This is a genomic window from Pseudomonas sp. LA5 (genome assembly GCF_028640825.1).
GTDB classification, from domain to species: domain Bacteria; phylum Pseudomonadota; class Gammaproteobacteria; order Pseudomonadales; family Pseudomonadaceae; genus Chryseomonas; species Chryseomonas aestiva.
Map to the genome: position 1 here is coordinate 55,655 of NZ_JAQYZY010000060.1, position 55,485 is coordinate 111,139.

The following is a 55,485-nucleotide window of genomic DNA, read 5'->3' on the forward strand; positions in this document are numbered from 1 at the left end:
AGTGACCCGGGAAGCCCACATGCCGGGCGACCTGTTCATGGAGCGACGCATCCGCTCGCTGGTTCGCTGGAACGCCCTGGCGATGGTCATGCGCGCCAACCTCAAGGATCCGGATCTGGGTGGTCACATCTCCACCTTCGCCTCCAGCGCCACCCTCTATGACATCGGCTTCAACTATTTCTGGAAGGCGCCCAACGAAGAGCACGGCGGCGACCTGATCTACTACCAGGGCCACGCGTCCCCCGGCGTCTACGCCCGTGCCTTCCTGGAAGGCCGCCTCTCCGAAGACCAGATGAACAACTTCCGCCAGGAAGTGGACGGCAAGGGCCTGTCGAGCTACCCGCACCCGCACCTGATGCCCGACTTCTGGCAGTTCCCGACCGTGTCCATGGGTCTGGGTCCGATCACCGCCATCTACCAGGCCCGCTTCATGAAGTACCTGGAGAACCGCGGCTACATCCCCGCCGGCAAGCAGAAGGTCTGGTGCTTCATCGGCGACGGCGAGTGCGACGAGCCGGAAACCCTGGGCGCCATCTCCCTGGCCGGCCGCGAGAACCTCGACAACCTGATCTTCGTCATCAACTGCAACCTGCAGCGCCTCGACGGCCCGGTCCGTGGCAACGGCAAGATCGTCCAGGAACTGGAAGGCATCTTCCGTGGCGCCGACTGGAACGTCACCAAGGTCCTCTGGGGCCGCATGTGGGATCCGCTGTTCGCCCGCGACACCGAAGGCCGCATGCAGCAGCGCATGGACGCCGTGGTCGATGGTGAATACCAGAACTACAAGGCCAAGGACGGTGCCTATGTGCGCAAGCACTTCTTCGGCGCCAACCCCGAGCTGCTCAAGATGGTCGAGGACCTGTCCGACGACGAGATCTGGAAGCTCAACCGTGGCGGTCACGATCCCTACAAGGTCTATGCGGCCTACCACCAGGCGGTCAACCACAAGGGCCAGCCCACCGTCATCCTGGCCAAGACCATCAAGGGCTACGGCACCGGTGCGGGCGAAGCCAAGAACACCGCGCACAACACCAAGAAGGTGGATGTGGAGTCGCTGAAGAAATTCCGCGATCGCTTCGACATCCCGCTGAACGATTCCCAGCTCAGCGAACTGCCCTTCTATCGTCCGGCCGACGACAGTGCCGAGATGAAGTACCTGATGAGCCGTCGCGAGTCCCTGGGCGGTCACCTGCCCCAGCGTCGCGCGCGCAGCCTGAGCATCCCCACCCCGCCCCTGGAAACCCTGAAGGCGGTGCTGGACGGCTCCGGCGATCGCGAGATCTCCACCACCATGGCCTTCGGCCGCATCCTGTCGCAACTGGTCAAGGACAAGGACCTGGGCAAGCGCATCGTGCCCATCCTCGCCGACGAGGCCCGTACCTTCGGCATGGAAGGCATGTTCCGCCAGCTGGGCATCTACTCGCCCCACGGTCAGCTCTATGAGCCGGTCGATCGCGACCAGGTGATGTACTACCGCGAAGAGAAGGACGGCCAGATCCTCCAGGAAGGCCTCAACGAGGCCGGCGCCATGTCCTCCTTCATCGCCGCCGGTACCGCCTACAGCAACTACAACCAGCCCATGCTGCCGGTCTACATCTTCTATTCGATGTTCGGCTTCCAGCGTATCGGCGACCTGGCCTGGGCGGCGGGCGATGCCCAGACCCGCGGCTTCCTGCTGGGCGGTACCTCCGGCCGTACCACCCTGAACGGTGAAGGTCTGCAGCACGAGGACGGTCACAGCCACATCCTGGCTGGCACCATCCCCAACTGCCGCAGCTACGATCCCACCTATGCCTACGAGCTGGCGGTGATCATGCGCGAAGGCATCCATCAGATGATGGAACTGCAGCAGAGCGTCTTCTACTACATCACCGTGATGAACGAGAACTACCAGCAGCCTGCCATGCCCCAGGGTGTCGAGGAAGGCATCATCAAGGGCATGTACCTGCTGGAAGAAGAACAAGGCGACTTCAAGCACCGCGTCCAGCTGCTGGGCTCGGGCACCATCCTCAACGAGGTCCGCGCGGCTGCGAGCCTCCTGCGCGAGATGGGTGTCGGCGCCGACATCTGGAGCGTCACCAGCTTCAACGAACTGCGCCGCGAAGGCCTGGCCGTCGACCGCTGGAACCGCCTGCACCCGCTGGAAGAGCGCCGCCTGACCTACGTCGAGCAGTGCCTGGGCGAGCGCCAGGGTCCGGTCATCGCCTCCACCGACTACATGAAGCTGTTCGCCGACCAGATCCGCCAGTGGGTCCCCACCGAATTCCAGGTGCTGGGTACCGACGGCTTCGGTCGCAGCGACAGCCGCAAGAAGCTGCGTGATCATTTCGAGGTCGACCGTCGCTGGGTCGCCGTCGCCGCTCTGCAGGCGCTGGCCAACCAAGGCAAGCTGGAACGCAAGGTCGTGGCCGACGCCATCACCAAGTTCGGCATCGACACCGAGAAGCGCAATCCCCTGGATTGCTGATGCGGCACACGGATAAGAGGAAACAACTGTGAGCGAGACCATCCGCGTACCCGACATCGGCAGTGGCGACGGCGAAGTCATCGAGCTGCTGGTGAAGGTCGGCGATACCGTCGAGGCCGAACAGAGCCTGGTGGTGCTGGAGTCCGACAAGGCCAGCATGGAGATTCCGGCCCCCAAGGCCGGCAAGATCGCCGCCCTGCACATCAAGGTCGGCGACACCCTCAAGACCGGTGATCTGCTGATCGACCTGGAAGGCGAGGACGCCGCCAGCGGCAGCGAACCCGCCGCCGAGCCCAAGGCCGAGTCCAAGCAGACCCAGGTCGAGGAAAGCGAAACCCCGACGCCGGCCGGCGACGAGGACGCTTCGGCGTCCGCCGGCGAAGGCGAGTCCCAGGAAATTCACGTTCCGGACATCGGCTCCAGCGGCAAGGCCAGCATCATCGAGGTGGCGGTCAAGCCTGGCGACACCATCGCCGCCGAGCAGACGCTGATCACCCTGGAATCCGACAAGGCCAGCATGGAAATCCCCTCCCCCGCCGCCGGCGTGGTGGAGAGCGTTTCCGTCAAGGTCGGCGACGAAGTGGGCACCGGCGATCTGATCCTGGTCCTCAAGGGCGCCGCCAATGCCAAGCCGAGCAAGAGCGTCGAATCCAAGGCCGGCGACAAGCCCGCCAAGGAAGCCGCCGAGCCCGAGCTGCACGAGGAAGCCGCCGCCGAGCCGGCCGGTGAATCGGTCGAGGAGATCAAGGTCCCCGACATCGGCTCCACCGGCAGTGCCAACGTCATCGAGGTGCTGGTCAAGGCCGGTGACCAGGTCAAGGCCGAGCAGTCGCTGATCGTGCTGGAGTCCGACAAGGCCAGCATGGAAATTCCGGCGCCCAAGGCGGGCGTGGTGGAAAGCGTCGCCATCAAGGTCAATGACCAGGCCAAGACCGGCGATCTGATCCTGACCCTGAAGGTGGCCGGTGCCGCGCCCAAGCGGGCGGCCAAGCCGGCTGCCGGCAATGCCGCCGCCAGCGCTCAGGCACCCGAGAAGAAAGCCGAGGCTCCGGCCAAGGCCGCCGCTCCCGCCAGCGCCCCTGCCGCCGGCAAGGGCAAGAAGGTCCATGCCGGTCCGGCCGTGCGCATGGTCGCCCGGGAGTTCGGTGTCGATCTGGGCGAGGTCACCCCGACCGGTCCCAAGGGTCGCATCCTCAAGGAAGACGTCCAGACCTACGTCAAGGATCAGCTGCAGAAGAGCAAGGCGGCTCCGGCCGCGGCCGCGGGCGTCACCGGTGGCGCCGGCATCCCGCCGATCCCCACCGTGGACTTCAGCAAGTTCGGCGAGATCGAAGAGGTGCCGATGACGCGCCTCATGCAGGTCGGTGCCAACAACCTGCATCGCAGCTGGCTGAACGTGCCCCACGTTACCCAGTTCGACCAGTCCGACGTGACCGATCTGGAAGCCTTCCGGGTCGGCCAGAAAGCCGTGGCGGAAAAGGCCGGCGTCAAGCTGACCATCCTGCCGTTCCTGCTCAAGGCCTGCGCCCATGTGCTCAGGGAACTGCCGGACTTCAACGCCTCCCTGGCCCCCAGCGGCAAGGCGGTGATCCGCAAGAAGTACGTGCACATCGGCTTCGCCGTGGACACCCCGGACGGCCTGCTGGTCCCGGTCATCCGCAACGTCGACCAGAAGAGCCTCCTGCAACTCGCCGCCGAAGCCGCCCAGCTGGCGGAAAAGGCGCGGACCAAGAAGCTCAGCGGTGACGACATGCAGGGCGCCTGCTTCACCATCTCCAGCCTGGGTCACATCGGCGGTACCGGCTTCACGCCGATCGTCAATGCTCCGGAAGTGGCGATCCTCGGGGTGTCCAAGGCCAGCATGCAGCCGGTCTGGGACGGCAAGGCCTTCCAGCCGCGCCTGATGCTGCCGCTGTCGCTGTCCTACGATCACCGCGTGATCAACGGGGCGGCCGCCGCGCGCTTCACCAAGCGCCTGGGCGATCTGCTGGCGGAAATCCGCGGCCTGCTGCTGTAAGCCGCCACAGGATGGTAACGGCTTCCCGCTACCGTCTTCTGGTGTAGCGCAAGAACCCCGCTCAGGCGGGGTTTTTGCTGCCAGATCAACCGAAAGATCCAGGAAAAAGGTAGGATGGGCGCCCCGAGCGCCGCCCCTTGCATGGGCCGACCTCTATCGGGCAACCTTGACAGCGATCCCAGGGTGCTGGCGAGGCGGAGAGGAAAAAGGATTAATGATTTGTCTGTCCTTTCCGATAAACCTAGGACATCTTTCCGTCTTCACAAGGACGCGGACCCTCGCATGAGTATTCACTCCGATGCTGCCGATGCCGCGGTAGCCGATCAGGCGGGCGCGCTCAGCGCTCCTGCCCGATTGGGCTTGCTGCGTTTCGAGCGTCTGAATGAAGCCTCCTGGGCGATGCTCTATCTCGATTCCCGCTGTGAAGCCAGCCTTGGCCTGCCTGCCCAGGCGCTGTGCTCGCTCATCGATGCCCCCTATGCCAGCCTGATGGAGCCCAGCGTCCGTCATCGCCTGCACGAAGACATCCAGCTGCAACTCGCCGAGCACGGCAGCTATCAGGTGCGCTACCTGTTCCACTCCCCTGCGGCTCCGTACCAGGTGGTCGAGGTGGGCGAAAGCCTGCAGCGCCATGGCCGCCCCCTGCTGCGCGGCTATCTGCTGCGAGTGATGAACGACGACGGCCTGGCCGGCGAATGGGAAGCCCACAACCTGGCCCTGCGCTCCACCCTGGCGCTCCTGCAGGACAGCCAGGACCACAGCCAGCAACGGCTGGGGATGGCCCAGGCGCGGCAGACCCTGCTGCTCGAACTGTCCCGGCTGGCTCTGCGCCAGGCACCGGTCGACGACGAACTGGTACAATTGCTGCGCGCCGAGGGCCCGGCCGCCTTTGCCGCGGACGAACTCAGCCTGTGGCGTTACGAGGGCAATGGCCTCGTCACCCTGTGCAAGGAAGAGCGCCTGCCAACGCTGTGCAGCGACCATCGGCGCCGGTTGCGCGAGCAGGGCGTGATCGAAGACGCCAGTCAGGTGCTGCACCCGCCCCATACCGGGGGCGGAACGGCGCTGGACGTGGCGCTGCTGCATGACAATCAGCTGATCGGTCTGCTCTGCCTGCGCCGGGACCACGCGGCCACCTGGGAAGCCGAGGACGTCGCCTTCGCCCGCAGCCTGGCCGAGTGCCTGGCCGCCCTCCTCCAGCAGCCGGAGCGCCTGCCCAAGGTCGCCCATCCCCTGACCCGGGTGATGGAGGCCAGCAACGATGCCTTCCTGCTGCTGGATGCCAGCGGTTGCCTGGAGCACGCCACCGACAGCTTCGCGCGGATCACCGGCTACCCCATCGGCAAGCTGCAGGGCCTGCACGTCGAATCCCTGCCAGCCCTGGAAAACTGGGGCGAGCTGCTCTACGAAGCCTGGCAGCGGTTGGCGCACCAGGACAGCTGGCAAGGCGAACTGCGCTGCTATCGTCGCGACGGCGAGACCTACTGGGGCCAGCTGTCGCTGTCCAAGATCCAGCAGCCCAATGGCGACCTGCAGGGCTATCTGGGCATCTTCCAGGACACCAGCAAGACCCGCTTCGCCCAGCAGCACAACGACGAACTGGTGTTTCGCGACAGCCTCACCGGGCTGGCCAACCGCAGCCACTTCATCGCCCGCCTGGAAGCGCGCCTGGAGCAGTCCAGTCCAAGCCGCGAACACTCGCTGCTGCTGGTGGACGTCGACAATTTCAAGAGAGTCAACGACAGCCTCGGTCATCGCATCGGCGACCAGTTGCTGGTGGGTCTGGCCCGGCGCCTGCGCAGCGCCCTGGGCAAGGGCGCACTGATCGCCCGCATCGCCAGCAACGAATTCGCCGTGCTGCTCGAAGGCATGGATGCGGTCGCCGCTGACAGCCTGGCCCGCGACACCCTGGTGGCCCTGGATCCGCCACTCTATGTGGAAGGCCACCCGACCCTGATCAGTTGCTCGATCGGCCTGACCACCGCGCGGCCGCACGAGACCGATCCGCAGACCCTGATCAAGCACGCCGGCCTCGCCCTGCACAGGGCCAAGGCTACCGGCGGCCATCAGGTCCAGGTGTTCACCGAGGCGCTGATCGCCGAAGCCAGCAACAAGCTGTTCGTGCAGAACAACCTGCGCCGAGCCCTGGAACAGAACGAACTGCTGGTGCACTACCAGCCCAAGGTCTGCCTGAAACGCGCCAAGCTGCTCGGCCTGGAAGCCCTGATCCGCTGGCAGCACCCGGAAAAGGGCATGATCCGCCCGGACCAGTTCATCAGCATCGCCGAGGAAACCGGGCTCATCGTGCCCATCGGCAAATGGGTCATCCGCGAGGTCTGCCGCCAGCTGCATCGCCTCGACGCCGCCGGCTTCGACGATCTGCAGATCGCCATCAACCTGTCGCCCAAGCAGTTCACCGATCCCGACCTGGTGCAGTCCTTCGTCACCATCCTCGACGAGGAGGGCATCGCGCCCAAGCGTCTGGAGCTGGAACTGACCGAAAGCCTCCTGCTGGATGCCACCGACGCCACCCGCAACACCCTCGAAGCCCTCAAGCGCCTGGGCATGAGCCTGGCGATGGATGACTTCGGCACCGGCTATTCGTCGCTCAGCTACTTGAAAAAATTCCCCATCGACGTCATCAAGATCGACAGGAGTTTCATCAAGGACATCCCGGACAACCAGGACGACATGGAAATCACCTCCGCGGTGATCGCCATGGCCCACAACCTGCGGCTGCAGGTGGTTGCCGAGGGCATCGAGACGACCGAACAGCTGGCTTTCCTGCGCCACCATCGCTGCGATATCGGCCAGGGCTATCTGTTCGACAAGCCCATCCCGGCCGATCAGCTCGACGCCGCCCTGGCGCGTTACCTGCCGACGCGCTGACCCGCCGCGCGGACTCGACCCCGCTGCTGCGATTTTGCGTACACTGAGCTTTTCGCCTGGCCCTTTCCCACGAGGTATCCCATGGTCCTGCGTTCCGAAATCCTGACCAAGAAGACTCATCTGCCCGCCGCCGAGCAGGCCCTGCCCGGCCGGGAGACGGCCATGGCCGTGCCCGCGGCCCACTATGTCAACGGCAATCCGTTGCAAGGCCCCTTCCCCACCGGTCTGCAGAGTCTGGTGGTGGGCATGGGCTGCTTCTGGGGCGTCGAGCGGCGCTTCTGGCAACAGCCAGGCGTCTGGACCACCGCGGCCGGCTATGCTGGCGGCCATACCCCCAATCCGACCTACGAAGAGGTGTGCTCCGGCCTGACCGGTCATACCGAGGTGGTGCTGGTGGTGTTCGATCCGGCCCAGACCTCGCTGGAGGCGCTGCTGAAGATCTTCTGGGAAGCCCACGATCCGACCCAGGGCATGCGCCAGGGCAACGACGTCGGCACCCAGTATCGCTCGGCGCTGTATTACACCGACGACAATCAGCAGGAAGCCTTCGAAGCCAGCCAGGCCGCCTTCCAGGCCCAACTGGCCGAGGCCGGTTATGGCGAGATCACCACCGAGATCGCCCCGCTGCCGCCCTTCTACTACGCCGAGGCCTATCACCAGCAGTATCTGGCGAAGAATCCCAACGGCTATTGCGGCCTGGCCGGCACCGGCGTCTGCCTGCCGCCCAGCCTGGCGGTCTGATCCCGAGCCGCTGCCGCGGCTCTCTTTGTCGGGCGTCGGCGGTAGAGCCGCCTCGATCCAACCTACGCCAACCTTTCCCGTAGGTTGGGTTGAGCGCAGCGAAGCCCAACAGCGCCGGCCCTCGCTATTCCGCGATCAGCCAGTCCAGCCGCCAGCTGCCTTCGCCCTGGGCCAGATGCTCGGCCAGCCAGGGCAGCAGGTCGCGCAACTCTTCCTCCAGGCCCCACGGCGGATTGACGATGGCCAACCCCGAGCCATTGAGCCGGGTGGCATCGTCCGCCGCGCGGATCAGCAATTCGACATTGAGCAGCTTGGGCGCGCCGCTGGCCTGCAGACCGGCATGAAAGCGTCGGAGCTGGCGGCGATCCTTGATCGGATACCAGAGCATGATCACCGTCTGGCGCATCCGGCCGATGGCCTCCGCGACCGCCTTGACGCAACGCTCCAGCTCGTCGGCCTTCTCGAAGGGCGGATCGATCAGCAGCAAGGCCCGGCGTTCGGGGACCGGCAGCAGCGCCCGCGGCAGCAGCCAGCCATCCTTCTGATGCACCGCGACCCGGCGATCGCGAGCCATGTTTTCCTTGAGCAGGCGGCCATCCTCCGGGTGCAGCTCGTTGAGCAGCAGGCGATCCTGGGGACGCAGGGCCTGGCGCATCAGCTCGGGCGAACCGGGGTAGTAGCGCAGCGCGCCGTCGGGATTGAGCGCCGCCACCGCCTCGCGATAACCGACGAAGGCCGCCGGCGCGGACTCCAGGGTCCACAGCCGTCCGATGCCTTCGCGCCATTCGTCGGTACGACTGGCCTGATCGCCGGCCAGGTCATAGCGACCGACGCCGGAATGGCTGTCCAGATAGGCGAAGGGCGTCTCCTTGCGCGCCAGCAGCGCGGCCAGGCGCAACAGGGTGGCGTGCTTGAAGACATCGGCGTGATTGCCGGCGTGGAAGGCGTGTCGGTAATTCATGGGATACTCCAGCGTCAGCCCTACAGTGTACCGTCTTCCTCGGACGCCAGCGGCGTCGCGCTTTGACACCCCGGCCACCCAGCGGGTTAAATCCCCAGGTTCTTCAATTCTTTACCCCAGGAGTCACGCTTGGACGCTGTCACCATCAACAGCTTGTTCTTGATCGGTGCGGTGCTGATCGGCCTGTCGATTCTGGTCAGCTCGATTTCCTCGCGGGTCGGCATCCCGATTCTGGTGATCTTCCTGGTGGTTGGCATGTTCGCCGGCATCGACGGTCCCGGTCACATCGCCTTCGACAACTATCCGATGGCCTACCTGGTGGGCAACCTGGCGCTGGCGGTGATCCTGCTCGACGGCGGCATGCGCACCCGGGTGTCGAGCTTTCGCGTGGCGCTCTGGCCGGCGCTGTCGCTGGCCACCGTGGGGGTGATGATCACCACCGGCCTGACCGGGGTCGCCGCCGCCTGGCTGTTCGATCTCAGCCTGCTGCAGGGCCTGCTGATCGGCGCCATCGTCGGCTCCACCGACGCTGCGGCGGTGTTTTCCCTGCTCGGCGGCCGGGGCCTCAACGAACGGGTCACCGCCAGTCTGGAAATCGAATCGGGCAGCAACGATCCCATGGCGGTGTTTCTCACCGTCACCCTGATCGAGATGCTCGCCAGCGGCCAGAGCGGCTTTTCCTGGAGCCTGCTCGGGCATTTCGTCAGCGAATTCGCCATCGGCGGGGTGATCGGCCTGGGTGGCGGCTGGCTGCTGCTGCAGCTGATCAATCGCATCCACCTCGCCGACGGCCTCTATCCGCTACTGGCCATCAGCGGTGGCCTGCTGATCTTCGCCCTGACCAACACCGCCCATGGCAGTGGCATCCTCGCGGTCTACCTGGCCGGTCTGCTGATGGGCAATCTGCCGATCCGCAGTCGCCACGGCATGCTGCACATGCTCGACGGCATGGCCTGGCTGGCGCAGATCGGCATGTTCCTGGTGCTGGGCCTGCTGGTGGAGCCGCACAACCTGCTGCCCATCGCCCTGCCCGCCCTCGGCCTTGCCCTGTGGATGATCCTGGTCGCCCGCCCGCTGTCGGTGGCCATCGGCCTGCTGCCCTTCCGCGCCTTCCACGACCGCGAAAAGGCCTTTATCGCCTGGGTCGGGCTGCGTGGCGCGGTCCCGATCATCCTGGCGGTGTTCCCGATGATGGCCGGGCTGCCCCAGGCCCAGCTGTTCTTCAACGTGGCCTTCTTCATCGTGCTGGTGTCGCTGCTGGTGCAGGGCTCCAGCCTGCCGCTGGCCGCCAAGCTGCTCAAGGTGACGGTGCCACCGGAGCCGGCGCCCTTCTCCCGCGCCGGCCTGCAGGTCCATCCGACCAGCGAATGGGAGCTGTTCATCTATCGCCTGGGCGCCGAGAAATGGTGCATCGGCGCCGCCCTGCGCGAGCTGAAGATGCCCGAAGGCACCCGTATCGCCGCGCTGTTCCGCGGCGAGACCCTGCTCCACCCCTCCGGCAGTACCACCCTGGAAGCCGGCGACATCCTCTGTGTGGTCGGCCACGAGCACGATCTGCCGGCCCTCGGCCGGCTGTTCAGCCAGGCACCGCAGCAGACCCAGAGATTCTTCGGCGACTTCGTCCTGGAAGCCGACGCCGAACTCAGCGCCGTGGCCGCGCTGTACGGCCTGCAACTAGGCGAGGTGGACGGCAACCAGCGCCTCGGCAGCTTCATCACCCACGAGATCGGCGGCGAACCCATCGTCGGCGACCTGGTGGAATGGAATGGCCTGGTCTGGATCGTCGCGGCCATCGAGAACAAGCGCGTGCGCAAGGTCGGCGTGAAGTTTCCCGAAGGCCGCAGCAGCGGGCCCGCGCTCTTTCTTTAACGGTGGATGAACAGGGTTCGCGCCCTGGAAAGCGCTATCTTGCGCCCATGGCAGCCTGGCTTTAACCTCGCGCCTTTCCACTGCCCGACGCCCGCCGCATGCACCGCCTGTCCGCTCTGCTTCGCGCCGCCGCTCTCTGCGGTTGCCTGTTCACCCTTCCCGCCGTGGCTCAGGATTCCGGGCCGCCGGATGCCCAGCAGGTGCAGCAGAATCTGACCGGGCTGGCCGATCGCAAGCTGCCCGCCCCCGAGCAGAGCGCCGCCCAGGACAGTCTGCAGCAGACCCTCAAGCTGCTCGATCAGCGTGACCAGTACGTCAAGCAGCTGGCCGATCTGCGCCAGCAGCTGGCCCAGGCGCCGCAGCAGATCAAGGATGCCCAGCGGCAACTGGCGCGACTGCGCGCCGAGCCGATCAAACCGGCCGAACAGCGCTATGCCGGCGCCACGCCCCAGGCCCTGGAGCAACGTCTGAGCGAGACCAGCCTGGCGCTCAACAGCGTGCAGGACGACCTCAATGCGGCCAACAGTCTGGTGATCAATGCCCAGACCCGTCCCGAACGCGCCCAGGTGGACATTGCCAATCTGCAGACGCGCCTGCAGCAGATCGCCGATCTGCTCAAGAACGGGCGCGAGAACGCCAAGCCAATTACGCCCGAGCGACGCGGTCAGTTGCTGGCGGAACAGGCGGCCGCCAATGCGCAGATCCAGCTGCTGCGCCAGGAACTGGGCGGCAACAGCGTGCTGCAGGATCTGGGGGCCATCCGCCGCGAACTCTTCACCGAACAGGTCAAGCGCTACGAGCAGGAGACCCTGGACCTGCAGACGCTGATCAGCGGCAAGCGCCGCCAGCAATCGGAAAAGACCCTGGCCGAAGCCTCCCGCGAATCGGAAAAGACCGCCGGGGACGATGTGCTGTCCCAGGAGACCGGGCTCAATCTGCAGCTGTCGGACTACCTGCTGCGCGCCACCGATCGCCTCAACGACCTCAACCGCCGCAATCTCGAGTCGCGTCAGCAGCTGGACCAGCTCAAGCAGACCACCGAGAACATGGAGCAGCAGATCGGCGTGCTCAAGGGCAGCGTGCTGCTGTCCAAGCTGCTCTACCAGCAGCGGGCGGCACTGCCCTCGGTCAAGGTCAACAAGGACCTCACCGACGACATCGCCGATCTGCGCCTCTATCAGTTCGAACTCAATCAGCAGCGCGCCCAGATCGCCAATCCGGAAGGCTACGTCGACAATCTGCTGGCCCAGCAGCCGCCGGAAAAGGCCACCCCGCAGCTGCGTCAGCAACTGCTCGACCTGCTCAAGACCCGCAGCGAACTGCAGGAGCGCCTCAACACCGAACTCAATGCCCTGCTCAGCGAATCCATCGATCTGCAGCTCAACCAGAACCAGCTGCGCAGCACCATCACCAGCCTGCGCGGCACCCTCGACGAGCAGATGTTCTGGATTCCCAGCAACAAGCCGCTGGACTGGAACTGGGTCAAGACCGCGCCGCGCAAGCTGCTGCAGCAGCTGCGCGACGTGCCCTGGGGCTCCAGCCTGCATGAACTCTATGTCGGCCTGGCCGAGCGCCCGCTGCTGCTGCTGCCGCTGGTGCTGGCCTTCGCCACCCTGATCTGGCAGCGCCCGCGCCTCTATGGCCGGGTCCACAAGCTCAACCAGGACATCGGCCACTATCAGCGCGACAGCCAGTTGCACACGCCCCAGGCGATCCTGCTCACCATCCTGCTGGGCCTGCCGGCAAGCCTGGTGCTCTGGCTGGGCGGCGTGGCCTTGGAAGGTGACGAACGCGGGGTCAACGCCGCCATCGGCGCGGCCCTGCTGGAGATCGCCGCCGGCTGGCTGGTGTTCTACACGGTGTATCGCCTGCTGGCCTCCGGTGGCGTGGCCGAGACCCATTTCCGCTGGGCCCGGCCCCAGGCGCAATCGTTGCGCCGGCTGGTCAGACGGGTAGGGCTGCTGGCCCTGGCGCTGATGGCGGTGGTGGCCATCGCCGAGCGCCAGCTGGCTGGCCTCGCCGATGACGTCCTCGGCATCCTCATCGTGCTGGTCGCCTATGCCAGCCTGGCCTGGATGCTCGGTCGCTCCCTGCTCAATGCCACCGCCCGCGAGCGCCTGCCGTTCTTTCGCCTGCTGCTCGGCCTGATGATCACCGCCATTCCGGCCGTGCTGTTCTTCGCCGTGCTCTTTGGCTACTACTACACGGCGCTCAAGCTCACCGATCGCCTGGTGGACACCCTCTATGTGCTGATGGCCTGGATCATCCTCGAAGCCACCCTGGCCCGTGGCCTGAGCGTGGCCGCGCGGCGCCTGGCCTACCAGCGCGCCATCCAGAAGCGGCAGGCGCAGCAGGAGGACGCCGAGGGCGTCGAGGTGGTGCAGGAGCCGACCCTGGACATGGAACAGGTCAACCAGCAGTCCTCGCGGCTGTTGCGCCTGACCCTGCTGCTGGCCTTCCTCGGCGTCCTCTACCTGGTCTGGGCCGATGTGGTGGCGGTGTTCTCCTACCTGGACAACGTCACCCTCTACCAGTACACCAGCGGCACCGGCGCCGCCGCCACCCAGGTCCCCCTGACGCTGCGGGTGTTCATCATCGCCCTGGTGATCGCCGGCCTCACCGTCGCCCTGGCGCGCAACCTGCCCGGCCTGCTGGAGGTGCTGGTGCTGTCACGCCTGAATCTGGCCCAGGGCAGCGCCTACGCCACCACCACCCTGCTGTCCTATGTCATCGTCGGCTTCGGCACCGTGACCACCCTGGCGACCCTGGGGGTGAGCTGGGACAAGCTGCAGTGGCTGGCCACCGCCCTTTCGGTCGGTCTGGGTTTCGGTCTGCAGGAGATCTTCGGTAACTTCATCTCCGGTCTGATCATCCTCTTCGAGCGCCCGGTGCGCGTCGGCGATCTCATCACCATCGGCAACGTGACCGGCACGGTGAACAAGATCCGCATCCGCGCCACCCATATCACCGACGCCGATCGCAAGTCGGTGGTGGTGCCGAACAAGACCTTCGTCACCAGCCAGCTGATCAACTGGACGCTGACCGACACCGTTACCCGCATCGTGCTGACCTTCGGGGTCAATCGCGGCAGCGACCTGGCCCAGGCGCAACAGCTGATCATGCAGGCGGTAAAGGAGAATACTCGCGTCCTGCACGACCCCGAACCCTCGCTGTTCGTCACCCACTATGGCGCCACCACCCTCGATCACGAATTGCGCATCTATGTCCGGGAACTGGGCGATCGCAGCGCCGCCACCGACGAGCTGATTCGCCGGGTCGACCAGCTGCTGCGCGAGGCCGGCATCAACCTGCTGTCGACGCCGCAGATGGAAATCACCCTAAAGAATCGCCACGGAGCGGAGAAACAACTGGGCAAAAAGCCTCTCCTACCTGAAGGGGATGCCCAGCAGGAGGCCGAGGGTCCCAAGCCATCCAAGGCCTGACGGCCCCCAAGAGCCTGTCCATAATTTGCTGCGCGTCGGCCAAACTGCGTTGAAAATGGCTTCGGAATGCTCATTTACCACTCGTAAACTCGAGCGCGAGTCCGATCCGCTTCCTCCGCCGTTTTCGCCTTATTTGGCTCTAGCTCGCGAGATTATGAACAGGCTCTACAGCCCCTGGGATACCCATGAAACAGCTGCTCGACCTGACCTTCGACAACAGATTCGCCCGCCTGGGCGATGACTTCTCCACCCATATCGACCCCCGGCCGCTGGACGATCCGCGGCTGGTGGTCGCCTCGCCGGCAGCGATGGCGCTGCTGGACCTGGACCCGGCAGTGGCCGAGACGCCCGAATTCACCCAGGTGTTCGCCGGGGCCCAGCTCTGGGACAGCGCCGAACCCCGGGCCATGGTCTATTCCGGCCATCAGTTCGGCTCCTACAACCCCCGCCTCGGCGATGGCCGTGGCCTGCTGCTGGGCGAGGCGGTCAACGACCGCGGCGAACACTGGGACCTGCACCTCAAGGGCGCCGGCCTTACACCCTTCTCGCGCATGGGTGACGGCCGCGCCGTGCTGCGCTCCTCCATCCGCGAATTCCTCGCTTCCGAGGCCCTGCACGCCCTGGGCATCCCCACCACCCGGGCGTTGTGCGTGATCGGCTCCGCCACCCAGGTGGTGCGCGAGCGACTGGAAACCGGTGCCACCCTGCTGCGTATGGCGCCCAGCCACGTGCGCTTCGGCCATTTCGAATACTTCTACTACACCCGCCAGCATCAGCTGCTGGAGCAGCTGGGCGAGCATGTGCTGGCCGCGCACTTCCCCGAATTGCTGACGACGCCTGAGCCCTGGGCCGCGCTGTTCCGCGAGGTGGTGGAGCGCAACGCCCGGCTGATCGCCCACTGGCAGGCCTATGGCTTCTGCCACGGGGTGATGAACACCGACAATTTCTCGATCCTGGGGCTCACCTTCGATTTCGGCCCCTTCGCCTTTCTCGACGACTTCGACGCCCAGTTCATCTGCAATCACTCCGATCACACCGGGCGCTATTCCTACAGCAACCAGGTGCCCATTGCCCACTGGAACCTGGCGGCCCTGGCCCAGGCGCTGACGCCCAAGGTGGCGGTGGAGACGCTGCAGGAGAGCATCGCCCTCTTCCTGCCGCTGTACCAGGCGCACTATCTCGACCTGATGCGCCGTCGGCTGGGTTTGCAGGACGCGCGGGAAGAAGACCAGGAACTGGTCGAGCGCCTGCTGGCCCTTATGCAGCAGGGCGGCGTGGACTATCACCTGTTCTTCCGTCACCTGGGCGAAGACGAACCTGCCGCGGCGTTGGCCCGGGTGCGCGAGGACTTCATCGACCTGCGCGGTTTCGACGACTGGGGCCAGGCCTATCGCGCGCGCCTGGAGGCCGAAGGCGGTACCGCAGCCGACCGCACCGCACGCATGAATGCGGTCAATCCGCTGTATGTGCTGCGCAATTACCTGGCCCAGCAGGCCATCGAGCAGGCCGAAGCGGGCGACTACCGCGAGGTGCGCCTGCTGCACGAGGTGCTGTCACGCCCCTTCGAGGCCCAGCCGGGACGCGAGCGCTTCGCCCAGCGGCCGCCGGATTGGGGCAAGCACCTGGAGATCAGCTGCTCGTCCTGAGAGCCTATTTATAACCTGCTGCGCGTCGGCCAAACTGCGTTGAAAAGGCTCTGGAAGGCCAGCCCCGTCGAAATGCTCATTTACCACTCGTAAACTCGCACGCGAGCCCGGTCCGCTTCCTCAAGCCTTTTCGTGGGGCCGCCCAGGCCTTGTTTGCTTCTAGCTCGCGAGATTATAAAAAGGCTCTGAGAGCTGACCGTATCTAGGCGCCGTTGACCTGGAAGACGTGCCGCAGATAATGCAGGAAGTCCGGCTCGCCGCCCTGGGCCTTGCCCGGGGCGTCGGAGATCTTGGCCACCGGCTGGCCGTTGCAGCGACTCATCTTAAGCACCATGTTCATCGGCTGCACCCCGGGGATGTCGCAGGTGAAGTGGGTGCCGATACCGAAGCTCACGTTGATCCGCTCGCGCAGGGCGCGAAACAGCGCCAGGGCCTTTTCCAGGTTGAGCGAGTCGGAGAACACCAGGGTCTTGGTCAGGGGATCTATGCCCAGCTGCTGGTAGTGGGCGATGGCCTTTTCCGCCCACTGCAGGGGATCGCCGCTGTCGTGCCGCAGGCCGTCGAACAGCTTGGCGAAGTAGAGATCGAAATCGCGCAGGAAGGCATCCATGGTGATGGTGTCGGTCAGGGCGATACCGAGCTGACCGCGATACTCGCGCACCCAGCAGTCGAGGGCGGAGATCTGGCTGTCGATCAGTCGCGGCCCCAGTTGCTGGTGCGCCATCAGCCACTCGTGGGCCATGGTGCCCAGGGGCGCGACATCCAGCTTCCAGGCCAGGTGCACATTGCTGGTGCCAACGAAGCGACCGGGGAAGTCGTCCCTCAGGCTGCGCACCACCATCTCCTGCACCCCATAGGAGAAACGCCGCCGGGTGCCGAAGTCGGCCATCTTGAACTCGGCCAGTTCATCGGCGCCCGCCTCTCGTGCCAGCCAGTCGAACTTGCGATAGAGCTGATCCTGCGCCACCTGCAGCGGCAGATCGGCATGGCGTTGGCGATTGCGCACCTCGCTGATCAGCGCCAGGATCGGCACCTCGAACAGGATCAGGTGCAGCCAGGGACCTTTCAGGGTCAGGGTGAAGCGCCCTTCTTCCTCGCCCAGGAACACATAGGACGGATTGAAGCGAAATAGCCGCAGGAAGCGGATGAAGTCCGGGGTGATGAAGGGGATGCGCTCGAGAAAGGCCAGCTGACCGTCGCTGATGGCGACATCGGCGAGGGCATCGATCTCGGCCTGGATGGCCGCGTGATAGGGCCGCAGGTCTTCGTCGTTGCGGCAGCGAAAGGCCCACTCGACTTCCGCATTGGGATAGTTGTGCAGGACGGCCTGCATCATGGTGAGCTTGTAGAAGTCGGTGTCCAGCAGGCTTTGCACGGCCTGCTCGGAAAAACTATCGGCCATCATCGGCGGGGGCTCGGCAGCTAGAAGTCAGACGACAGGATGCCCAACTTGCCGAGGAAGCGAAAGGCGCTTGACCGCCCGAGGGCCTAGCGGTTGTGGGTCTGGGTCATGCCGAAGAGAAACAGCAGCAGGTCCTGGCTACCCGTGCTGGAGGTGGTCAGGCTGCGAGCCACCGGCGTCTGGCAATACTCGAGGCCTTCACTGCCGACCACCACCGCCGCCGGCCGCAGCCAGCTCGCATAGGCCAATGTGGTGACCCCACAGAAAGCCGCGATCAGCAAACCTCGAGTAATTTGTGAAGTCATGGCTCTAACCCTCTGATCTTCCGTCCCAACGCCTGTTGGTAAACGTAGAGGAGAGTTCGCCATTGCGCAGCATTCCACGACGAATGGCGGCGTAATTGCAGCATATCCCGACGGGCGGCCGTGTCTATACCGATGCGCTGGCGACATTTCTCCAGATCGAGCAGGGCGACGGAGAATTCCTTGCCCTGAGGGCCGACTCGTTCGGCCACGAAGATGTGCTTGGGATAGAGGCAACCGTGTTGCCAGCGGTGCCGATGCATGCGCGCCAGCACCTCGCCCAGGGTGGTCAGGAAACGCTCGTGCTCGGCTTCGCTGAGAGACTGGCCGCCACCTTCGGCGTACCACTGATCGAGGTCCTGATAGCCTTCCAGAGCGGCGCTCACCAGCAGCGCGCGCCAGCCGCCCTGGGCATGCCGGGCATCGCAGAACAGTAGTTCGGGAACCTGAATGCCCAGGTCGCGAAAGGCGATCAGCGCATCGCGCTCGCGCAGAGCGGTGGGACGTCCCAGGGGATGACGCAGGCTGCGATAGAGATGGCCGACCTGGCGCTTGACGTAGGCCAGGGTACCGTCGGGCAGCTGCAGGCGCTGAACACCGCTTTCGCCACCGCGGCGGACGTTGGGGGCTTCCACCCAGTCACCCGCGGTGTTCCACCAGCGATCGAAACGCTCTTCGCCTTGCGTTACGGCTCCCATCAGCTGCCTCTCTTATTCTAGATAGCTTCAATTGGCCTTGCGCAGGACATAGACCCGCCACATGGCATAGCCCGGCAGGAAATCCAGAGCGCGGTCGACGACGAAGCCGGCCTGGGCGACCTCCGCCTCGAACTGGCTGCGCTCGACGATGAATCTGTTCTGATAACCGCCACGGTCGCGGCCCTGGGCCTTGCGACGGCGCTCCAGCGCCTGACGCCGCCAGGCCTTGAAGTTGCCATCCACCCACAACGACAGGATGACACTGTCGCGGGTCACCCGGTGGAACTCCTGCAGCAGTGCCAGTCGGTCCGCCGATTCGCCCACATGGTGAAACAAGCGCATACAGAAAATGCAATCTACAGAATTGTCGGACAGGTCGATAGCGAAAGCCGACGTCTGTAGCGTCTTCACTCGGGCCACGACGTCCGCCGGCTGCTGATCGCGGGCGGTGGCCAGCATGTTTTCCGAGTAATCGGCACCGATGATCAGGCGATTGCGCTTTTCCGCCAGCAGCGGCCAGAAGCGCCCTGCCCCACTGGGCAGATCCAGCACCAGATTGGGTTGGCCGGCGATGCTCAGGGCCTGCCGCGCCAGTTGCTGGTCGCGCCAGTTGGACAGACGCCGGGCCAGACCGTCCTGATGCTTCAGGTAATACTGGCGGGCGTGGTCGGCGTCGTACTTTTGCGAAAAGGGCAGGTCGATGGGCGCTTTCACGGAGGCGGCTCCTGAGGGAGTGGAGAAGTGCCGCCACCCTATCCGGGCCCCTGTCAAACCCCGGTCAAGCCTTTGTGAAATTTCTGTAACCTCAGTCCGCTAGTCTGTCGGTGCCGAGTGCTATCTCGAAGCGGCAACCGCCCGCCGTGCTTTCACCCAGGGTCACGTGCCAGCCCTGCAGCTGGCAGATCCTGCGCACCAGCGACAAGCCCAGCCCGAGGCCCTCGCCGCGCCCCTCCGCGCCCCGCACGAAGGGCTGGAACATCGCCTCGCGCTGCTCCTCGGGGATGCCGACGCCGCTGTCTTCCACCACGAAGCCGTCCGTCCCGACATGCAGGCCGATGTAACCCCGCTCGGTGTAATGCAGCGCATTGCGCAACAGATTGCTCATTACCGAGCGCAGAAAGGGCTCGTGCCAGAGCGCCTGGTCAGCCCCCGGCGCCACGCTCAGCCGCCACTGCAGGCCCTTGGCTTCCACCGCCGCCTGCCACTCCTGCGTTTGCCGCCGCGCCACGTCGGCCAGGGTGGCCCGCGGGGCCTGGGTGTCGTTGTCGCCCTGGTTGCGCGCCAGGGCCAGAAAGGTCTGCACCAGTTCCTGCATCTCCCGCGCCGCACGGGTCATCCGTTCCAGCGGACCCTTCGCCCGCGCTGGCAGATCCGGCGTGGCCTCGAGCAATTCGCAGGAGGAATTGATCACCATCAGCGGAGTACGCAATTCGTGGCTGACGTCACTGGTGAACAGCCGTTCCCGGGCCAGGGCAGCACGCAGGCGCTCCAGGGCATCATCGAAGGCCCCGGCCAGCTCGCCGACCTCGTCCTTGGCGTAGTCCGGCGCCAGGGGCGGGGTTACATCGAGCAACTGGTCACGCCGGCGCACCTGACGCGCCAACCGTACGACCGGGGCGATCACCCGCCGCGCCAGGGCCCAGCCCAGCAGCCAGGCCAGGGCCACGCTGATCAGGAAGCCGACCAGCACCACCTTGTAGAGCAGGCGTTCGCGCGCCTCGAAATCGCTCTGGTTCTGCAGCAGGACGAAGTGATTGCCCTCCAGCTCGGCCACATAGGCATAGAAGTACTGTTGATCCTCCTCCACTTCACTGAAGCCGGCCGGCAGCTCGCGCAGGTGCGCTGGCAGCTGTGCCACCTCGGTGAGAGGCACGAAATACAGGCGCATGTCCGGGTCCAGCACCGGCTGGCCGCCGCGCTTCATGTCGCGCTGCACCATGCGCTCCAGTTCATTGTGCAGATCGGTGGAGATCAGGCGTTCCTCGACGGTATGCACCGCGGCGACGATCCCCAGGGCAAAGACGCCACCCACCAGAAAGGTCATCAGCACGAAGGCGATGACGATCCGTCGCGACAGGCTCAGGTGATATTCCATGGCTAGTCCTGCTCGACCAGTTTGTAGCCCACGCCGTGAATGGTGCGCAGCAGCGGCTGCTCGAAGGGCTTGTCGATCACCTGGCGCAACTGGTGGACGTGGCTGCGGAGGCTGTCGCTGTCAGGGTAGTCCTCGCCCCATACCGCTTCCTCCAGCACCTCGCGCCGCACCACGTGGGGCGACTTCTGCATCAGCAGGGCGAGAATCTTGAGGCCGATGGGATTGAGCTTGAGCGCCTTGCCGGCGCGACTGACCTCCAGGGTGTCGAGGTCATAGCTGAGATCGGCGACCTGCAGCTGCCGCCGCCCGCCGCCCTTGGCCCGGCGCATGACCGCCTCGACGCGGGCGGCCAGTTCGGACAGGGCGAAGGGCTTGACCAGATAGTCGTCGGCGCCGGAGCGAAAGCCTTCCAGACGATCGTCGAGTTGATCGCGGGCGGTGAGCATGATCACCGGGGTGTCGCGGCGGGCATCCTGGCGCAGCCGCTGGCAGAGGGTGTAGCCATCGATGCCGGGCAGCATGATGTCGAGGATCAGCAGGTCATAGTGCTCGGTCGCGGCCAGGTGCAGGCCCGACAGCCCATCCTGGGCGCAATCCACGCTGTAGCCCTTGAGACTGAGGTAGTCCAGCAGATTGCTGAGGATGTCGCGGTTGTCTTCCACCACCAGGATACGCATGTCGCTGACCTCTTGCCCGAGCCCACCGCGGGCCTCGTTGTCGTCTGTTCGGCACAGAGCCTAACCGGCCCCGGCGGCCTCGACCAGCGCGGGCGGGCCGGCGACCGGCCATAAAAAACCCCGGTGTCCGCGAGGAGCACCGGGGTTGGGCTCGGCCCGGGGGGGCCGGAGCGGGTGTTACATCATGCCGCCCATGCCACCCATGCCGCCCATATCGGGCATGGCCGGAGCGGAGTCGTCTTTCGGCAGCTCAGCCACGATGGCTTCGGTGGTGATCAGCAGACCGGCGATGGAGGAAGCGGCCTGCAGCGCGCTGCGGGTCACCTTGGCCGGGTCGATGATGCCGAATTCCAGCATGTCGCCGTATTCGCCAGTGGCGGCGTTGTAGCCGTAGTTGCCGCTGCCCTGCTTGACCTTGTCCAGCACGACGGAGGCTTCGTCACCGGCGTTGGCCACGATCTGGCGCAGCGGGGCTTCGACGGCGCGACGCAGGATGTTGATACCGGCGTTCTGCTCTTCGTTGATGCCTTTCAGGTCCTTCAGCGCGTCCAGGGCACGCACCAGGGCGACACCGCCGCCAGGCACCACGCCTTCTTCCACGGCAGCGCGGGTAGCGTGCAGGGCGTCTTCAACGCGGGCTTTCTTCTCTTTCATCTCGACTTCGGTGGCAGCGCCAACCTTGATCACGGCAACACCGCCGGCCAGCTTGGCCAGACGCTCTTGCAGCTTCTCTTTGTCGTAGTCGGAAGAGGTTTCTTCGACCTGGGCACGGATCTGCTTGATGCGGGCCTGGATGTCGACTTCCACGCCAGCGCCGTCGATGACGGTGGTGTTTTCCTTGTTCAGGACCACACGCTTGGCTTGACCCAGGTGCTCCAGGGTGGTGCTTTCCAGGCTCAGGCCGACTTCTTCGGAGATGACGGTACCGCCGGTCAGGATGGCGATGTCCTGCAGCATGGCCTTGCGACGATCACCGAAGCCCGGCGCCTTGACGGCAGCGACCTTGACGATACCGCGCATGTTGTTGACCACCAGGGTGGCCAGGGCTTCGCCTTCGACGTCTTCGGCGACGATCAGCAGCGGGCGACCGGCCTTGGCGACAGATTCCAGCACCGGCAGCAGTTCGCGGATGTTGGAGATCTTCTTGTCGACCAGCAGCAGCAGCGGGCTGTCCAGCTCGGCCGACATGGTGTCGGGCTTGTTGATGAAGTAGGGCGACAGGTAGCCACGGTCGAACTGCATGCCTTCGACGACGGACAGTTCGTTTTCCAGGCCCGAGCCTTCTTCGACGGTGATGACGCCTTCCTTACCAACCTTCTCCATGGCTTCGGCGATGATGTTGCCGATGCTTTCGTCGGAGTTGGCGGAGATGGTGCCTACCTGGGCGATGGCCTTGCTGTCGGCGCAGGGCTTGGACAGGTTCTTCAGCTCGGCGACGACGGCAGCGGTGGCCTTGTCGATGCCGCGCTTCAGATCCATCGGGTTCAGGCCGGCGGCCACGGACTTCAGGCCTTCGGTGACAATGGCCTGGGCCAGCACGGTGGCGGTGGTGGTGCCGTCGCCGGCAGCGTCGTTGGCCTTGGAGGCCACGTCTTTCACCAGCTGGGCGCCGATGTTCTCGATGCGATCCTTGAGCTCGATCTCCTTGGCGACGGACACGCCGTCCTTGGTGATCAGGGGAGCACCGAAGCTACGCTCCAGAACCACGTTACGGCCTTTCGGGCCCAGGGTGGCCTTGACGGCGTCGGCCAGGGTGTTGACACCGGTCAGCAGCTTCTTGCGCGCGGAGTCACCGAATTTGACGTCTTTTGCAGCCATGTTCTGTTTCCTCTAAGAAATTCGAAAAGTGAGCGGGGATCAGCCTTCGATAACGGCCAGGATTTCGGACTCAGCCATCACCAGCAGTTCTTCGCCATCGACCTTGATGGCGTTGCTGCCGGAATAGGGACCGAAAACCACCTTGTCACCCACTTTCACCGCCGGAGCACGGACGTCGCCGTTGTCCAGCACGCGTCCAGTGCCTACGGCAACCACTTCACCGCGGTTCGGCTTTTCGGCAGCCGAGCCCGGCAGCACGATGCCGCCAGCGGATTTGGTCTCTTCTTCGCTGCGACGAATCACAACGCGATCATGCAGAGGACGAAGCGCCATTGTCGTATCTCCCAAAGTTCTAAGTGTTTCCAGCGCCGATGACTGCATCGGCAGTTTGTTTTTACCGGCTGCGCCGGGTGCGCCCTGTGCATGACAGGACGCGAAACCTGCTCGCCTTGCGGCGACAACCTTGCGGTGTCCGCTACATGAGGTTGTCGCCAGGCATTTCAAGGGCGGAGGACAAAATTTTTAGCGTTTTTGCTCGTCACGGTGCACCACTTCACCCTCGATCACCTCGGGGCGATGAGGCGCGCCCTGACCGGCGCCCGGCTGATAGCCCTGGGCGCCGGGATTGCGCCGGGTCACCCGGCCGATCACCGCGCCCAGCAGGGCCTTGCGGGTCACCGGCAAGAGGCAGACGAGCGCCAGAACGTCGCTGATGAAGCCCGGGAAGATCAGCAGGGCGCCGGCAATCGCCAGGGTCAGGCCCTGGATGACTTCCTGCTCGGGCATCTGCCCCTGGGCCAGGCGCATGCGGATGCGCCAGAGGGTGGTGAAGCCGGCGACGCGCAGCAGGGCGACACCGACCAGAAAGCTCAGCAGCAGCAGGGCGAAGGTGGCGAGCACGCCGATTTCGCTGCCGATCTTGATGAGTACGGCCAGTTCCACAAAGGGGAACAGCAAGAAGAGTAAGGCGGTCACGCGCATCTCAGGTCCTTCACGGTGGAAGCCGGTTGAAAGACAGGAGATGGAGGCGGTCGAGCCGATTTCAAGGTCGCCGCCAGGCGCCCGGCACAAACGACAAGGCCGCGAAAGTCGCGGCCTTGAGGGGGTTGCACAGGGTCAGGGAAATATCGGGTTACCAGGACACGCCGACACCGGCGGTGTACTCGGTCTGGTTGACGTTGCCCTCGGCACCGCTGGTCAGTTCCTTGGACGCCTTGAGGTTCAGCGACGCCCAGTTGGTCACCTTGTATCTCAGGCCGACATCGCCGTCGAAGGTGAAGTTGGCGGTGTTGTCCAGCGGACGACCCAGTTCACCCGTGGTGAAGAACTGGATGGTCTGACCGTACAGATAGCGGTTGTAGTCCCACTTCATGCTCGCCGAGAGGAACTGGTCGGAGCCGCCGTCGGCATACTGGTAGCGATTGTGGTTGAGCAGCCCGGTGAGCGAGAAGGCACCCAGTTCGTTGTCCCAGAACTGGTAACCGGGACCGGTACCCAGGGTCCGCTGCTTGGCCAGCGCCTGGATCCAGTCGCGCTTGTATTCGGCGCGGCCCTGCCAGAAGAATTTCTCGTCGAAGAAGCGATCCAGGGCGTATTGCAGATCGTACTTGTTGGTCGAGACGGTATCGTTGGCCTTGTAGCGGTCGTAGCTGCCGTTGGCGTTGTGCCGCCACATGCCATGGCGCGCCTGGGTCTTGAAGTCGATGTCGTACTTCTGGCTGTCCTCGGAGGAGCTGATGTAGTCCAGGCCGGCGTCGATGTTGCCTTTCCAGGCGAAGTCGCGCAGGAAGGGCCGCGGCGGCACGATCTGGGTGATGCTGGCCAGGGGGACGGTCTGCTGGCCATCGGTGGTGGTGACCACCACCTGGCCGTCGTCGGCCGGCTTGAGGCTTTCCACCGGGAAATCGGGTTCGTACTTGCCGCGCTGGACGATGACGGGCTTGTCACGCTGCAGCGTCTTGATCTTGTCCCAGGACAGGGGAATGTTGCCGCCGTATTCGGTCTGCAAGAGCAGCTTCTTGCTGTCCAGCAGCTTGATGGTTCCGGTCAGACGATCGCCATTCTTGAGCCAGACGGTGTCGGCATGGGCGAAGGAGGCGAGTGACAACAGCGCGAGCGAGGAGAGCAATCGAAAACGCATGGGCACCAGGACACCTTTGGGTGGACTTGGGTGGAAAGGTAACGAAACGAGAGGGGCGCGATTATCCGGGTGCCAGAGGCTCGCGCAACCGTTCCTGGGTAAAAGTTAGGCAAGTTTCCGGAAATACTGCCCAAAGGTCGGGCGTCTTGGGAGAATGCGGCAGCTCGACACGTTTCAGCACCACCGTAACCAAACTTTTCGGCACACTGGCACTCTTCTCCCCGGAGCAGCAGGGCGTCATGCGTGCACCCCCTCCCCTCGAATCCCGTCGCCAGGCCGTCTTCCTGGCACTGGCCGCCATTCCCGCGGGGCGGGTGGTCAGCTATGGCCAGTTGGCGGAACTCGCCGGGCTCGGTCGCGGAGCCCGCTGGGTGGGCTGGGTGCTGGGGCGTCTGCCGGAGGGCAGTGCCCTGCCCTGGCATCGGGTGATCGCGGCGGATGGCCGGCCGAGCCTGACCCAGGACAGCCCCTCTGGCCGGGAGCAACGCGAGCGGCTGCGGGCCGAGGGTGTACTGCTGCACGAGGACCGGGTGGACATGCGTCGGTACCGGTGGAATCCAGCTGAGAGTGTCGAGTAGAGTGCGCGTTTTTTCCGAGCCCAAGGGCATGTTTGCACGTTTCTGGCGTGAAGCCGTCACCACCTACAAGTCAAAGGCCTGCCTGGCCCTGCTGCTGCTGGGTTTCGCCGCGGGCCTGCCAGCCATGCTGGTGTTTTCCACCCTGTCGGTCTGGCTGCGCGAAGCGGGCGTGAGTCGCGAGACCATTGGCTATGCCAGCTGGATCGGCCTGGCCTATGCCTTCAAGTGGGTCTGGTCACCCATGCTCGACCTGTGGAAGCTGCCGCTGATCGGCAAGCTCGGGCGGCGACGCTCCTGGCTGGTGCTGTCGCAGATCCTGGTGGGCCTGGGATTGATCGGCATGGCGCTGTGCAATCCGCAGCAGCACCTGGAGCAACTCATCGCCCTGGCCGTGCTGGTGGCCTTTGCCTCGGCCACCCAGGACATCGCCGTGGACGCCTATCGCCTGGAGATCGCCGATGACGATCGCCAGGCCGCCCTGGCCGCCTGCTACATGACCGGCTATCGCATCGCCGCCCTGCTGGCCAGCGCCGGCGCGCTGTTTCTCGCCGAGGAGCTGGGCTCGTCCCGGCTGGGCTACAGCCAGAGCGCCTGGGCCACTACCTACATGCTGTTCGCCCTCCTGGTGCTGCCGGGCCTGGTGACCAGCGTGCTGATTCGCGAACCCGAGCCGGTAGCGCCCATGGCCATGGCGGAATCGCGCTTCGGCTTCAATCACCAGCTGGTGGCGGTCGCCCTGCTGCTGGTGATGCTGATCTCCATCCCCGCCGCCATCAATGCCGCCATCGCCCAGGCCTGGCCACGCGCCCTGCTCTACAGCCTGTTCATCGTCGGCTGCCTGTCGCCCTGGGGCCGCTATTGCTCCAAGCCCCTGAGTGATCTCATGCGCCGCATGCGCGAGCCCCTGCGGTTGCGCGATGCGGCCAATGCCGAAGAACTGCCACGCTTCGACTTCGTCCACCAGATGGTCTCGGTGATCCTGCTGATCGTGCTGATCGTGGCTGCCACCGGCGGCCTGTCGGCCCTGGCCGGCGGCTACTGGCCGCGCGGTCTGATGTACGGCCTGATCGTCTGGCTGTGCCTGACCGCGCCGGGGCGCCGGCTGATGGCACCGGTGCTGACGCCCATCACCGAATTCATCCAGCGCTACCAGTGGCAGGCGCTGCTGCTGCTCGGCCTGATCTCCACCTATCGGCTGTCCGACACGGTCATGGGGGTGATGGCCAGCGTCTTCTATATCGACGTGGGCTACAGCAAGGAAACCATCGCCGGGGTCAGCAAGATCTTCGGGGTGTTCATGACCCTGTTCGGCGCGGGCCTGGGCGGCGTGCTGATCACCCGGGTAGGCATCCTGCCGATCCTTTTCCTCGGCGGCGCCGCTTCGGCGCTGACCAACCTGCTGTTCGTGGTGATCGCTTCCACCGGCGCCAACGTGCCGCTGCTGATCGCCACGATCTGCGCCGACAACGTCAGTGGCGGCATGGCCACCTCGGCCTTTGTCGCCTACCTGTCGAGTCTGACCAACCTCAGATTCTCGGCCACCCAGTACGCCATGCTCAGCTCGCTGATGCTGCTGTTGCCGCGCCTGCTGGGTGGCTATTCGGGGGCCATGGTCGAGCACGTCGGCTACAGCTCGTTCTTCTCACTGACCGCGCTGATGGGGGTGCCGACGCTGCTGCTGATCGCCGTGCTCTGGCTGCGTCAGCGGCGCGATCCCGCCGTCGTCAAGACCGGCGGGATCTGAGCGGGACCTAGGCGGCGGGGCTGGACTCGCCCTGCGCCTCAGCGACCGGTGCAGTGTTGGCGAAGTGCACCACCCGCTGCGGGAAGGGAATGCCGATACCCACCGCGCCCAGACGGTCGCGGACCTGCTCGTTGAGCATGAACATCAGCGGCCAGTAGTCGCCGCTGTCGGTCCAGAAGCGCAGCGACAGGGTGATGGCGCTGTCGCCCAGGGCCGATACCACCACCTCGGCGGCCGGATCCCGATGCACCCGCGAGTCTTCCGCCAGCGCCAGCAGCACCTCGCGGCCCTTCTGCAGATCGGCCTCGTAATCCACGCCGACATCGAAGATCACCTTGCGCTTGGGCTGGCGCGAGTAGTTGGTGATGATGCCGTTGGACAGATTGCCGTTGGGGATGGTGACGGTCTTGTTGTCCCCGGTCAGCAGGATGGTGTGGAAGATCTGGATGGAATTCACCGTCCCCATCACGCCTTGGGCTTCGATGAATTCACCGACGCGAAAGGGGCGGAAGGTCAGGATCAGCACACCGCCGGCAAAATTCGACAGGCTGCCCTGCAGTGCCAGACCCACGGCCAGACCGGCCGCACCGATGATGGCGACAAAGGAGGTCGTGGCGATGCCGATCATGGACGCCGCGCTGACCGCCAGCAGGATCTTGAGGATGATGCTGACCAGGCTGCCGAGGAAACTCAGCAGCGCCGGGTCGGCGCCATGGTGGGCCGCCAGGCCGCTGGCCTTGGCCGAGACCTTATTGATCAACCACCAGCCGATGGCCAGGGTCAGCAGCGCCAGCAGCACCCGGCCGGAATACTGCAGGACAATGGGCAGCCAGCCCGCGGTCATCGCCAGCAGGTGGTTGTATTGGTTTTCGATATCCAAACGGCGTCTCCTGTTACCTCTTCAGTCAGATGCCGCCGCGCTCGGCGGCGACCCTAAAGGGAGTCAGCTCAATCACGGAAGTTCTGGTATTGCAGCGGCATGTCCAGGGACTGGCCGCGCAGCAGGGCGATGACCTCCTGCAACTCGTCGCGCTTCTTGCCGGTGATGCGCACCTGCTCGCCCTGGATGGCGGCCTGAACCTTGATCTTGCTGTCCTTGATCAGGGCGACGATCTTCTTCGCCAGCTCCTTGTCGATCCCCTCGCGCAGGACGGTCTCCTGCTTGACGGACTTGCCGGAGGCATAGGCATCCTTGACCTCCAGGCACTGGACGTCGATCTTGCGCTTGGCCAGGTTGACCTTGAGGATCTCCAGCATCTGTTCGAGCTGGAAGTCGGCATCGGCGGTGAGGGTCACCGTCAGGTCCTTGGCTTCGAAGCTGCCCTTGCCGCGCAGGTCGTAGCGGCGATCAAGGTCCTTGATGGCGTTGTCGACGGCATTGGTGACTTCGTGCTTGTCCAGCTCCGATACCACGTCGAAGGAAGGCATGGATTTTCTCCTCGGTTGCGATGGGGCAGCCTTGACGCTGCGGCATGACCGACCATTATAACGACTGACCCTAGCCTTGCAGGAATCCAACCATGCCCCGCGAATCCACCCTGGAGTCACAGTTGTGAGCTGGCACGTACTGGGTGCCGGCAGTCTCGGCGGACTCTGGGCGGCGCGGCTGTTTCGCGGTGGCGAACCGGTCCGGCTGATCCTGCGTGACCGTACACGCCTGGCGCAGTATCGCGCCGGCGGCGGACTGCAACTCAGCGAAGGCGACACCACCAGCCTCTATCCGCTGCCGGCCGAGACGCCCGAGGCCGGCAATCCGATCCGCCGCCTGATCCTCGCCTGCAAGAGCTATGACGCCGAAGAAGCCATCGCCAGCGTCGCCGCGCGCCTGGAACCGGAGGCCGAGATCCTGCTGCTGCAGAACGGCCTGGGCAGCCAGGATGCCGTGGCCGCCCGGGTCCCGCGGGCGCGCTGCCTGAGAGCCAGCACCACCGAGGGGGCCTATCGCGAGACCGACTTCCATGTGATGGCGGCCGGCGCCGGGCAGATCTGGATCGGCGACCAGCTCGGCAGCCATACCCCGCCGCCCTGGCTGGACACCCTTACCCAGCTGGGTTTCCCGATGCGCTGGACCGAAGACATCGACGCCCGGCTGTGGCGCAAGCTGGCGATCAACTGCGCCATCAATCCGCTGACCGTGCTGCATCGCTGCCGCAACGGCGAGCTGCGCCAGCACGCAGCGGAGGTAGCGGCGCTCTGCGACGAACTCGCGGCCCTGCTGGAAGCCATGGGCCTCGCCCCGGCGGCCCAGGGGCTGCAGCAGGAGGTCGAGGCGGTGATCGCCGCCACCGCCAACAACCGCTCTTCCATGCTGCAGGACGTGGAGCGCGGCCAGCGCACCGAGGTGAGCCATCTGCTCGGTCATGCCCTGCCGATCGCCGGACGGCTGCGCCTGCCGGTGCCGCATCTGACGGACCTCCAGCAGCGGTTGCGGACCCGGCTCGCGGAGCGCGGATTGCCCGAGGACTAGCTGCGGGCTACCCTGCCCGCTTCCCTGTTGCCGCGGCTGCGCCATGATCCTCGCCAAACGCCTGAAGAATCTCCCGGTCGGCCGCAAGTTGCTGGCCGCCCTGCTGGTGATGATGATCGCGGTGCTGGTGGTGGCCAACGTGACCTTCATCAGTGCCGCCTACTGGATCTCCCAGGAAAGCGTGGCGCCCCAGGCGCTGCAGACCCTGGGCCGGCTGTTCGCCAGCCCGGTGCTCAGTCGCGAGGTGCTGGCCTCGCCGGAGGCGGCCCAGGTGCAGTTGCGCCAGCTGGACGGCTATGCGCCGCTGCGCCTGGCCGCGGTCTACGACAGCCAGGGCCAGCGCCTGGCCGAGTTGCACAACGGCGATCGCCTGCAGGTACCCGCGCGCTTCGAAGAGCTGCAGACCTGGCGCCTGCGGGAATTCCGCACCAACCTGCTGGTGGAACTGCCGCGCCCCGAGGGCCCGCCCGGGCATCTGCTGCTGGTGGCCAGCAGCGAGCTGCCGGGCGCCTTCTACCGCGGCACCCTGACCGCCAGCCTGGCGATCCTGACCTTCAGCATCCTGCTCTGGCTGGTGGTGGCGCGACAGATCAAGCGACTCATCACCCTGCCGATCCGCGAGCTGGAAGAACTTTCCCGCCAGGTGACCCGCGAGGAAAACTACTCGCTGCGCGCCAGCAAGGGCAGCGAAGACGAACTGGGTCGCCTGGCGGAATCCTTCAACACCATGCTCGGCCGCATCCAGGGCCGCGAGCAGCAACTCAAGCGCGCCCGCGACGACGCCCAGTACGCCGTGCTGCAGGCCCAGAGCCTGGCCGAGGAGACGCGCCGCTCCAACCGCAAGCTGGAACTGGAGGTACAGGTCCGCGGCAAGATCGAGAAGAAGCTCACCGGCTTCCAGAACTACCTCAACAGCATCATCGATTCCATGCCCTCGGCGCTGATCGCGGTGGACGAGCAGTTCTACGTGACCCAGTGGAACCAGGAGGCCACCCACCTCTCCGGCACCCAGTTGGACGAAGCCCTGAACCAGCCGGTGTTTCTTGCCTTTCCCTCGCTCAAGCCGTTCCTGCCGCAATTGAGTCGCACCGCCGAATTGCTGCGGGTGGAGAAGGTGGAGCGGGTGACCTGGGCGCTGACCGATACCCCGCGCCACTACACCCTGACCTTCTACCCGCTGATGGGCGGCGCCGGGCGCGGCGTGGTGATCCGCATCGACGACATCACCCAGCGCCTCAACATGGAAGAGATGATGGTGCAGTCGGAAAAGATGCTCTCGGTGGGCGGCCTGGCCGCCGGCATGGCCCACGAGATCAACAATCCCCTGGGCGCCATCCTGCACAACGTGCAGAACATCCGCCGGCGGCTGTCGCCGGAGTTGCCGAAGAATCTCGAGCAGGCCGCCGAATCCGGCGTCGAACTCAATGCGGTGAATTGCTACCTGGAAAGCCGGCAGATCCCGCGGCTGCTCGACGGCATCCACCAGGCCGGCAGCCGCGCGGCCAAGATCGTCAGCCACATGCTGGCCTTCAGCCGGCGCAGCAATCGCAAGATGGAAGCCAGCGAATTGCCGCCGCTGATCGACCAGGCCATCGAGATCGCCGGCAACGATTTCGACCTGGCGGAAGGCTTCGACTTCCGCACCCTGTCGATCATCCGCGAATTCGATCCGGCACTGGGGCCGGTGCCGGTGATCGGCAACGAACTGGAGCAGGTGCTGCTCAACCTGCTGAAGAACGCCGCCCAGGCGATCCACCTGCGCGACGACGAGGAAGAAGGCGAATACGGCCGCATCACCTTGCGCACCAGGCTGCGCGGCGGCTGGGCGGAGATCCAGGTGGAAGACAACGGCATCGGTATCCCCGAGGACATCTGCAAGCGCATCTTCGAGCCCTTCTTCACCACCAAGGAAGTGGGCCAGGGCACCGGTCTGGGCCTGTCGGTGTCGTACTTCATCATCACCAACAACCACAAGGGGCAGATGGAGGTGCACTCCACGCCCGGCGTAGGGACCTGCTTCACCCTGCGGCTGCCCCTTATCCAGGCCGACTTCGACGCGGCCTAGGACTTCACAGGAGCTGCGCCATGGGTTTTCGCCTTACCGAGATCTACACCCGCCAGGGCGACGCCGGCGATACCGGCCTGGCCGACGGCAGCCGGGTACCCAAGGATCATCCGCGCATCGAGGCCATCGGCGCGGTGGACGAACTCAACAGTGCCCTGGGTCTGCTGCTCGCCGAGCTGGCGGACGATACCCGCCTGGCCGAGGTGAGCGACGCCCTGGCACCCTGCCAGCACCGGCTGTTCGACCTCGGTGGCGAACTGGCCATGCCCAGCTATCGCGCCCTGCAGGCGGGGGAGATCGAGCGTCTGGAAGGCGCCATCGACCGCTGGAACGCCGAGCTGGGGCCGCTGGAGAATTTCATCCTGCCCGGCGGCTCGCGTGCCGTGGCCCAGGCCCATGTCTGCCGCACCCTGGCCCGCAGCGCCGAGCGGCGCTGCCGCAGCCTGCACGCGGTGGAGCCGCTGGAAGGCCAGGGCCTGCCCTATCTCAATCGGCTGTCCGACCTGCTGTTCGTCGCCGCCCGCATCGTCGCCCGGCGCCAGGGGGTGAGCGAGGTGCTCTGGCAGGCCGCACGGCCATGAGCGCGCCGGCGGCACCAACCGCGCCACCACCGCGCCGCCACGAGGGCCTGCTGGCGCTCTGGGACGGCCTGATCCTGATCCTGGTCTGCGTGAACCTGGCGCTGATCCTGTTCGACAGCCTTTACGCCCTGGGGCCGCTCAACCAGGCCCTGGCCGCCTTGCTGCCCGGCTTCCACGCCTTCTACGGCGAACGCATCCATGCCCACTTCACCCACATCGACCTGGTATTCGTCGCCTTCTTCCTCGCCGATGTGCTGCTCGGCTGGCTGGTGGCGGTGGTCGAGCGCCGCCATGCCCGCTGGTACCACTATCCCTTCATCCACTGGTACGACGTGCTCGGCTGCATTCCCCTGGGCGGCTTCCGCCTGCTGCGGGCGCTGCGCATCGTCTCGCTGCTCCTGCGCCTGCAGCGCCTGGGGCTGATCGACATGCGCGGCTGGCGGCCCTATCGGCTGTTCAACCATTACTACCAGCTGCTCATGGAAGACCTGTCGGATCGGGTGATGATCAAGATCTGCGGCGAATTGCAGGACGAGCTCAACACCCGCGACGACTTCTCTCAGAGCGTGATCGACCGCGTCATCCGTCCGCGCAAGCAGCGGCTGATCGACGGCATGGCGCTGCGCATCCAGGCGATGGTGGAGCAGGGCTACAGCCAGAATCGCGCCACCCTGGAACGCCTGGTCGGCGACGTGGTGCAGGGCGCCCTGGACGAGAATCCCGACCTGGCCCGGCTCAAGCGCCTGCCCATGGGTGAGCGCCTCGCCGACACCCTGGACGGGGTGCTCACCGACATCGTCAACGGCCTGGTCCGGGAAGCGGCGGCCAGTCTGCGCACCCGCGACTTCCGCGCCCTGGCCAGTCGCCTGGCCGATCACGGCTTCGATCAGAGTCTGCCCAGCGGCGCCCAGGACAATGCCCTGGACGAGGTGCTGGTGGAGATCCTCGAGGTATTCAAGCAGAAGGTCCTGCAGCGCCGGCTCGATCAGCTCGACGGCGAGCTCTGGCCGCAGGACTGGCAGCGCAGCGAGATCGATCCGATCAACGCGCCCCGGCGCTGATCTGCTGCTGCAGATTCTGCACCTGGGTCTGCAGGGTGGTGATGTTGCGGGTGGTCTGCAGGCGGAAGGCGTCGAATTCCTTGCTGTCCGGGCCCACCGGGCGGGCGTCCAGTTCGCTGCGCAATACCAGCAGGTCCTGCTGCATCTCGCCAAGGGCCTGGTTCTGGGCGCTGGGTTTCTTCAGCGCAGCGATGTCGGCCTGCAGCGCCTTGTTCTGCGCAGTGAGGCCGGCCACCTGCTCGGTCAGGCTGGCGGTCTGCGCCAGGCCGTTCTTCAGTGTGGTCTGCTCCTCGGCCAGGGCCTTGAGTCGGGTATCCGCCTCGCCACTGCCGGTCTGCACCGTCTGCACCGCGGTGGAGAGATTCTGCAGACGGTTGTCCTGGGCCTGCTGGTTGTCCGTCACCCCCTGCTGCTGGCGGGTGAGTTCGGCGACCTTGCTCTGCAGCGTCTTGACCTGCAGCAGCAGGGCCTCGCGACTGGTAGTGCCGGAGGATTCGCTCTCCACCAGCTTGCCGGAGATGTCCCTCAGGCGACCCTGGGCGTCTTCGCTGATGCGCGCGAAGTTTTCCTGGGTGGCCACCACCTGCTCCTGCATCAGCACCAGTTGCTGATGACTCCACCAGGCGACCCCGGCCAGGGCCAGGGTCAGGGCCGCGACCAGCACCCACAGCGGCGCGGTGGAGGGCCCGCGGCGTACCGGGCGGGAGTGACCGCCAGCGGGTTCGCGATAGACCTCTTCGGCTTCGACCGGACGCCGACTGCCGGGACGGCGATCGTCGCGCTCCGGGGTCAGACTCGGGACGTTATCCATTTCATCGAGAAGATCGTTGCGCATGGCAGACCTGTGAGCAGAGGCAGGAAGACGGAATCGCGGCCAGTATAACGGCCGTCGCCATGGACGCGAGGCAGCCGGCACGCGGATTGGCCCCGGGAGCGTGCGCCGAAACGCAGTCTGCGTCGATAGCAAAGCGCCAGCATGCCCTGCCCTGGGTGCGCTGAGGAATGCCGCTAGACCGGTCCGCTATGGGCCTGGGGCGCTCGCGGGCGATATTCTTCCAGGGCGCTCCAGGAACTGGCTTCGGGCAGGTAGCCGAAGGCCTCCTGGGCGGCACGGATGTCCAGGGTGAAGGGGCTGTCGAGCAACTCGGGCCAGCAGGATTCATGACCCGGGGTGCGCAAGCGGGCATAGAGCCGCCGGGGATCGAAGGCCTTGCGCTCGACCACCGGCGGCAGCTCGAAGCGGCGCAGCAGGAAGTTGATCGCGTCCCAGCACACCAGGGGCTGGCCATCGCTGAGGTTGAAGACCTTGCCGTGGGTGGCGGCCGGTTGCCTGAGCAGCAGGGTCACCAGGGCCTTGCGCAGGTTGCCGGCGCTGGTGAAGTCCCAGCGATTGAGACCGTTGCCGCTGCGCCCCAGCTGCCTGGCCTTGGCCCGCTCAAGCAACCAGCGCGCCCAGTCGCGATCGGCCAGGCCGAGTACCTGGGCCGGCCGCAACACCGTGACCTGGGGGCCGAATTCACCGGCGGCCAGGGCCAGGCGCTCCAGTTGCAGACGGCGCTGGGCCTCGCGGCTCCTGGGCTTGGCCGGCACCTGGTCTTCCTTGAGCGCTTCACCGCCTCTCTCGTAGAGGCGCGCGGACGACACATAGACGAATTGCGCGACCTGCTGCTGCAGGGCGGCTTCGATCAGCACCTGACCGTGATCCAGATCGGCGGCGCTCGGCACGCCGGCCACGTCGGTGCAGTGGGCGATGGCGTCGATGTCGTCGCACAGCGCCACCACCTGCGCGGGCTGGTCGAGCAAGGCCGGGTGGTAGTCGGCGCCGCGTTCGACCAGGGCGTCCAGGGTCGCGCCGGGGCGGCCGTGCACCCGCACCAGTTGGCCGCGGTCGAGCAGATCGCAGGCCAGACCCGCACCGAGCGCCTCGCTGGCGCCCGTGATCAAGATACGCATGTCGCTGGGATTCCCGAACCTGTCCGCGGTCGCCGAGGACGACCCAGGGACCAGTGTAACCAAAGCCTTCGACAGGCGCCGCTAGTCGCGCACCAGCCACTGGCCGGCGACGCCCTCCAGATGGCGGGTCAGCGCCTGCAGGGCGACACCGCCATTGCGCCAGTGATGCCAGAACAGCGGGACATCCACCCAGTGACCGGGCGCCAGATCCACCAGAGCACCACTGGCCAGGGCGGCCGCACTCTGGATATCGGGCAGCAGACCCCAACCGATACCACTGAGGGCCATCTGCTGGAAACCTTCGGCGGACGGGCAGAGGTGGTAGTCGAAGGGCGCGGTGACACCGAGCTGCTCCAGATAGCGGTGCTGCAGGCGGTCGTCCGGACCGAAGACGATGGCGGGCGCGCGCGCCAAGGCCTGGGCGATCGGCCGCCCGGTCAGCCAGCGGGCACAGAAATCCGGACTGGCCACGGCGCGATAACGCATGGCGCCCAAGGATCGCACCCGGGCGCCCGCCAGGGGCTGACCGCTGGCGCAGAGGCAGGCCGCCACCTCGCCCGCGCGCATGCGGCGCAGCACCACGTCCTGATCCTCTACCACCAGATCCAGCAGCAGCCCCTGCTCCACCAGCCAGGGGCCGACCGCGGCCGGCCACCAGCTGGCCAGGCTGTCGGCGTTCAGGGCGATACGGAGCCGCTGCGGCGCTTCTTCGGCCAGTCCCGGCACCTCGCTGCCCAGGTCGGCTTCCAGCAGGCGGACCTGCTGGATATGGCGCAACAGCCGCAGCCCCGGCGCGGTGGGCTGGGGCGGTGTCTCCCGCACCAGCACCGCCTGGCCGACCCGGGCTTCGAGCAGCTTGATGCGCTGGGACACCGCCGATTGCGACAGGCCCAGCCGGCGCGCCGCCCGTTCGAAGCCACCCTCTTCCACCACCACCGCCAGGGCTTCCAGCAACTTGTAGTCGATCATCGATTCAGCTAATGCTGCATAAGGAATATTGGTTTTTCTTATACACCCGGACCCGGCAAGGTGGCAGCCATTCCCGCACCACAAGGCGACACCCTTGCAATGAACAGCTACTTCACCGGCCTCCTGACCATGGCCAGTCTCATCATGGCGCTGGGTGCCCAGAACACCTATCTGCTGGCCCAGGGGCTGCGCCGCGAGCACCATCTGGCCATTGCCGCCTTCTGCCTCACCTGCGACGTGATCCTGGTGGCCGCCGGGGTGCTGGGCCTGGCCGCGCTGATCCAGCACAGCCCGCTGCTGGTGGTCATCCTGCGCTGGGGCGGCGCGGCCTTTCTGCTCTGGTACGGCGCCCAGGCGCTACGCCGGGCCTGGCGGCCGGCGGCCATCGACAAGCTGGAGACTACGAGTCCGTGCAGCCGGCGGCAGGCGTTGCTCGCCGCGGCCGCCGTCTCCCTGCTCAATCCCCATGTCTATCTGGACACGGTGCTGCTGGTGGGCTCCCTGGGCAGCCAGCAGGCCGCGCCCCTGGCCTATGTGCTCGGCGCCGCCACCGCCTCCATGCTGTGGTTTTTCGGACTCGCCCTGGGCGCGGCCTGGGCCGCACCCTACCTGGCCCGTCCGGGGGTGTGGCGACTGATCGATCTGCTGGTGGCCGGGGTGATGTTTGCCGTCGCGGTGCAGTTGCTGGTCTCGACCTGAGGCTGGCCTTCGCCCGGCGAGCGCCCTAAGCTGCGGCTCTGCGTTTCCTGTCGAGAGTCCCTATGCCCTTCGCCCGCTCGCTCCGCAGCCAGAGCCTGCTCCTGTTCGGCGGCAGTCTGCTGCTGATGCTGCTGATCGCCCTGGCCGGCTTCGGCCTGCTTTCCCGCGAACTGCACCGCTACCAGCACCTGATCGAGGGCCCGCTGGAGCGGCTGGTGGAGATCGATGACACCCACCTGACCTTCAAGATCCAGGTGCAGGAGTGGAAGAACTTTCTGCTGCGCGGTGGCGATGCCGACACCGCCGAGCGCTATTGGCAGGCCTTTCTGACCCGCGAAGCCGAGGTCGATCAGCGACTGCAACAGCTGGCCACCCGCGTCGACCCCGAATTGCAACCGCGCCTCCAGGCGCTGCGGACCCAGCACGGGCGTCTGGGCGAGCGCTATCGCGCCGGCCATGCCGCCTATCTCGCCCATGATCGCGATCCACGCCGCGGCGATGCCGAGGTCCGGGGTATCGACCGCGAGACCGCCGAGGGCTTCGCCGCCCTGGTCGATGAACTGCACGGCCGTACCGCCGAGCAGATCGCCGCCATCCGCGCCGAGGCCCAGCGCGACATCCTGCTCGCCGGTCTGGCCCTGCTGCTCTGCGGCGGCGGCCTGCTGTTCCTGGGGGTCAGGCTGGTGGAGCGCCGGCTGGTGGACCCGCTGGTGACCTGCGCCCGGCAACTGGGGCTGCTGGCGCGCGGACGCTTCGGCGAGCGCCTGCCCGGCGGGCGCGATGACGAACTGGGCCGCCTGACCCTCAGCACCAATCTCCTGCGCGACGCCGCCGTGCAGCACACCCATGAGCTGCGCCATCAGGCCAGCGAGGTCAGCGCCCTGAGCGCCCTGCTTGCCAGTCAGCTGCTGACCGAACCGGGTCAGCCCGCGCGCGCGATTGATCCGCAGGTCCTGAAAGAGGTCAGCCGTCGCCTCGCCGACATCGCCGGCGATCTGCAGGAGGCCGCCAGCCAGCGGCAGGATTGAGCGGCGGCGCTAGAGCTGCGCCGGTACCTCGCGCCATTGGCCCGGCGCCAAATCGTCCAGCGTCCAGGGGCCGATGCGTACGCGCACCAGGCGCAGGGTCGGCAGGCCCACCGCGGCGGTCATGCGCCGCACCTGGCGATTGCGCCCTTCGCGGATGGTCAGCTCGATCCAGGCGGTCGGCACGCTCTTGCGAAAGCGCACCGGCGGATCGCGCTCCCAGAGCACCGGCGGCTCGGCCAGCAGGCGCGCTTCGGCCGGCAGCGTGGGGCCGTCATTGAGTTCGACCCCCTGGCGCAGGCACTGCAATTGCGCTTCGCTGGGGGTGCCTTCCACCTGGGCCCAGTAGGTCTTGGGCAGCTTGTGCCGGGGATCGGCGATGCGCGCCTGCAGCTGGCCATCGTTGGTCAGCAGGAGCAGGCCTTCGCTGTCACGATCCAGACGGCCAGCCGGATAGACACCCGGTACCTCGACGTAGGCCTTCAGGGTCGCGCGGCCATCGGCGTCGGCGAACTGGGTGAGCACATCGAAGGGCTTGTTGAGCAGCAGCAGCCGCGGCGTGACCGGCGGCGCCTTGGCCTGGCGACGGGGCCGCTGGCCGGGGGTGGAACGGGTATTTCGCGACATGGGGATCGACGGCGGCTAGTAAGGGCCTGTTCAAAGGCTCGCGAGCTAGAGCCAAACAAGGCGAAAATGTCTGAGGAAGCGGATCGTACTCGCGCTCGATTTTACAAAAGTAAATGAGCATTCCGACCGGGCTGGCGATCCAGGACCTTTTCAACGCCGTTTGGCCGACGCGCAGCAGACTTTGAATAGGCTCTTAGGGGTAATCTGGGCCATCCAGTCTATTCGTCCGAGGTCCCATGCGCATCTTTCGTCCGCTGTGGCTGATCCACCTGCTCACCCTGGCCGGTTGCGCCTCGTCGGCCTACGAAGGCCCGCGCACCGACCACTTCGACGGCGAGCGCTTCCACAACCTGGCGCCGCGCGAGGACAAGAGTCTCTGGACGGTGCTGAAATGGCAGTTCACCCGCACCCGGCCGGAATGGACCTGGCAGGAAGGGCCGGCCGTGCCGACGCGGCCAGCGGCCCGGGTCGAGGGCGGCGAATTACGGGTGACCTTCGTCAACCATGCCACCCTGCTGATCCAGCATCAGGGCCTCAACATCCTCGCCGACCCGGTCTGGTCGGAGCGGGTCAGCCCCTTCAGCTTCATCGGTCCGCGACGCTATCACGCCCCCGGCGTGGCCCTGGATGACCTGCCGCCGCTGGATCTGATCTTCGTCAGCCACAGCCACTACGACCATATGGATCTGGCGACCCTGAGGCGCCTGGCCGAGCGCGCGCCCCTGACGCCGGTGGTGACGCCCCTGGGCAACGCCGAGCTGATCCGCCGCGAGACCGGCTTCGTCACCGTCAGCGAACTGGATTGGTGGCAGAGCCTGCCGCTCAAGGAGGGCCTGCGTCTGCACCTGGTACCGGGCCAGCACTGGTCGGCGCGCAGCCGCTTCGACACCAATCGACGGCTGTGGGGTGGCTTCGTGCTGGAAGCGCCGAGCGGACCGGTCTATTTCGCCGGCGACACCGGCTGGGGCCCGCATTTCGCGCAGATCCGCGAACGCCTGGGCGCACCGCGCTTCGCCGCCCTGCCCATCGGTGCCTACGAACCGCGCTGGTTCATGCAGGACAGCCACCTGAATCCCGACGATGCGGTACGTGCCCATCAGGCGCTGGGCGCGGCCAGCAGCCTGGGTATCCACTTCGGCACCTTTTCCCTGAGCGACGAAGGACAATTCGCCCCGCCCCGCGACCTGGCCCATGCCCGGGCCCTGCATGGTCTGGCGGACGCGGCGTTCCGGACACTGGCGCCGGGCGAGGTCTGGTCGGTTCCCTGAGGTTCTATACGAACAGGGCCTGTGCGCGGTGAGGCTCCGTTGAAAAGCGCTACTCCACCAACCCCTTGTCCCAGAGCCGCACCAACTCACTGGGCGCCCGGTCTTCGGGGATCAGCAGGGTCAGTTCGTCTTCCTGCTCGGCAGGTTGCGGGCGAAAGCGCAGCTCCACCTTGAAGTAGCGCTGATCGCCGCGCCCGACCTGGGTCGGTTCGCCAGATTCCGGCAGGCAGCGTTCCAGCACCGAGCAGATGCGCCCGCGCTGGGCGCTGTCGTACTGGCCGAATTCGATCTCCCGCGGCTTGCTCAACGCATGCAAGGGGGCGAAGCCCCCCTGTCGCGAGAGCCGCACCACGGTGTCCTTGCCCAGCGGGGGAAGTTCGCGCATCGCCTTGCTCCTCTAGCTAAGGGTGACACCCACGCCCGCCCAGGCCTCCTCGACCGCACGGACCTCGGCCGACTCGGCGCCGAAGCGACGACCGGCGTTGGAGACCGTCAAGCGGGCGAAGGCAGCGAAATCCGCATCGTTGGCCAGGCGGCTGTCGCAAAGGGTGTCGTACCAGATCGGCCCGGCCTTTTCCCAGGCGTGACCGCCCAGGGCCAGCGCGGCCAGGTAGAAGGCCCGGTTGGGAATGCCCGAATTGAGGTGGACACCGCCATTGTCTTCGCGGGTCTCGATGTAGTCGCGCATATGGCCAGGCTGGGGATCCTTGCCCAGGGTCGGATCATCGTAGGCAGTGCCCGGTTCGGCCATCGACCTCAGGCCCTTGCCCTTGATCTTCTTGGTCAGCAACCCGGCACCGATGATCCAGTCCGCCTCGGCGGCGGTCTGCTTGAGCTTGTACTGCTTGACCAGGATGCCGAAGACATCGGAGACCGACTCGTTGAGTGCGCCGGACTGGTTGAAGTACACCAGCCCCGCCTCGCTCTCGGTGACGCCGTGCACCAGTTCGTGGGCAATGACGTCGAGGGCGATGGTGAATCGATTGAAGATCTCGCCGTCGCCATCGCCGAACACCATCTGCTCGCCGTTCCAGAAGGCATTCTGATAGTCCTGGCCATAGTGGACGGTGCCGGCCAGCGGCAGGCCCTGGCCATCGATGGAATTGCGCCCGAAGACCTCGTTGAAGAAGGTGAAGGTGGCGCCCAGGTAGTCGTAGGCCTCGTCCACCGCCACATCGCTCAGCGCCGGCTGGCCTTCCTGACGCACCAGGCGCCCGGGCAGCTGCATGGCATTGCCGGCATCGAAGATGCTGCGCTGCGGACTGGCGTCATCGGTACGCGGCAGCGGCCCGATCGGCGCCTGGCGCACCCCGGGCCGACCGGGATTGTGCAGCAGACTCTGGACGTGGCTCAGGGTGGTCAGGGCGCAGGAACGCTGGTGTTCGTCGCCATGATCGATGATGCGGCCAAGAATGTAGGGGGGAATCACTCCCTGGTAGGTGCCCGGATAACGAGACATGCGCGACCTCCTCCTCTAGGGGACAAAGGTCCCCGATCACCGCAGCGTGCGGTCCTGTCCGTTGGACCACGAAACAGCCGGACCACTCCCGCCTCTTCACCCGGAGGCAGGCTTCTGGTACAAAGGCACCCCACGCGGGCGTCGTATAATGGCATTACCTGAGCTTCCCAAGCTCATGACGAGGGTTCGATTCCCTTCGCCCGCTCCAGATTCCATGCGGCTTTCAGGGCTGCATCAGCGTTACGCGGAAGTGCTGGGGGCCGTTTTGGGGTCCGTATCTGTCCAAGTGGCAGAGAGACTGTCAGAGCGTTAGAGAGTGACGGCGAGAGTCTCGGCCGTGAATCCCTCCCCCCGATAGCGAAAGCAATTTTTCAGGTTGGCGAAAAAAGTAGGTTACTGAGGTTACTTTTTTTTCTAATCATCCTCTATCCCTTGCCAGACAAGGCTTTCAGAGGTTTAGCCAAAAGTTTTTTTCAGGTTATTTGAGGTTATTAGTAACTTTCCAGGCAGGTTACTTCCCTCCAGGCTGAAACCCTTGTTCTAGAGCGGTTCCAGAAAAAGTAACCTCGGAAAAAACCTCAAGTAACCTCCTCCAGGTTACCGACGAAACCCAGCAACGACGCGGCCTAGAGCCCTGTCAATCGACCCCTCTACCCTCGGTAACCCACTTTTTTCGTCGACCTGAAAAAGTCCTCAAGCACTCATCGGCCTAGGGCTGCATTCGGCCGTCTGAAAAAAGGCTGGTGGTGCAGGGATTCGCAGGGTTTTTAAGGCCTGCCAACTCCCGTACAGCCCCAGTAGCGGCGCGGAATAGGCCCAGGTGCAGGGCTGCAGAAAAAGCGACACATTTAGACCGCGGGCGTGGCGGGGGGACGACGGCGCGCGCTGGGTGCAGCATGTGCGCCGCCGTCGTCTCCTGGCTCGCCGGACTACAGTTCCCTCAAGCGGCACCCTTCAGTGTCCCGATGGGGGCAGCCGAAGCATTCCTCGTCGTGGTCACAGAGGTAGTCAACCTCCTCCTCTACGTCTTCACTCCCGATCCCGCTGGCGGCCAGGTAGTACTCCGAGATCTGGACGTGTGCGTTGATCAATTTGCAGTAGTGCAGGTGCATGATTTGACTCCATGGTTTGGAGCTCAAAGACTGGCGTCACGACGCGCCGGACGGGTACCGAATTGGTTCAGAGCGATGCGGATTGTGTAGGGGTAGGCAACCCGCGCTGGAGGCCTCCAGCTACGATAGGGTCAGCCTGCCCAAGACCACTGGAGGTCGACGATGAATCTGTTGAATGGCACATACCGGCTCGTATCTGGAAATGGCCAGTGTCTTTGTGTCACATTCAAAGCGGGTATTGCGGATCCATACGACCAGGGCGGCCCTATACTTGGCGAGATCCGCTTTTCTGACCGGACAATTACAATCGGTCGAGACGTGTCAGAAATAGATGTCCTGAGCAGGAATTTTGAATGGATACAAAAGACCGAATAGCGCTATATGAGAAGCTTTATTTCTTCGAGCTAGAAAGGAAAGAAAAGCTAATATCACGTCTAAGCCTTCCATTGGCTATCATTGTCACCCTGAGCTCTCTCTTGTCGACGATGCTGGAGAAAGCCCCACCGTATAGCGACGGAATGTACGGGGTGCTCTTCTGGATATTCTACCTTTGCTGCATGATCACAGCAGTGCGCAGCGCTTGGTATTTCTGGAGAACCTGGCAGCTGCGAGACTATGACGCCCTACTTCCCGACCTGTCCGCGCTGGAGGACCATCGACAGGATCTACAGCGGCACTTCGAGACACACGGCGAGAGTCAAGACGATGCTCAGGCCCATTTCAGAGAAATCATCATCCGCTTCTACGTTGACTGCACAACCGTCAACACTAGGAATAATGATAAACGAGCTGCATATTTCTCTAACATGGCAACAAACGTTGCACTAACATTCTTTTTGGCAATGCTTTCGTTCGGCACCCTTCACTTGTACCAAAGAGGACATTAAGAAATGAGCCAGCAGAAACCGCCACCTCCACCGCCACCGGCCCCGCGCTTCGTTAGAGATCACGACCCGCATAAGACCCCCCCGCCACCGCCACGCGAGAAGAAATAAAAAAAGCCGCCTCCGGGCGGCTTTTACATACATTCAATTGCTACGGAAGTTGTGAAATTTCATACTCCCGGAAGCGGATCACCTCCTCTCCCAACCATTCGTTGACCTGGGCCAGGCGAGCCTGCAGCGGCTCCAGCTCATTGGCGGCGTACACCAGGGCGGCATCGCGGATCGAGCCGAAGCCACCGGCGTTCTGCGGCACGATGCCCATCAGCTGCGGCGGGATCCGCAGGCCGGCGAGCATGTCGTCGCGGGTGATGCCCTTGATCGAGTTGAATTCGTCCTTCGCCGCCACCTCGCTGACCGGGATCAGCTGGATGCCGTCTTTCTTGCCGCCCGGGGCATAGACGAAGAGGTTGCGGAAGTTGCCGGGGCCCTTGGACTGGCGCAGCGCGGTGCGGACGTTGTCGATGTCCTCCTCCTTCTGCGCCGGGTCGGTCATGTAGAAGATGAAGCCGGCGTGACTGCCGTTGTTGTAGTACTTCCGGCGGAACAGCGTGGCCGACTCGTTCAGCAGCGCAGACTGCATGGCCGCGAGCCACTCGGGCATGCCGTAGATCTCCTGGTTGATGTCGGCCTCGCGCAGGTGGCAGATGGTGCCCGGGGTGAATTCGTGCTCGTCTCGCCACCCGCGCACCTGGAAGAAGCGGTTGTCCTCGCCGCGGCGCATGTACTTGGCCAGCACCGGCTGCAGACTGACCGGCGTGCCCAGGCGCGACTGCCGGCGCTCCAGGTACGCATTGCCCGACCAGAGCCAGTCCAGGGCGAACTGCTCGAACGCCGCACGGCTCAGCAGGCGATGCGGGATGAAGGTGCGGGCCAGCATGTTGCGCTTGAACTTGAGACCGGAGTCCAGATAGACGCTGGCCCGCGTGGCCTTGGCCAGGCCGTCGAGCGATAGCGGCGGGTCGTAGTAGCGGCCGTTGAACCAGCATTCCAGGTAGTCGAAGACCTCGCGCCCTTCCAGCACCGGCATGGGGTCGCCGAAGGTAAAGGCCTCGATAGGGCCGGGCGTCGAAACGGCCAGCTCGGTGGATTCGCTCATCAGAAAATCTCCATGACGCCGGTATTGCGGGCGGTCTGCCCTTCCAGCGGCTCGTTGTGCAGGGCATGAAAGAGGGCCCACGCGAGATCCGCGTGGCCTGTGGTGTCGTTGCGTCCGGCCGTGTAGGTGAACTGGCGGCCGCTGGCGGTGGTGGTCTTGCGAATGGCCATGAGCGACTGGGCGACGTCGGTCCAGCCAGCGTCGAATTCGAGCCGGCCGTTCTTGATCACGTCGTAGGCCTTGAGCACCAGGCGGGTCTTGACCTCGGGCGAGTAGCTGAAGGTGGTCAGGTTCGGGAAGAACTGGCGCACCAGCTGGGCCACGCCGCTGCCCATGCCGGTGACATCGATGCCGATATAGGTCACCCAGTAGCGCTGGCAGACCTGGCGGATCGCCTCAGCCTGGGCGGCGAAGTCCATGCCGCGGAACTGGTGGCGCTCGAGCACGCGGAACTTGCCGCCCGGTACCAGCGGCGGCGCGACCACCACCAGGCCGGCGGTGTCGCCGGTCTCGGCGGGGTCATAGCCGACCCAGACCGGGCGTTCGCCCAGCGGTCGGCTGGCGAAGGGTTTGTAGTCCTCGGCCCACTCGACCCAGCTGTCCACCATGCAGGGCTGCAGCATGGCCAGGGGGAAGATGCTCGCGCCGTCGTCGACGAACTGGCACATCAGCAGGTTCTGGAAGGCCTCGGCCGAGTACTCAAGCTTGAGCTCCTCCAGGTCGAACAGGTCGCAGCCACGGGACTCGGCGTCCAGGATGGTGACGATCTGCCGCCAGATCCGGTCCTCGCAGAGCCGGCCCTCCTGCAGGGCCTCATGGGAGACGTCCAGCTTAAGGTGCTGGGCGACCGGCTTGCCCTTGTTGAAGCGCTCCCCAGTCCAGAAGGTATAGGCCTCATGGGCCATGGAGCTCGGCGTCGAGAAGTAGGTCCGGCGGTATTGCTTCTGCATAGCCATGCCGCTGGCCACCTTGTTCAGCTCCTCGAAGCGGAACGTCCAGAAGAATTCGTCGAAGTAGAAGTTGCCGTGGTAGCCCTGGGCAGTGCGGGCATTGGTACCCAGGAAGTGCAGCTCGGCGCCGTTGGCCAGGATGATCGGATCGCCAGTCACATCGACGCCACAGACCTCCCGGGCGAAGGCCTGAATATACGCCTTGAAGATATGCGCCTGGTTCTTGCTGGCCGACAGGAAGATCTGGTTGCGCCCGGTGATCAGGGCGTCCAGGAAGGCCTCGCGGGCGAAGTAGTAGGTCGCACCGATCTGCCGGCTCTTGAGGATGGCGCGGGTCCGCTGCTGGCCTGCCCGGTACCAGTCGAGCTGGTACCCAAAGCACTGGTCGCGGAAGGCGCTCTCAAGGGCCTCGATCTGCTCCTCGGTGAATTCGTTGCGCGCCGCCTTCTTCTTCGGCCCGGCATTGCGGTTGTCCAGCTTGGGATTGAGCTCGGCCTCGGTACCGCCGCCCTGGAAGCGCTGGATCCGTGCCTGGCGTTCCAGCTGGCGGTGGAGTAGATCGATCTCCTTGAAGTCGCCGCCGGTCTTGCCGTCCTTGAGGATCAGCTGCACCAGGCGCGCCTCCAGGGCGCCGCCGATCCGCTCGACGTTGTCCGCCCGATCCCATTCGTCCCGGGCCTTCCAGCTGTGGACGGTCTTTTCCTTTTCGCCGATCGCCTCGGCGATTTCCGTCACCCTCCAGCCCATCCAGTACAGATGCTTGGCGCGCCGACGCACGTCCATCAGCAGGTCGGTGGACGGAGCGGCCGCCGGCGTTTCGGCCGGGCTTGGCAGGGGCGAGGAATCGGATAGGCTTTTCATGGCCGCCAGACTGCCGCCCTGATCCCCTCCTCCATAGCGCGCGACCGTGTACCGCGCGCGCCTACAAAACCCCCTCGTTGCTGGGACGCGCGCGCGTCCCGACCATGCCCCTCATCGCCCAAGCACTCCCGCTAAGCCTCTGAGGATCCCCGGCATGGCCGACCCCAAGACCCCCAAACTCCGCTCTCCTTTCTTCCGTGTCGCCGTCGAAGGCGCTACCAGCGATGGCCGCCAGATCGAGCGCGCCTGGATCGAGCAGGCCGCGGCCAGCTACAACCCCAAGACCTACGGCGCTCGCATTTGGATGGAGCACATCCGCAGCAGCGTGGCGGACAGCCCCTTCAAGGCCTACGGCGACGTGATCGCGGTGAAGGCCGAAGAGGTCGAGATCAACGGCCAGAAAAAGCTAGCCCTCTTCGCCCAGATCGAGCCCACCGCCGACCTGGTGGCCCTGAACAAGGCCAAGCAGAAGATCTACACCTCGGTCGAGATCTCGCCCAAATTCGCCGACACCGGCGCCGCTTACCTGGTCGGCTTGGGCATCACCGACAGCCCGGCCAGCCTGGGCACCGACGTGCTGTCCTTCGCCGCGGCCAATCCGGCGGCCAATCCCTATGCCAGCCGCAAGCTGCACGCGGACAACCTTTTCACCGTGGCCGAAGAGACCGTCCTGACCTTCGCCGAAGTCGAGGACAAGCCCAGCCTGGGCGCCCTGCTCTTCGCCAAGGTGACCGAGCTGCTCAAGGGCAAGGAAGCGCAGACCCAGGGCGAGTTCGCCCAGTTCGGCGCCGCCGTCACCGCGGTGGCCGAGCACGTCCGCGAGCAGGACAGCCGCTTCACCAACGCCGAAACCGCTTTCGCCGAGCTGGCCGGCAAGCATGCCCAACTGCAGGCCGAATTCACCGCCCTGCAGGTGCAGCTCAGCCAGACCCAAGACCCCAACCAACCCAAGCGCCCTCCGGTCACCGGCGGCGATGGCCAGAACCTGACCGACTGCTGATCAGCCGTTCACTTTCCCGGAGAGATCCATGCGTAACGATACCCGTGCCCTGTTCAACCAATACCTGGACCAAGTCGCCGCCCTGAGTGGTGTGTCCTCGGCGAGCGCGACCTTCGCCGTCGACCCCACCGTCCAGCAAAAGCTGGAAACCCGCATCCAGGAGTCCAGCGACTTCCTGAGCAAGATCAACAACATTCCCGTCGACGAGCTGCTCGGCCAAAAGGTCGGTCTGGGCGTCTCCGGCACCATCGCCAGCCGTACCGACACCACAGGCACCGCCAGCCGTAGCCCCCGCGACGTGTCCAGCACCGATAAGGCGGATTACAAGTGCGAGAAGACCGACTTCGACACTGCAATCCCCTACTCCCTGCTGGATGCCTGGGCCAAGTTCCCGGACTTCCAGGCGCGCCTGCGTGACGCCATCGTCAAGCGCCAGGCCCTGGACCGCCTGATGATCGGCTTCAATGGCACCAGCGCTGCGGCCACCACCAACCGCGCCACCAACCCTCTGCTGCAGGACGTCAACATCGGCTGGCTGCAGCAGTACCGCAACAACGCGCCCCAGCGCGTGCTGAAGACGGGCAAGGCCGCGGGCAAGATCGTCATCGGCGCTGGCGATGCTGCCGACTACAACAACCTGGACTCGCTGGTATACGACGTGATCAGCAACCTGATCGACCCCTGGCACCGCAAGGATCCGGGCCTGGTAGTCATCGTCGGTCGCGACCTGGTCCACGACAAGTACTTCCCGCTGGTGAACAAGGAGCAGCCGGCGTCCGAGAAGCTGGCCACTGACGTGATCTTGGCTGCCAACCGTATGGGTGGCCTGCAGCCGGTCGAGGTGCCCTACATCCCCGACAACGCGCTCTTCATCACCTCGCTGCAGAACCTGTCGCTCTACTACCAGACCGGCGGCCGCCGCCGCTTCGTCAAGGAAGCGCCGGAGAAAAACCGCATCGAGAACTACGAGTCGAGCAACGACGCCTACGTGGTCGAAGACTACGGCTTCGGCTGCCTGGTCGAAAACATCGTGACGGGCGTTTAAGCCATGGCCTCCTCTCCCGCGAAACGGCACTTCCTAGCAGCTGCAGCGGCACTCGCCGCTGCAGCTGTCGGGCCGGCCGACAGCATGGCGGGCCGCACCGTGTACGAGCAGCAGCTGGCCCAGCTGCTGCAGGACCGGCTGCGACTCAAGCAGGTGCAATCCACCCAGGCCAAGGCCGAGCTCAAGCGGCAGCTGCTCGGCGCCTATGCCGACTACGTCAGCGGCGTGCTCGAGGGCGGCAATGGTGCCCAGGACGAGGTGCTGGTCACCGTGATGATCTGGCGCATCGATGCCGGCGACTTCTGGGGCGCGCTCCACATCGCTGCCTACGTGCTCAAGCACGGCCTGGTGATGCCGGATCGCTTCGCCCGGACCACCGGCTGCCTGATCGCTGAAGAGGTGGCCACCGCCGCTCTCAACGCCCAGAAAGCCGGTCAGCCGTTCGAGCCGGACCTCCTGTTCTACACCGACGCGCTCACCGCCGAGCAAGACATGCCCGACGAGGCGCGCGCCAAGCTCTATCTGGCCATCGGCCGGGCCGAGCTCGAGGGCATCGATGAAGAGCGGCCGGGCGCCGAGGGTCAGCTGGCTCGCGGCATCGCTGCCCTGCAGCGCGCCATCAGCCTGCACGACCGCTGCGGCGGCAAGAAAGACCTGGAACGGGCCGAGCGCCTGGCCAAGAAACATGCCGCCTCTGGTGGCTAACCGAGCGGTCCCCCGCAACCCCGCCGGCTCGGGGCGGATCGGCCAGGCCTAGCCTTGGACCGTGAAGCCCCGACCACCGGCGACCCATTCGAGAGCAGCACCATGAGCGGATTCGTTGCAGGCGGCACCGTCGCCAGCGGTCAGGTGGTGTCCGACCCTTTCTGGCCGGCGATCGAGCTGGACCAGGTCCGCGCGCGGTTGCGGATCGACAGCAGCGTCAGCACTGAAAAGCTCAAGGCAGCAGTGATTGCCGCAGCCATCGCCGTCAACCGCGAACTCGCCGGCTACCGCTTCGCCCAGGTCACCACCGGCTACGCCACCCTGGCCGCTGTGCCCGGGCTGCTGATCGACGGCGTCAGCGAGCGTGCTCACCTGTACCTGCGTGCGATCGATGCCGCCACCGCGGCCGAGGTCGCCGAGCGGTACCGCAGCTACGACAGCACCGCCAAGGGCGACAAGGACGCCGAGGCGGAGACCCCCACCATCGACGACTACCGCCGCGATCAGCGCTGGGCCGTCCGCGACTTTCTGGGCCTGGCCCGGACCACCGTGGAGCTCATCTGATGGCCACCGTCGTGCGCGCCCAGCAAGGCGACACCCTGGACCGGATCTGCCTGCGGCACTACGGGCGCACCCAGGACGTCACCGAGACCGCGCTCGAAGCCAACCCGGGCCTGGCGGAGCTGGGCCCCATTCTGCCGATCGGCACCCCTATCACCTTGCCAGACGCCCCCGCCCAGGCCACTGCCGGCATTGCCGCGCAACAGCCGGTCAGCCTCTGGGACTAGACGAGAAACATCATGCCCGACCGTCCCGACACCTGGGCCTGGCTCGCCGCCTGGCTCGAACACAACTGGCCCGCGCTCTACGCCGGCCTGGTCGCCTGCGTCATCGCGGGCCTGCGGATCGCCTACAGCGGCGGCACCCTGCGCCGCGTGCTGCTCGAGGCGCCCCTCTGCGGCGCCCTGGCCCTGGCCGCAAGCCACGGCCTTTCCCTGCTGGGCATACCTGCCAGCACCGGCCCCTTCTGGGGCGGAATCATCGGACTGCTGGGCGTCGAGGGTACTCGCGCCGCGGCTAAACGCTTCGTCGAACGCAAGGTAGAAACGCAATGAACCAGCCCAAGATCCTGATCATCGGCGCCCACGGCCTGGCCGTGCGCGACCTGCAGAAAGCCCTGGCCGCGTCTGGCTTCTCCGTCGACCTGGACGGCGACTATGACGAAGGCACCGAGCACGCCGTCGAAGACTTCCAGCGCTCTGTCGGCCTGGTGGCCGATGGCATCGCCGGCCCGAAGACCTTCGCTGCCCTACTGGGCAAGCGCGACCCGCTGCACCTGGGATTCGCCGACCTCGAGCACGCCGCCAAGACCCTGGGCGTCCCCGTCGCGACCGTTCAGGCGGTCAATGAGGTCGAGTCGAAGGGCGAAGGCTTCCTGGACAACGGCAGGGTGGTGATCCTGTTCGAGCGCCACGTCTTCTATCAGCGCCTGGTCAAGGCCCACGGCCAGGCCGAGGCCGATCGTCTGGCAGCCCTCAACCCGAACCTGATCAACCCGAAGTCCGGCGGCTACGTCGGCGGTGCGGCCGAGTGGCAGCGCCTGACCTCGGCCCGGCAGATCGACGAGGCCTGCGCGCTAGAGTCGTGCAGCTGGGGCCTGTTCCAGGTCATGGGCTACCACTGGCAAGACCTGGGCTATGCCAGCGTCCAGGACTTCGTCACCCGCCTGCAGACCAGCGAAGCCGAGCAGCTCGACGCCTTCGTCCGCTTCGTCAAGGCGGAGCCTGCGCTGCTCAAGGCCCTCAAGGCCGGAAAATGGGCGGACTTCGCCCGCGGCTACAACGGCCCGGCCTACGCCCGCAACCTGTACGACGTGAAGCTCGAGCGCGCCTTCGCCCGCTACAGCGCCGCCGCCCCGGCTAAGGACGCCGCATGACACCCGTCACTGACGTGCAGCGCCTGGAGCCGCAGGATGGGGAGGTCTTCATCCTGCCGGCCGGCGCGTCCTTCGAGGAGGCCGAGCGTCTCTGTGAAGCCATCCAGACCGCCAAGCCAGGCGTGCGGGCTGTCGTGGTGATCGGCGAGCTCGAGCACCTGGACCAGGCGGCGATGAACCGCGCTGGCTGGTACCGCCAATGATCAGCTGGAAGGAGAAGGCGCTCTTCGCGCTGGCCCTGGCCCTCACGATCGCCGTGCTGTGCCTGACCCTCTATGCGCAGGGCCTGCGCATCGACCAGGCCAATCAGAAGCGCGAGGCCGCTGAGGACCAGGTCACCCAGCTGACCGGCGAGCGCGACCACCTCACCGACACCCTCACCGAGCAGCGGGCCGCCCAGGCCCAGCTGCAGACCACCCAGAAAGACCTGCGCCGCGAGATCGATGTCCGCCGGCGCCGAATCCAGGAGCTCGAACATGAAAACGCTGAACTCAAGGCTTGGGCTGGCCAGCCTCTGCCTGCTGCTGCTCGCCGGCTGCGCCAGCGGCCCGTCCTCACCGGAGCCACGGCTTACCGTGAGTGGCTGTCCAGTGGTAACGCGCTGCCAGCTGCCGTCGACCCACCCGCGCAATAACGGCGAGCTCCTGGACGACAGCGAGGCGCTGGAAGCTGCCTGGGCCGACTGCGCGGCCCAGGTCGATATGGTCTATGACGCCCAGCAGGCCCACCCATGAACAAGCCCGAAAGCCTTCGCGCTCACCTGCTCGCCGCCGTCCCTGAGCTGCGCCACAGCCCTGACCGGCTGCTGGTCTTCATCGACAAGGGCAAGCTACGCTGCACCGCCGCAGCCAGCCTGTCCTGGGAGTACGGCTACGAGCTGCAGATCATCCTGACCGACTTCGCCGGCCACCCGGACGCCGTGATGCTGCCGCTGCTGGCCTGGGTCCGGACGAACCAGTCTGAGCTCCTGGTCAACCTGGACAAATCTGCCCAGGGCATCGGCTTCGAGGCCGACATCCTGGACAACTCTAAGGTGGATCTTGCGATCACCCTTCCCCTCACCGAGCGCGTGGTCGTCAAGAGCCAGCCAGACGGCACCTATCAGCTGAGCCACGTTCCAGAATCGAAATACACCGAATACCAGGAGCCCGGTACCTGGCAGGTCTTCGCCGGTGGCGAGCTGCTGGCCGAGTGGAAGTCCGGATCCGCTGGCGACGCCCTCGCCCTGGAGACACCGCAGCCGGGCCGCAGCCGTGGCTGACCTCGAGGCGCTGGAGACCTGGCTCTCGCCGCTGCTGCAGAAGCTCGACGGCCGCGGCCGGGCTCAACTGGCCCGCAAGGCTGCCCAGCAGCTGCGCCGCAGCCAGCAGCAGCGAATCCGCGCCCAGGTGAACCCGGATGGCTCGCCGTTCGAGGCACGCAAGCCGAGGGATCTGCGTGGCAAGAAGGGCCGCATCAAGCGGCGCATGTTCGAGAAGCTCAAGATGGCCCGCTACCTCAAGGCCAAAGGTTCGCCTCAACAGGCGGTGATCGGCTTTGCCGGCCGCGTCTCCCGCATCGCCCGCGTCCACCAGTACGGCCTGAAAGACCGCGCCGAGCGTGGGGCCCCTGAGGTCCGCTATGCAAGACGTAGGCTACTTGGATTCGCAGATGAAGACATAGGCAACTTACGGCTATTACTTCTCGACCATCTGAGCCTATTTAACCATTCATAGCGAATGCAATTAGTTCCCTGTCGCTTTTATCATGTCCACTATATTCCTCGCACTAGGAGAATCAGCCGGAACATAAGTATAATGATCCTTGAACACCTTTCCTTTATTGTCTTCACCATCGACTCTCAGGTCGATCTTGAGATTTTTCAATTCCGCGTCAGGCGTTGCAACTCTTTCCAAACTTAAAATGGCCGTCTGGCCGGGCTCAATTTTCTTCTCAACTTTTCCTATTGCACTTTCCCAATCGCTCAGCCAAATTCTTCTCCTAAACATCAAAATTTCAGGATCTGTATCAGGATTACCCCCCTTTCTTTTAAGCTGTTCACGTCTTTCCCAGAAATCCGACGTCGACTCTGTGCCAGACAGATTTGCGTAGATAGGTGTTTTGAAAGGATTCCTTATGCTAAGTGGGAAAATAATTTTCGATCCTTCACGCCTAGCTGGGAGTAGCTCTAAGGTCGGGGAACTCTTAGTCCCCTCCGATACAAGAGCATTGTCGGTATAAAATTTAAAATTCACTCCAGCATCGGTTAAATAAGAATACCTTACGCCATAGTAAATAGAAAAAGGATCGCGCCCGGTATAACCTAGATAAAAAGCAAGTATGAATAAAGCCAAACAGAATGACAAAAATCGGACAGTCGGCCCCACACTCGGAGGAATACTGCCTCTCTTATTAAATACTTTTCCATTAGCGTCAGAAGACTTTATGCTTGGCCTAGACGCCTTCTTTTTGAAGTCAAAATCGTCAACGTACACCACCATCTTAACAGTTTCATCTGGCAAGACTCGATCAACGAAAATTTCATTCCCCTCCGCTGTTACACCTCCTGCGGAAACAGAGATAACCTGAATTACATTAACCGAAGGAAACCGTATTTTTACTTTCTCCTCTTTGTCTTTCCCTTTATTCACTATGGTTAGCGTGAGCGTGCACCCTGAAACCTCTTTCTCATAGCATGACATGCAATCATCACAAGATAAATACAACTGACGAATGCGAAATGAAGAAATAAACCTATTAATAATAGCCGTCAAAAATAACGTCCCTATTAAGTTTAGTAGAGGTAAAAATTTATCCATACATTAAGCTCTTTATGTTTGCATCCAGGCTAACATCTAAAAATTCTCACCTAGCGCTGATCTAGGCCTAGCATCAGCAATATCGTAGCCTGTCTTGTAGCTCTTACTCATACAAATATCGGCAGCTGCTACATTCAGCAGGTACGGCCATCCTCCGCGGCATGACCGACATCGCCGCCCTCTCCCGCCTCATCGAGAACCTGATCCGCCTCGGCACCGTTGCCGAGGTCGACCATGGCAGCCTCCAAGACAAACGCCCTGCCCGGGTTCGGGTTCAGAGCGGCGACCTGCTGACTGGCTGGTTGCCCTGGGCCGCCCTGCGTGCTGGCACTACGCGCGACTGGGATCCGCCCACCGTAGGCGAGCAGGTTGTTGTTTTCAGCCCCAGCGGCCAGACCGCCCAGGGCATCGCCATTACCGGCCTGTTCAGCGCCCTCATCCCTGCCAACGGCGATCGCGCCGGCCTGCACCGCCGCACCTACCCAGACGGCGCCGTCGTCGAGTACGACAGCGAAGCCCATCGCCTGCGGGCCGTCCTGCCCGAGGGTGGCGTCACCGATCTGACCAGCACCGGCGGCATCAACATCGTCGGCCCGATCAACCACCAGGGCGACTACACCCAGACCGGCAACCAGACCGTCACCGGCAAGGTGACCGTCAGCGTGGACGTGGTCGCCGCCGGCATCAGCCTGGTCAAGCATCCGCACGGCGGCGTGCAGACCGGCAGCGGCAAGACCGGAGCGCCCACGGCATGAACCGATCCACTGGCCTGACCGTCACCGAGCTCGAGCACCTGCAGCAGTCGGTGGCCGACATCCTCACCACGCCGATCGGCACGCGGACCATGCGCCGCGCCTACGGCTGCGACCTGTTCAGCCTGCTCGACCAGCCGCTCAATCCCGCCCTCGCCCTGCAGGCCAAGGCCACCGCCGTGACTGCCCTGCTGCGCTGGGAGCCCCGCCTCAACCTCACCTACATCGGCATCAGCCTGGGCGACGCCCCGGGCCAGGCCTTCGTTGACCTCGAGGGCTACAGCACCGTCAACGACGCCGCCGTCAGCCTGCGCGCACCGCTCACCCTGGGAGGCCTGTAATGGTCGACACCTTCAGCCCCATCGACCTCAGCCAGCTGCCGGCCCCGACTATCGTCGAGACCCTGGACTTCGAGACCCTGCTCACCACCCGCAAGGAGCGCCTCATCAGCCTCTACCCCGCGGCCGAGCGCGCGGCGATCCGCGAGCGCCTGGCCCTGGAGTCGGATCCGGTCAACAAACTGCTCCAGGAGAACGCCTATCGCGAGTTGGTGCTCCGCCAGCGGGTCAACGATGCCACCCGCGGCGTGATGCTCGCCTTCGCCGTGGGCACCGACCTGGACCAG

54 protein-coding genes, 1 tRNA gene and 1 pseudogene (2 of these 56 only partly in view) are annotated in these 55,485 nt (G+C 65.1%); 33 read left to right on the top strand and 23 right to left on the bottom strand.

Annotated elements, in window-relative coordinates; all coding sequences use genetic code 11:
- From aceE to msrA, 4 genes are all read left to right on the top strand, one after another.
- Positions 1-2,467, top strand: the 3' portion of a protein-coding gene (aceE, locus tag PVZ72_RS22780; RefSeq protein ID WP_187978463.1) for a pyruvate dehydrogenase (acetyl-transferring), homodimeric type. Its footprint begins 176 nt before the window's first position; only the last 2,467 of its 2,643 coding nucleotides appear in the window; the start codon falls outside the window, past its left edge; it ends in the stop codon at positions 2,465-2,467.
- A 28-nt stretch (positions 2,468-2,495) separates the two neighbouring features.
- The gene (aceF, locus tag PVZ72_RS22785) at positions 2,496-4,484 is read left to right on the top strand and encodes a dihydrolipoyllysine-residue acetyltransferase (RefSeq protein ID WP_273863080.1); all 1,989 of its coding nucleotides are present in this window, start codon (positions 2,496-2,498) and stop codon (positions 4,482-4,484) included.
- Positions 4,485-4,766: 282 nt separating this feature from the next.
- Positions 4,767-7,373, top strand: coding sequence for a putative bifunctional diguanylate cyclase/phosphodiesterase (locus PVZ72_RS22790; protein WP_187978462.1), 2,607 nt, complete (start codon positions 4,767-4,769; stop codon positions 7,371-7,373).
- 81 nt (positions 7,374-7,454) lie between these two features.
- On the top strand, positions 7,455-8,114 hold the full coding sequence (msrA, locus tag PVZ72_RS22795; protein ID WP_187978461.1) for a peptide-methionine (S)-S-oxide reductase MsrA: 660 nt from the start codon (positions 7,455-7,457) through the stop codon (positions 8,112-8,114).
- Positions 8,115-8,238: 124 nt separating this feature from the next.
- Here msrA and PVZ72_RS22800 read toward each other — a convergent pair whose 3' ends face one another.
- Positions 8,239-9,075, bottom strand: a complete 837-nt coding sequence (locus PVZ72_RS22800; protein WP_273863081.1) for a 23S rRNA (adenine(2030)-N(6))-methyltransferase RlmJ — start codon at positions 9,073-9,075, stop codon at positions 8,239-8,241.
- A 129-nt stretch (positions 9,076-9,204) separates the two neighbouring features.
- Between PVZ72_RS22800 and PVZ72_RS22805 the strand changes: the two genes are divergently transcribed.
- The 3 genes from PVZ72_RS22805 (at position 9,205) to selO (ending at position 16,033) form a co-directional block, all read left to right on the top strand.
- Positions 9,205-10,944 (top strand): potassium/proton antiporter, encoded by a 1,740-nt coding sequence (locus PVZ72_RS22805; protein WP_133862997.1) that lies wholly within the window; start codon positions 9,205-9,207, stop codon positions 10,942-10,944.
- Positions 10,945-11,042: 98 nt separating this feature from the next.
- Positions 11,043-14,387 carry a mechanosensitive channel MscK gene (mscK, locus tag PVZ72_RS22810; RefSeq protein ID WP_273863082.1) on the top strand — a complete coding sequence of 1,115 codons (3,345 nt, stop codon included), beginning with the start codon at positions 11,043-11,045 and terminating at the stop codon, positions 14,385-14,387.
- 185 nt (positions 14,388-14,572) lie between these two features.
- A complete protein-coding gene (selO, locus tag PVZ72_RS22815; RefSeq protein ID WP_273863083.1) occupies positions 14,573-16,033 on the top strand; it encodes a protein adenylyltransferase SelO in 1,461 nt (486 codons plus the stop codon).
- A 202-nt stretch (positions 16,034-16,235) separates the two neighbouring features.
- Here the strand turns inward: selO and pncB are convergent, their stop codons facing one another.
- From pncB to PVZ72_RS22865, 10 genes are all read right to left on the bottom strand, one after another.
- Complete coding sequence (gene pncB, locus PVZ72_RS22820; protein ID WP_187978459.1) at positions 16,236-17,438, bottom strand: nicotinate phosphoribosyltransferase; 1,203 nt, start codon at positions 17,436-17,438, stop codon at positions 16,236-16,238.
- Between the two features lie 83 nt (positions 17,439-17,521).
- The gene (locus PVZ72_RS22825) at positions 17,522-17,740 is read right to left on the bottom strand and encodes a hypothetical protein (RefSeq protein ID WP_178083940.1); all 219 of its coding nucleotides are present in this window, start codon (positions 17,738-17,740) and stop codon (positions 17,522-17,524) included.
- Positions 17,737-18,435 carry a lipopolysaccharide kinase InaA family protein gene (locus PVZ72_RS22830; RefSeq protein WP_133863001.1) on the bottom strand — a complete coding sequence of 233 codons (699 nt, stop codon included), beginning with the start codon at positions 18,433-18,435 and terminating at the stop codon, positions 17,737-17,739. Before PVZ72_RS22830 ends, PVZ72_RS22825 begins: the two co-directional genes overlap by 4 nt.
- Before the next feature lie 27 nt (positions 18,436-18,462).
- Complete coding sequence (locus PVZ72_RS22835) at positions 18,463-19,149, bottom strand: class I SAM-dependent methyltransferase (protein ID WP_133863002.1); 687 nt, start codon at positions 19,147-19,149, stop codon at positions 18,463-18,465.
- Positions 19,150-19,240: 91 nt separating this feature from the next.
- The gene (locus PVZ72_RS22840; RefSeq protein WP_273863084.1) at positions 19,241-20,530 is read right to left on the bottom strand and encodes a sensor histidine kinase; all 1,290 of its coding nucleotides are present in this window, start codon (positions 20,528-20,530) and stop codon (positions 19,241-19,243) included.
- 2 nt (positions 20,531-20,532) lie between these two features.
- Positions 20,533-21,207, bottom strand: coding sequence for a response regulator transcription factor (locus PVZ72_RS22845; RefSeq protein ID WP_187978456.1), 675 nt, complete (start codon positions 21,205-21,207; stop codon positions 20,533-20,535).
- A gap of 177 nt (positions 21,208-21,384) precedes the next feature.
- A complete protein-coding gene (gene groL / locus PVZ72_RS22850) occupies positions 21,385-23,025 on the bottom strand; it encodes a chaperonin GroEL (protein ID WP_133863005.1) in 1,641 nt (546 codons plus the stop codon).
- A 39-nt stretch (positions 23,026-23,064) separates the two neighbouring features.
- Positions 23,065-23,358: a co-chaperone GroES gene (locus tag PVZ72_RS22855; protein WP_007161933.1), complete on the bottom strand. Its 294-nt coding sequence runs from the start codon at positions 23,356-23,358 to the stop codon at positions 23,065-23,067.
- Positions 23,359-23,547: 189 nt separating this feature from the next.
- Positions 23,548-24,006 carry an FxsA family protein gene (locus PVZ72_RS22860; protein WP_133863006.1) on the bottom strand — a complete coding sequence of 153 codons (459 nt, stop codon included), beginning with the start codon at positions 24,004-24,006 and terminating at the stop codon, positions 23,548-23,550.
- A gap of 151 nt (positions 24,007-24,157) precedes the next feature.
- Positions 24,158-25,165 carry a DUF481 domain-containing protein gene (locus PVZ72_RS22865; protein ID WP_133863007.1) on the bottom strand — a complete coding sequence of 336 codons (1,008 nt, stop codon included), beginning with the start codon at positions 25,163-25,165 and terminating at the stop codon, positions 24,158-24,160.
- A gap of 239 nt (positions 25,166-25,404) precedes the next feature.
- On the opposite strand from PVZ72_RS22865, the gene PVZ72_RS22870 reads away from it, so the two are divergent.
- Entirely contained in the window at positions 25,405-25,743 is a 339-nt protein-coding gene (locus PVZ72_RS22870; RefSeq protein ID WP_133863008.1) for an MGMT family protein, read from the top strand.
- A 28-nt stretch (positions 25,744-25,771) separates the two neighbouring features.
- Positions 25,772-27,487: an AmpG family muropeptide MFS transporter gene (locus tag PVZ72_RS22875; RefSeq protein ID WP_273863085.1), complete on the top strand. Its 1,716-nt coding sequence runs from the start codon at positions 25,772-25,774 to the stop codon at positions 27,485-27,487.
- 7 nt (positions 27,488-27,494) lie between these two features.
- Here the strand turns inward: PVZ72_RS22875 and PVZ72_RS22880 are convergent, their stop codons facing one another.
- Together PVZ72_RS22880 and PVZ72_RS22885 are read right to left on the bottom strand one after the other, a co-directional pair.
- Positions 27,495-28,331: a mechanosensitive ion channel family protein gene (locus PVZ72_RS22880; RefSeq protein WP_405046463.1), complete on the bottom strand. Its 837-nt coding sequence runs from the start codon at positions 28,329-28,331 to the stop codon at positions 27,495-27,497.
- Positions 28,332-28,435: 104 nt separating this feature from the next.
- Positions 28,436-28,915 carry a YajQ family cyclic di-GMP-binding protein gene (locus PVZ72_RS22885; protein WP_133863011.1) on the bottom strand — a complete coding sequence of 160 codons (480 nt, stop codon included), beginning with the start codon at positions 28,913-28,915 and terminating at the stop codon, positions 28,436-28,438.
- Positions 28,916-29,039: 124 nt separating this feature from the next.
- Here PVZ72_RS22885 and PVZ72_RS22890 point away from each other — a divergent pair, with 124 nt between their 5' ends.
- From PVZ72_RS22890 to PVZ72_RS22905, 4 genes are read left to right on the top strand one after another with little or no spacing between them, the layout of a single operon-like run.
- Positions 29,040-29,954 (top strand): putative 2-dehydropantoate 2-reductase, encoded by a 915-nt coding sequence (locus PVZ72_RS22890; RefSeq protein ID WP_273863086.1) that lies wholly within the window; start codon positions 29,040-29,042, stop codon positions 29,952-29,954.
- 43 nt (positions 29,955-29,997) lie between these two features.
- Positions 29,998-32,019 (top strand): sensor histidine kinase, encoded by a 2,022-nt coding sequence (locus tag PVZ72_RS22895; protein ID WP_273863087.1) that lies wholly within the window; start codon positions 29,998-30,000, stop codon positions 32,017-32,019.
- Between the two features lie 20 nt (positions 32,020-32,039).
- Positions 32,040-32,600 (top strand): cob(I)yrinic acid a,c-diamide adenosyltransferase, encoded by a 561-nt coding sequence (locus tag PVZ72_RS22900; RefSeq protein ID WP_273863088.1) that lies wholly within the window; start codon positions 32,040-32,042, stop codon positions 32,598-32,600.
- Complete coding sequence (locus tag PVZ72_RS22905; protein ID WP_273863089.1) at positions 32,597-33,661, top strand: ion transporter; 1,065 nt, start codon at positions 32,597-32,599, stop codon at positions 33,659-33,661. Before PVZ72_RS22900 ends, PVZ72_RS22905 begins: the two co-directional genes overlap by 4 nt.
- Here the strand turns inward: PVZ72_RS22905 and PVZ72_RS22910 are convergent.
- The 3 genes from PVZ72_RS22910 to PVZ72_RS22920 form a co-directional block, all read right to left on the bottom strand.
- Entirely contained in the window at positions 33,642-34,496 is an 855-nt protein-coding gene (locus tag PVZ72_RS22910; RefSeq protein WP_273863090.1) for an ATPase, read from the bottom strand. The genes PVZ72_RS22905 and PVZ72_RS22910 overlap by 20 nt on opposite strands.
- 173 nt (positions 34,497-34,669) lie before the next feature.
- Positions 34,670-35,614: an NAD-dependent epimerase/dehydratase family protein gene (locus PVZ72_RS22915; protein WP_273863091.1), complete on the bottom strand. Its 945-nt coding sequence runs from the start codon at positions 35,612-35,614 to the stop codon at positions 34,670-34,672.
- Between the two features lie 81 nt (positions 35,615-35,695).
- Positions 35,696-36,583: a LysR family transcriptional regulator ArgP gene (locus PVZ72_RS22920; protein WP_273863092.1), complete on the bottom strand. Its 888-nt coding sequence runs from the start codon at positions 36,581-36,583 to the stop codon at positions 35,696-35,698.
- 99 nt (positions 36,584-36,682) lie between these two features.
- On the opposite strand from PVZ72_RS22920, the gene PVZ72_RS22925 reads away from it, so the two are divergent.
- Positions 36,683-37,282, top strand: coding sequence for a LysE/ArgO family amino acid transporter (locus tag PVZ72_RS22925; RefSeq protein WP_273863093.1), 600 nt, complete (start codon positions 36,683-36,685; stop codon positions 37,280-37,282).
- A 62-nt stretch (positions 37,283-37,344) separates the two neighbouring features.
- A complete protein-coding gene (locus PVZ72_RS22930; RefSeq protein ID WP_133863020.1) occupies positions 37,345-38,310 on the top strand; it encodes a HAMP domain-containing protein in 966 nt (321 codons plus the stop codon).
- Between the two features lie 9 nt (positions 38,311-38,319).
- Here PVZ72_RS22930 and PVZ72_RS22935 read toward each other — a convergent pair whose 3' ends face one another.
- Entirely contained in the window at positions 38,320-38,934 is a 615-nt protein-coding gene (locus tag PVZ72_RS22935; protein ID WP_273863094.1) for a pseudouridine synthase, read from the bottom strand.
- A 236-nt stretch (positions 38,935-39,170) separates the two neighbouring features.
- Here PVZ72_RS22935 and PVZ72_RS22940 point away from each other — a divergent pair, with 236 nt between their 5' ends.
- Complete coding sequence (locus tag PVZ72_RS22940) at positions 39,171-40,202, top strand: MBL fold metallo-hydrolase (RefSeq protein WP_187978447.1); 1,032 nt, start codon at positions 39,171-39,173, stop codon at positions 40,200-40,202.
- Positions 40,203-40,251: 49 nt separating this feature from the next.
- Here the strand turns inward: PVZ72_RS22940 and PVZ72_RS22945 are convergent, their stop codons facing one another.
- Both PVZ72_RS22945 and PVZ72_RS22950 read right to left on the bottom strand, forming a co-directional pair.
- The gene (locus tag PVZ72_RS22945) at positions 40,252-40,587 is read right to left on the bottom strand and encodes a protealysin inhibitor emfourin (RefSeq protein ID WP_017640065.1); all 336 of its coding nucleotides are present in this window, start codon (positions 40,585-40,587) and stop codon (positions 40,252-40,254) included.
- 12 nt (positions 40,588-40,599) lie between these two features.
- The gene (locus tag PVZ72_RS22950; RefSeq protein WP_133863023.1) at positions 40,600-41,661 is read right to left on the bottom strand and encodes a M4 family metallopeptidase; all 1,062 of its coding nucleotides are present in this window, start codon (positions 41,659-41,661) and stop codon (positions 40,600-40,602) included.
- Between the two features lie 134 nt (positions 41,662-41,795).
- Between PVZ72_RS22950 and PVZ72_RS22955 the strand changes: the two genes are divergently transcribed.
- Positions 41,796-41,869: transfer RNA gene (locus PVZ72_RS22955), tRNA-Gly, on the top strand.
- A gap of 721 nt (positions 41,870-42,590) precedes the next feature.
- On the opposite strand, the gene PVZ72_RS22960 is transcribed toward PVZ72_RS22955, so the two are convergent.
- A complete protein-coding gene (locus PVZ72_RS22960) occupies positions 42,591-42,773 on the bottom strand; it encodes a hypothetical protein (RefSeq protein ID WP_187978446.1) in 183 nt (60 codons plus the stop codon).
- A 353-nt stretch (positions 42,774-43,126) separates the two neighbouring features.
- Between PVZ72_RS22960 and PVZ72_RS22965 the strand changes: the two genes are divergently transcribed.
- Positions 43,127-43,660: a hypothetical protein gene (locus tag PVZ72_RS22965; RefSeq protein WP_187978445.1), complete on the top strand. Its 534-nt coding sequence runs from the start codon at positions 43,127-43,129 to the stop codon at positions 43,658-43,660.
- 148 nt (positions 43,661-43,808) lie between these two features.
- Here the strand turns inward: PVZ72_RS22965 and PVZ72_RS22970 are convergent, their stop codons facing one another.
- Positions 43,809-44,813 (bottom strand): phage portal protein, encoded by a 1,005-nt coding sequence (locus PVZ72_RS22970; RefSeq protein WP_187978444.1) that lies wholly within the window; start codon positions 44,811-44,813, stop codon positions 43,809-43,811.
- A complete protein-coding gene (locus PVZ72_RS22975) occupies positions 44,813-46,546 on the bottom strand; it encodes a terminase ATPase subunit family protein (RefSeq protein ID WP_187981315.1) in 1,734 nt (577 codons plus the stop codon). The genes PVZ72_RS22970 and PVZ72_RS22975 overlap by 1 nt, the downstream gene beginning before the upstream one ends.
- Before the next feature lie 232 nt (positions 46,547-46,778).
- Between PVZ72_RS22975 and PVZ72_RS22980 the strand changes: the two genes are divergently transcribed.
- The 12 genes and pseudogenes from PVZ72_RS22980 (at position 46,779) to PVZ72_RS23035 (ending at position 53,025) form a co-directional block, all read left to right on the top strand.
- Complete coding sequence (locus PVZ72_RS22980; protein WP_187978443.1) at positions 46,779-47,624, top strand: GPO family capsid scaffolding protein; 846 nt, start codon at positions 46,779-46,781, stop codon at positions 47,622-47,624.
- Between the two features lie 28 nt (positions 47,625-47,652).
- The gene (locus tag PVZ72_RS22985; protein WP_187978442.1) at positions 47,653-48,669 is read left to right on the top strand and encodes a phage major capsid protein, P2 family; all 1,017 of its coding nucleotides are present in this window, start codon (positions 47,653-47,655) and stop codon (positions 48,667-48,669) included.
- 3 nt (positions 48,670-48,672) lie between these two features.
- On the top strand, positions 48,673-49,374 hold the full coding sequence (gpM, locus tag PVZ72_RS22990) for a phage terminase small subunit (RefSeq protein ID WP_187978441.1): 702 nt from the start codon (positions 48,673-48,675) through the stop codon (positions 49,372-49,374).
- A 102-nt stretch (positions 49,375-49,476) separates the two neighbouring features.
- The gene (locus PVZ72_RS22995; RefSeq protein ID WP_187978440.1) at positions 49,477-49,938 is read left to right on the top strand and encodes a head completion/stabilization protein; all 462 of its coding nucleotides are present in this window, start codon (positions 49,477-49,479) and stop codon (positions 49,936-49,938) included.
- A complete protein-coding gene (locus tag PVZ72_RS23000; RefSeq protein WP_187978439.1) occupies positions 49,938-50,162 on the top strand; it encodes a tail protein X in 225 nt (74 codons plus the stop codon). The genes PVZ72_RS22995 and PVZ72_RS23000 overlap by 1 nt, the downstream gene beginning before the upstream one ends.
- A gap of 12 nt (positions 50,163-50,174) precedes the next feature.
- Positions 50,175-50,489, top strand: coding sequence for a phage holin, lambda family (locus PVZ72_RS23005; protein ID WP_017640255.1), 315 nt, complete (start codon positions 50,175-50,177; stop codon positions 50,487-50,489).
- On the top strand, positions 50,486-51,310 hold the full coding sequence (locus PVZ72_RS23010) for an N-acetylmuramidase domain-containing protein (RefSeq protein ID WP_187978438.1): 825 nt from the start codon (positions 50,486-50,488) through the stop codon (positions 51,308-51,310). Before PVZ72_RS23005 ends, PVZ72_RS23010 begins: the two co-directional genes overlap by 4 nt.
- The gene (locus PVZ72_RS23015; RefSeq protein ID WP_017641680.1) at positions 51,307-51,513 is read left to right on the top strand and encodes a hypothetical protein; all 207 of its coding nucleotides are present in this window, start codon (positions 51,307-51,309) and stop codon (positions 51,511-51,513) included. The genes PVZ72_RS23010 and PVZ72_RS23015 overlap by 4 nt, the downstream gene beginning before the upstream one ends.
- Positions 51,510-51,863, top strand: a pseudogene (locus PVZ72_RS23020) (Rz-like lysis system protein LysB); the annotation flags it as partial. The gene PVZ72_RS23015 and the pseudogene PVZ72_RS23020, both read left to right, overlap by 4 nt.
- The gene (gene lysC, locus PVZ72_RS23025) at positions 51,787-52,044 is read left to right on the top strand and encodes an Rz1-like lysis system protein LysC (RefSeq protein ID WP_252977067.1); all 258 of its coding nucleotides are present in this window, start codon (positions 51,787-51,789) and stop codon (positions 52,042-52,044) included. The pseudogene PVZ72_RS23020 and the gene lysC, both read left to right, overlap by 77 nt.
- The gene (locus PVZ72_RS23030) at positions 52,041-52,571 is read left to right on the top strand and encodes a phage tail protein (RefSeq protein ID WP_187978436.1); all 531 of its coding nucleotides are present in this window, start codon (positions 52,041-52,043) and stop codon (positions 52,569-52,571) included. The genes lysC and PVZ72_RS23030 overlap by 4 nt, the downstream gene beginning before the upstream one ends.
- Entirely contained in the window at positions 52,564-53,025 is a 462-nt protein-coding gene (locus PVZ72_RS23035) for a phage virion morphogenesis protein (protein WP_273863095.1), read from the top strand. Before PVZ72_RS23030 ends, PVZ72_RS23035 begins: the two co-directional genes overlap by 8 nt.
- Before the next feature lie 9 nt (positions 53,026-53,034).
- On the opposite strand, the gene PVZ72_RS23040 is transcribed toward PVZ72_RS23035, so the two are convergent.
- Positions 53,035-54,108, bottom strand: coding sequence for a hypothetical protein (locus PVZ72_RS23040; protein WP_187978434.1), 1,074 nt, complete (start codon positions 54,106-54,108; stop codon positions 53,035-53,037).
- 161 nt (positions 54,109-54,269) lie between these two features.
- Between PVZ72_RS23040 and PVZ72_RS23045 the strand changes: the two genes are divergently transcribed.
- The 3 genes in view from PVZ72_RS23045 to PVZ72_RS23055 are tightly spaced (each overlapping or abutting the next) and all read left to right on the top strand, a layout consistent with a single transcriptional unit that may run on beyond the window.
- A complete protein-coding gene (locus tag PVZ72_RS23045; protein WP_187978433.1) occupies positions 54,270-54,863 on the top strand; it encodes a phage baseplate assembly protein V in 594 nt (197 codons plus the stop codon).
- The gene (locus tag PVZ72_RS23050) at positions 54,860-55,201 is read left to right on the top strand and encodes a GPW/gp25 family protein (protein ID WP_187978432.1); all 342 of its coding nucleotides are present in this window, start codon (positions 54,860-54,862) and stop codon (positions 55,199-55,201) included. The genes PVZ72_RS23045 and PVZ72_RS23050 overlap by 4 nt, the downstream gene beginning before the upstream one ends.
- Positions 55,201-55,485 carry the beginning of a baseplate assembly protein gene (locus PVZ72_RS23055; RefSeq protein WP_187978431.1) on the top strand. It continues 639 nt past the right edge of the window, so 285 of the gene's 924 nt are visible here — the first part of the coding sequence; the start codon lies at positions 55,201-55,203; the stop codon falls past the right edge of the window. The genes PVZ72_RS23050 and PVZ72_RS23055 overlap by 1 nt, the downstream gene beginning before the upstream one ends.

Bases quoted from the DNA above. Each gene is read 5' to 3' on its own strand.
- PVZ72_RS22790 (WP_187978462.1), top strand. From the start codon at position 4,767: ATGAGTATTCACTCCGATGCTGCCGATGCCGCGGTAGCCGATCAGGCG.
- msrA (WP_187978461.1), top strand. From the start codon at position 7,455: ATGGTCCTGCGTTCCGAAATCCTGACCAAGAAGACTCATCTGCCCGCC.
- PVZ72_RS22800 (WP_273863081.1), bottom strand. From the start codon at position 9,075: ATGAATTACCGACACGCCTTCCACGCCGGCAATCACGCCGATGTCTTC.
- mscK (WP_273863082.1), top strand. From the start codon at position 11,043: ATGCACCGCCTGTCCGCTCTGCTTCGCGCCGCCGCTCTCTGCGGTTGC.
- selO (WP_273863083.1), top strand. From the start codon at position 14,573: ATGAAACAGCTGCTCGACCTGACCTTCGACAACAGATTCGCCCGCCTG.
- pncB (WP_187978459.1), bottom strand. From the start codon at position 17,438: ATGATGGCCGATAGTTTTTCCGAGCAGGCCGTGCAAAGCCTGCTGGAC.
- PVZ72_RS22825 (WP_178083940.1), bottom strand. From the start codon at position 17,740: ATGACTTCACAAATTACTCGAGGTTTGCTGATCGCGGCTTTCTGTGGG.
- PVZ72_RS22830 (WP_133863001.1), bottom strand. From the start codon at position 18,435: ATGGGAGCCGTAACGCAAGGCGAAGAGCGTTTCGATCGCTGGTGGAAC.
- PVZ72_RS22840 (WP_273863084.1), bottom strand. From the start codon at position 20,530: ATGGAATATCACCTGAGCCTGTCGCGACGGATCGTCATCGCCTTCGTG.
- PVZ72_RS22845 (WP_187978456.1), bottom strand. From the start codon at position 21,207: ATGCGTATCCTGGTGGTGGAAGACAACCGCGACATCCTCAGCAATCTG.
- groL (WP_133863005.1), bottom strand. From the start codon at position 23,025: ATGGCTGCAAAAGACGTCAAATTCGGTGACTCCGCGCGCAAGAAGCTG.
- PVZ72_RS22855 (WP_007161933.1), bottom strand. From the start codon at position 23,358: ATGGCGCTTCGTCCTCTGCATGATCGCGTTGTGATTCGTCGCAGCGAA.
- PVZ72_RS22860 (WP_133863006.1), bottom strand. From the start codon at position 24,006: ATGCGCGTGACCGCCTTACTCTTCTTGCTGTTCCCCTTTGTGGAACTG.
- PVZ72_RS22865 (WP_133863007.1), bottom strand. From the start codon at position 25,165: ATGCGTTTTCGATTGCTCTCCTCGCTCGCGCTGTTGTCACTCGCCTCC.
- PVZ72_RS22870 (WP_133863008.1), top strand. From the start codon at position 25,405: ATGCGTGCACCCCCTCCCCTCGAATCCCGTCGCCAGGCCGTCTTCCTG.
- PVZ72_RS22875 (WP_273863085.1), top strand. From the start codon at position 25,772: ATGTTTGCACGTTTCTGGCGTGAAGCCGTCACCACCTACAAGTCAAAG.
- PVZ72_RS22880 (WP_405046463.1), bottom strand. From the start codon at position 28,331: ATGACCGCGGGCTGGCTGCCCATTGTCCTGCAGTATTCCGGCCGGGTG.
- PVZ72_RS22885 (WP_133863011.1), bottom strand. From the start codon at position 28,915: ATGCCTTCCTTCGACGTGGTATCGGAGCTGGACAAGCACGAAGTCACC.
- PVZ72_RS22895 (WP_273863087.1), top strand. From the start codon at position 29,998: ATGATCCTCGCCAAACGCCTGAAGAATCTCCCGGTCGGCCGCAAGTTG.
- PVZ72_RS22900 (WP_273863088.1), top strand. From the start codon at position 32,040: ATGGGTTTTCGCCTTACCGAGATCTACACCCGCCAGGGCGACGCCGGC.
- PVZ72_RS22905 (WP_273863089.1), top strand. From the start codon at position 32,597: ATGAGCGCGCCGGCGGCACCAACCGCGCCACCACCGCGCCGCCACGAG.
- PVZ72_RS22910 (WP_273863090.1), bottom strand. From the start codon at position 34,496: ATGCGCAACGATCTTCTCGATGAAATGGATAACGTCCCGAGTCTGACC.
- PVZ72_RS22915 (WP_273863091.1), bottom strand. From the start codon at position 35,614: ATGCGTATCTTGATCACGGGCGCCAGCGAGGCGCTCGGTGCGGGTCTG.
- PVZ72_RS22920 (WP_273863092.1), bottom strand. From the start codon at position 36,583: ATGATCGACTACAAGTTGCTGGAAGCCCTGGCGGTGGTGGTGGAAGAG.
- PVZ72_RS22925 (WP_273863093.1), top strand. From the start codon at position 36,683: ATGAACAGCTACTTCACCGGCCTCCTGACCATGGCCAGTCTCATCATG.
- PVZ72_RS22930 (WP_133863020.1), top strand. From the start codon at position 37,345: ATGCCCTTCGCCCGCTCGCTCCGCAGCCAGAGCCTGCTCCTGTTCGGC.
- PVZ72_RS22935 (WP_273863094.1), bottom strand. From the start codon at position 38,934: ATGTCGCGAAATACCCGTTCCACCCCCGGCCAGCGGCCCCGTCGCCAG.
- PVZ72_RS22940 (WP_187978447.1), top strand. From the start codon at position 39,171: ATGCGCATCTTTCGTCCGCTGTGGCTGATCCACCTGCTCACCCTGGCC.
- PVZ72_RS22945 (WP_017640065.1), bottom strand. From the start codon at position 40,587: ATGCGCGAACTTCCCCCGCTGGGCAAGGACACCGTGGTGCGGCTCTCG.
- PVZ72_RS22950 (WP_133863023.1), bottom strand. From the start codon at position 41,661: ATGTCTCGTTATCCGGGCACCTACCAGGGAGTGATTCCCCCCTACATT.
- PVZ72_RS22960 (WP_187978446.1), bottom strand. From the start codon at position 42,773: ATGCACCTGCACTACTGCAAATTGATCAACGCACACGTCCAGATCTCG.
- PVZ72_RS22965 (WP_187978445.1), top strand. From the start codon at position 43,127: ATGGATACAAAAGACCGAATAGCGCTATATGAGAAGCTTTATTTCTTC.
- PVZ72_RS22970 (WP_187978444.1), bottom strand. From the start codon at position 44,813: ATGAGCGAATCCACCGAGCTGGCCGTTTCGACGCCCGGCCCTATCGAG.
- PVZ72_RS22975 (WP_187981315.1), bottom strand. From the start codon at position 46,546: ATGGACGTGCGTCGGCGCGCCAAGCATCTGTACTGGATGGGCTGGAGG.
- PVZ72_RS22980 (WP_187978443.1), top strand. From the start codon at position 46,779: ATGGCCGACCCCAAGACCCCCAAACTCCGCTCTCCTTTCTTCCGTGTC.
- PVZ72_RS22985 (WP_187978442.1), top strand. From the start codon at position 47,653: ATGCGTAACGATACCCGTGCCCTGTTCAACCAATACCTGGACCAAGTC.
- gpM (WP_187978441.1), top strand. From the start codon at position 48,673: ATGGCCTCCTCTCCCGCGAAACGGCACTTCCTAGCAGCTGCAGCGGCA.
- PVZ72_RS22995 (WP_187978440.1), top strand. From the start codon at position 49,477: ATGAGCGGATTCGTTGCAGGCGGCACCGTCGCCAGCGGTCAGGTGGTG.
- PVZ72_RS23000 (WP_187978439.1), top strand. From the start codon at position 49,938: ATGGCCACCGTCGTGCGCGCCCAGCAAGGCGACACCCTGGACCGGATC.
- PVZ72_RS23005 (WP_017640255.1), top strand. From the start codon at position 50,175: ATGCCCGACCGTCCCGACACCTGGGCCTGGCTCGCCGCCTGGCTCGAA.
- PVZ72_RS23010 (WP_187978438.1), top strand. From the start codon at position 50,486: ATGAACCAGCCCAAGATCCTGATCATCGGCGCCCACGGCCTGGCCGTG.
- PVZ72_RS23015 (WP_017641680.1), top strand. From the start codon at position 51,307: ATGACACCCGTCACTGACGTGCAGCGCCTGGAGCCGCAGGATGGGGAG.
- lysC (WP_252977067.1), top strand. From the start codon at position 51,787: ATGAAAACGCTGAACTCAAGGCTTGGGCTGGCCAGCCTCTGCCTGCTG.
- PVZ72_RS23030 (WP_187978436.1), top strand. From the start codon at position 52,041: ATGAACAAGCCCGAAAGCCTTCGCGCTCACCTGCTCGCCGCCGTCCCT.
- PVZ72_RS23040 (WP_187978434.1), bottom strand. From the start codon at position 54,108: ATGGATAAATTTTTACCTCTACTAAACTTAATAGGGACGTTATTTTTG.
- PVZ72_RS23045 (WP_187978433.1), top strand. From the start codon at position 54,270: ATGACCGACATCGCCGCCCTCTCCCGCCTCATCGAGAACCTGATCCGC.
- PVZ72_RS23050 (WP_187978432.1), top strand. From the start codon at position 54,860: ATGAACCGATCCACTGGCCTGACCGTCACCGAGCTCGAGCACCTGCAG.